Genomic DNA, 55,984 nt, shown 5'->3' with positions numbered 1-55,984 from the left:
AATTTCACACCCCGCATCGATTGTTGTCACACTTCAATCGAAACATTGTCGAATCATCAAACCGCGTGGTAGGCTCTCAGGTCCATTTATCTGAGTGACCCACCAGGCAGTGCTACAGGAGTTTTTTGATGCAAGCAGCAAAGATTCAGAGCAACATCGCAGGTCGCCGCACGCAAGGTTTTACGCTGCTGGAATTGCTGGTGGTAATCGTGATCATTGGCTTGCTGGCGGCGTATGTCGGTCCCAAGTATTTTTCCCAACTGGGTAAATCGGAAGTCACGGTCGCCAAGGCCCAGATTGAAGCGTTTGAAAAATCGCTCGATACTTACCGCCTCGATGTCGGCCGTTATCCCAGCGCCGAGGAAGGCTTGGGGGCACTGTTGACCGCCCCCGCCACCGCCGGCGCCAAATGGAATGGTCCCTACCTGAAAAAGGGCATTCCGCCGGATCCATGGGGCCGCGCCTACCTGTATCGGGCGCCAGGCGCCAAGGCCGAGTACGAGATTGTCTCGCTCGGCAAGGATGGCCAGGTTGGTGGTGAAGGTGACAACGCCGACATCTCGTCGCAATAATCCCTTGTTCCGGCCTTTGTTTCCCAGCGCTTTGCCGGTATAGTTATCGATATCATGCAATTCGATGTCCGCACACTGTCGCCGGAAATGGTGATCGGTCACCAAGTAGTGGATGGCCGCGACGAAGCCGATGCCCGCCGTCAGGTCGAGGCGCGCGGCTTGTTTGTGTCATCGATTTCCCCGGTGCGCGGCGCACGCCGTGGCCGCGGCAAGTCGTTATCACTGTTGCTGTTCAGCCAAGAATTACTGGCGCTGCTCAACGCCGGCCTCGGCGTGGTGGAAGCGCTGGAAGCGCTGCTGGAAAAGGAAGCGTCGCCCGCCACCCGTACCGTGCTGGAGCGCCTGCTGGGTGGCCTGCGCGAAGGTTTGCGGTTTTCCAGCGTGCTGGCCGACCAGCCCGATTTATTCCCCCCGCTGTATATCGGCATTGTCCGGGCCGCCGAAGGCACCAGTGACTTGCCCCGGGCCCTGGCCCGTTATATCGAATACCAGCAGCGCATCGACCTGGTGCGCGGCAAGATCGTCAGCGCCGCGATTTATCCGTGCATCCTGTTGCTGGTGGGCGGTGGCGTCAGCCTGTTCCTGGTGTCGTACGTGGTGCCGCGTTTTGCCGAGGTTTACCAAGGCGCGGGACGCAACCTGCCATGGATGTCGCAAGTGATGCTGAGCTGGGGCCAGTTCGCCGCCGGTCACACCGCCGGTCTGCTGGGCGGCGTCGGCGTGGTGCTGGGCGCATTGGGACTGGGTATCCGGCGCCTGCTGTCCAACGGCGGCCTGGCCAGGCTGCTGGCGGCCATGCCGGGCATCGGTGAACGGGTGCGCATATATGAACTGTCGCGGCTGTACCTGACCTTGGGCATGCTGAGTGAAGGGGGCATCACGATCCTGCATGCGATCGATACGGTGCAGGGCATGGTGTCGGCCTCGGTACGCGACGGGTTGCAGGCGGCGCGGCTGGAAATCGAGGCCGGGCTACCGTTGTCGACGGCGTTTGAAAACAATGGACTGACCACGCCGATTTCGCTGCGCATGCTGCGCGTCGGTGAGCGCACCGGCGACATGGGGCCGATGCTGACGCAATCGGCCGCGTTTTATGACGGTGAAATTTCGCGCTGGATCGACCGCTTTACCCGCACGTTTGAACCGCTGCTGATGGCCGCCATCGGCCTGGTGGTCGGCGCCATTGTGGTGCTGTTGTATATGCCTATTTTTGACCTGGCGGGAGATATGTCATGACCCAAGGCACTGCGATCGCCGATGGCGCGGCGGCTGGCGCCGCTGCTGGCGCCGTGATTGATGCCGCGATGCTGGCGCGTGCCCGCGCGCGCCGCGAACAGACCAAGCGCACCTTGATTGATGAACTGGAAGCGCTGACCGGCATCGAGCCGCGCGTGGCGGTGCAGGAACTGGCCAAGCCGTTCGGCCTGCAAGTGGTGGAAACCGCCGACATGCTGGCGCTGGCGCCCGCGTTCGACTTGCTGCCGCTGTCGCAGGCGATGGCGCGCCACTGCTTGTTGCTGCGCGGCGCCGGCAACGTCGCGGTGGGCGTGATTGCCGATCCGTTTGACCTCGATTTGCAAACCTGGCTGTCGACCCATGCGCGCGCCACGCCGCACGCGCCGCTCAAGCTGGTGCTGGCGCTGCAAGCCGATATCCAGGCCTACCTGTCGAAACAGGAAGAGTCCGCGCGCGCCGTGGACAGCCTGTTGCCCGGGGCCTCGGAAGGCCGGCGCGACGGCAAGACCGCCGCCATCCTGTCGTTTGCGTCGGCGTCGGAAGCGGCCAGCCCGGCCGTGCGCCTGGTCAATTCCACCTTGTATGACGCGCTGAAGGCGGGCGCGTCCGACATCCACCTGGAAAGCACTGCGGGCGGCCTGGCCGTCAAGTACCGGGTCGACGGCGTGCTCGATCACGCCACCTCGGTCAACGGCATCGACGTGGCGGAGCAAATCATTTCGCGCTTAAAAGTGCTGGCCGAACTCGATATCGCGGAACGCCGCGTGCCACAGGATGGCAGCTTCCGGGTCGAATCGGGTGGCCGTGAAATTGACTTGCGGGTCTCGATCATGCCATCGATCCACGGCGAAGACGCGGTGATCCGCGTGCTCGACAAGCGCGCCATGATTGAGTCCTATGGTTCGCTGACCCTGGAAGCGCTGGGTTTCGACGCGCCATCGCTGGCGTCCTTGCGCACGCTGGCGCAGGAAGCCTACGGCATGCTGCTGGTGACGGGGCCGACCGGTTCCGGCAAGACCACCACCCTGTACGCGGCGCTGACGGAAATCCACAATGGCCGCGAAAAAATCATCACGATTGAAGATCCGGTGGAATACCAGTTGCCGGGCATATTGCAAATTCCCGTCAATGAAAAGAAGGGCCTGAGCTTTGCCAAAGGCTTGCGCTCGATCCTGCGCCACGACCCCGACAAAATCATGGTGGGCGAGATCCGCGACCGTGAGACCGCGGAAATCGCCGTGCAGTCCGCGCTGACGGGCCACCTGGTGCTGACCACGGTGCACGCGAATAACGTGTTCGACGTGTTTGGCCGCTTTACCCACATGGGCATCGATCCGTATGCGTTCGTGTCCGCCCTGAACGGCATCTGGGCGCAGCGCCTGGTGCGCATCAATTGTCCCCATTGCGCCGCCCAATACACACCGTCCGACCAGGAACTGGCCAGTGTCAACCTGACGCGCGCGGACGTGCACGATTACCGTTTTATGGAAGGCACGGGGTGCGGTGATTGCCGTGGCACCGGCTACAAGGGGCGCCGCTCGATTGCGGAAATCCTGACCCTGAACGATGAAATCCGCGAACTGATCGTGGACAAGCGGCCGATCCGGCAAATCAAGCAAGCCGCCTATGCGAACGGTACCCGTTCGCTGCGCCTGGCGGCGCTGGAACTGGTGAAGCGGGGCGGCACCACGCTGACTGAAATTAAACGGGTGACTCTGCATGCCTGATGTGACGAAAATAGGGCGCTGGCCCGGACAGGCACTGCGGATTTCGTTGTCGCGCCATGCCATCAGCGTGGCGCGCACCAGCCTTTGGCACCGGACCGTGCAACCGGTGCTGCGCCAGGCCTTTTCGCCGGAAGACGCGGCCGCTCACCACGACCAGCAGGCGCTGGGCATTGCGCTGCGCGACGTGCTGGCCAGCGTGAATGTGAAAGGCTGGCCGGTGCAGGTGGTGCTGGCCGATGAATTGGTGCGCATGTGGCAAGTGACGCCGCCGGCGCAGGCATCGCGCCTGGCCGACGTCGAAGCGGCTGCCGCGCTGCGCTTCTTTACGCTGTATGGCGAGGCCGCCGGCGGCTGGCATATCTCCGGCGACTGGGATACCCGCGCGCCATTCTTTGCCGCGGCCATTCCCCGTCCCTTGCTGGCGATGCTGGAACAACTGGCGCAGGAATTGGGCATGGCGATTGTCTCGGTGCAGCCGCAAGTGGTGGCGGCCTGGAACCATTGGCGCCGCGCCATCAAACCGAACGCGTGGTTTGGCCAGGTGCATGACGGTTTGCTGGCGCTGGGTATTGCCGATGGCGGCCGCCTGCGCGCCGTGCGCACCTTGCCGCTGCCGGTCGGCGCCGCCCATGACTGGCTGACGCAAGCCGTGCAGCGCGAAGCGCTGCTGGCCGGCGTGGAACCGCCGGAACTGGTGCAGCTGTGCGGCGCGGCGCCGCCGTCGCTGGCCAAGCCGGGCGCGCCGGGCCAGACCCCGGTCGCCTTGCTGGGGGCCGTGTTGCCGGGCGAAGCGTTGCCGAGCGAGGTGCTGGCATGAGGACGGTGCGAATGATGCGGATGATGTTTGAGTCTGCCGTTATGCGCGCGGCGCTGCCCAACCGCATGCCTGGCGCAGAGGTGGTCCAATGAGGAAGATGCAGATCGATTTTTCGGCGCCGTCCGTGCGGCGCAGCCTGTACCGCACCTCGCCGCTGGTATGGGCCGCGTTGCTGGCCGGCGGCGCGCTGTGCGCGGGCGCGGCTTACACGGGCTATCACACGGTGGCGCAATTGCGCGCCGCCGACGCGCGCATCGCGCGGTCCCAGCAGGCGCGCCAGCCGGCCGCGCAACTGCGCACGGAAGCGCCGAAGGCGGTCATTCCGGAGGCACAGGCGAAAGCGGTCAATACCGCCATCCTGCAATTGAACGTGCCGTGGCGCGCGTTGCAGCAATCGGTGGCGGAATCCACGCCCAAGGGCATTGCGCTGCTGGCGCTCGAACCGGACCCGCGCAAGCAGGCATTGAAGATCACGGCGGAAGCCAAGTCCGCGGATGACATGATTGCGTACATCGAACAGTTGAAAGAGCAGGAATTTTTTGCCGCCGCCGTGCTGGTGCGCCATGAAATCCTGGATACGGATCCGAACCGTCCATTGCGGTTCCAGGTTGAAGTGCAGTGGGGGGGGCGATGACGCGGCCGGCCATGGACCTGGCGCCCTGGCTGCTGCGCGCGCGGGTGGCGGCCATGCGCGCTGGTCCGGCGGCTTGCGCCGCGGCGCTGCTGGGTGTGGCGGGGATTGCCGCCTGGGCCTGGGTGGCGCCGCAATACTCTGCGCTGCAGGGCAAGCTGGCCTATGAGCGGGCCCATCCCGCCGCCAGTGTGCCTCAGACCCTGGCCGTGGCGGCGCCGCCGCCCTCGGCCGATGAAAACCTGGCCGCGTTCTATGCGGCGCTGGGCGAAAAACGCCACGCGGAACAATATGTGAAAGTGCTGTTCGGACTGGCCGGCAAGGCCGGATTGAACCTGGCGCAAGGCGAATACAAGTTCAGTTACGACAAGGCCAGCCGCGTGACGGCGTATCAGGTGGTGTTGCCGGTCAAGGGCAGTTACCAGTCGATCTGGCAATTCGCGCTGGAAGCGCTGCGCGCCTTGCCCTTTGCCTCGCTCGATGATATCGGCTTCCGCCGCGACACCATTGCCGAGACCCAGGTCGAAGCGCGCGTGCGGCTGACGTTGTATGTGAAGGAGGCGCCATGACGCCGCGCCATTTGCTGATGGGCGCGGCGCTGGCGGGCGCCGCCGCGCTGGTGCTGTTTGGCGACAATGCGCCGGACAGCGGTGTCGCGGAACCGGCCGAACGGCCTGCGCCGAAAGCTGCCGCCCCTGCCGCATCCGCTGGACCGGCTGCAGTGGTGGTGGCGCCAACCGGCGCGGCCGCCGCCACCGCCGCCGCCGTGCCTGCGAACGCCTCTGTCAGCGCACCCGCACCCGCACCGGCACCCGCACGCTCCGGCAAAGGCACACCTGTCGCCGAGGTGGCGATCCTGCGCCTGCTGCCGCGCGCCCAACTGGTGGGCGAACAGGGCGACGCCGTGATGGCCGGCGCGGACGGCATGTTCGGCACGCAAACCTTTACGCCACCGCCGCCGCCGCCCCCTAAACCGCCGCCACCGCCACCGCCGGTGGCGCCGCCGCTGCCGTATACCTTTATTGGCAAGGCGGTGTCGGATGGCGCGTGGGAAGTGTTTCTGGCGCGCGGCCCGGACCGCACGCTGATCGTGCGCAACCAGATGGTGCTCGATGGCGCGTACCGCGTCGATGCGATTGCGCCGCCTGTGATGAAACTGACTTACCTGCCGCTGAACCAGGTCCAGCAGCTTAATATTGGAGTAGCCGACTGATGTCCCGCACATTGATTTACAAGTCCACACAGATGACGCTGGCGGTGCTGGTGGCACTGGCATTGGGTGGCTGCGCCGCCCAGATGGCCTACCGCGAAGGCAATTCGCTGGTCGAACAAGACCAGGTGGAAGCCGGCCTGCTCAAATACCAGGAAGCCATGGCGAAAGACCCGGGCAATGCGCAATACCGCGCGGCGTTCCTGCGCGCGCGCGACCGCACCACGGTACGCCTGCTGGACCAGGCCGAACGCGACCTGGCGGAAGGGCGGCGCGACCAGGCCTTGCAGGGTTACCAGCGGGTGCTGGCGTTGAATCCGCTGAATGAACGGGGCCGCGCCGGCTTGCGCGGCGTGGAAGCGGCGGAGCGCCAGGACCGGCTGGTGATCGCCGCGCGCGAACAGGCTGACAAGAAAGAATATGACGGCGCCAAGCAAAAGCTCAATGCGGTGCTGTCGGAACGCCCGAACCATGAAGCCGCGCGCCAGTTGCTGCGCGAAGTCAGCGAGAAAAGCGTGCAACCGACCATCGATACCGGGCTGTCGAAAGCATTCAAGCAGCCGATTACCGTGGAATTCCGCGATGCGCCGCTGAAGCAGGTGTTTGAAGTCATTGCGCGCCGCTCGGGCTTGAATTTCGTGTTCGACAAGGACGTCAAAACCGACCAGAAAGCATCGATCTTCCTGAAGAATTCCACGGTGGAAGCGGCCGTGTATTACCTGCTGATGACGAATCAGCTGGAACAGCAAGTCCTGGATGGCAATACCATCCTGATTTATCCAAACGTGGCGGCCAAGCTGAAGGAATACCAGGAAATGGTGGTGAAAACCTTCTTCCTGGCCAATGCGGAAGCCAAGTCGGTGGCCAACACGCTGAAGACGATTTTGAAATCACGCGACGTGGTGGTCGATGAAAAACTCAACCTGCTGATCGTGCGCGACAATGCGGAAGCGATCCGGCTGGCGGAAAAACTGGTGGCGCTGCAGGATGTGGCGGAACCGGAAGTCATGCTGGAAGTGGAAATCCTCGAAGTCAAGCGCACGCGCCTGATGGAACTGGGCGTGGCATGGCCATCGAAGGTATCGTTCTCGCCGCTGACGACGACCGGTGGCGCGCAACTGACCATCAATGACTTGAATCACCTGAACCAGCGCACCATCGGCCTGTCCGGCATCACCGCCACGATCAACGCCAACAAGACCGATGGCGACACCAACCTGCTGGCCAATCCCCGCATCCGTGTGCGCAACAAGGAAAAAGCCAAGGTCTTGATCGGTGAAAAGGTGCCGGTGATTACCACCACGATTTCCCCTGGCACCGGCGGCTTTGCCAGCGAATCGGTCAGCTATGTCGACGTCGGCCTGACCCTGAACGCGGAACCGGTGATTTACCTGAACAATGAAGTGGGCATCCGCATCTCGCTGGAAGTGTCGAACCTGGTCAGCCAGATTGAAACCAAGTCCGGCACCAAGGCGTACCAGATCGGCACGCGCCAGGCCTCGACCATGCTGCAATTGAAGGATGGCGAAAACCAGGTGCTGGCGGGCCTGATCAATAACGAAGACCGCAGTTCCGGCTCCAAAGTGCCGCTGGTGGGCGACTTGCCGCTGTTGGGCCGCCTGTTCGGCAGCCAGCTCGATGACCGCCAAAAGACGGAAATCGTGCTGTCGATCACGCCGCACCTGGTGCGCAATGTGCAGCGTCCCGACGCCACGGCGGCGGAATTCTCGGCCGGCACGGAAGGCAACTTCCGCCGCCGTCCGGACCCGGTGGTGCGCCAGCCGGTGCAATTGCCTGCCGCCGTGCCGGCGGGGGCACCGGTGCAGCCGGGGGCTCCCGTGACGCCAGGGGCGCCAGCCGCCCCGGCCTTGCCGGCGCCGGTGAATGCGGCGCCGCCGGCCGGCGTCCCGCTGTCGACCATGCAGCCTGGCCCGGCTTCGTCTGCCGCGCCACAGCCGGCGCCCGACGCGGCGCCACAGCAGTTGCAGCCGCAGCCGCCGCCGCAACAACCCCCGCAACCGCCACAACAGCAATGAAACAGCGGCAGGCGCGCGGATTCACGCTGATCGAGTTGCTGGTCACGCTGGCCATCCTCGCCTTGCTCAGCACGCTTGTGATTCCTGTTGCGCAAGTGACGGTGCAGCGCCGCAATGAACAGGAGTTGCGGGTGGCGCTGCGCGAAATCCGCCAGGCCATCGACGCCTATAAACAGGCCTATGACGAGGGCCGCATTCCCAAGGGGCTGCTGGGCAGCACGGGCTACCCGAAAAACCTGGAAGCGCTGGTGGAAGGGGTGGCGGACCAGCGCAGTCCCAAGCGCGCGAAGATTTTTTTCCTGCGCCGCATTCCCCGCGATCCTTTCAATCCGGACGCGGAAGGATCGCCGGCGCAATCGTGGGGCAAGCGCAGCTATGCCAGCGATGCCGATGAGCCGCGCGAAGGGGAAGATATTTATGATGTGTATTCGCAGTCCGAACGCACCGGACTGAACGGCGTACCGTACCGCAAATGGTGATCAACGTGCTGAACATGAATAACAGGAACAGCAGGGGCTTTACGCTGATTGAATTGCTGGTGGTGCTGGGCATCATTGCGCTGTTGCTGACCCTGGCCGTGCCGCGCTATTTCCCCAGCGTGGACAGCGCCAGGGAAACCATTTTGTCCGATAACCTGCGCCAGACCCGCGCCGTGATCGACCAGTATTACGGCGACACCGGCCGCTATCCCGATTCGCTGGAACAGCTGGTGGAAAAGAAATACCTGCGCGCACTGCCGGTGGACCCGATCACGGAAAGCACCGCCAGCTGGCTGCTGGTGCCGCCGGAAGAGGGCCTGCAAGGGGGCGTGGCCGATATCAGGAGCGGCGCGCCGGGGAACGACCGCCATGGCAAGCCGTATGCGGAATGGTAAGCAGCACGGGTTCACGTACCTGAGCCTGATTATCCTGGTGGCCATCATCGGCCTGGCCAGCGCCGCCAGCATCAAGCTGGGCACGATCTTGCAGCGCAGCGCCGCCGAGCGTGAATTGCTGGCGATCGGCGCCGAATATGCCGATGCGCTGGAAAGCTATGCCAAGGCCACGCCGCAGGGACAGTCGCCGCTGCCGCCATCGTTCAAGGAATTGTTGCGCGACAACCGCTTCCCCAATGTGCGGCGGCATTTGCGCCGCGTGTATGCCGATCCGCTGACGGGCAAGACGGAGTGGGGCATCGTGTATGCGAACCAGGCGCAGGGTGCGCAGCAGGCGCCGCCCGGGGGCGGACTGATGCCGGCTGCCGGCGCCGGGACTGGCGGTCCCGGTGGAGCGCCGGGCGCCCCGGGATCCCCGTTATCCGGCGGGATGGCGCGCGGGGCGGGGGGCGTTGGTGTGGCGCCGGCCAGTCAGCCGGCCATGCAGCCGCTGCAGGGCGGCACCGCGGGCATTATTGCTTTTTACAGCCTGTCGGCCGCCAAGCCCGTCAAGATCGGCAATTTCCCGGCGCGCTTCCAGGGTTTTGAAAACCGCAGCAAGATTTCCGACTGGAAGTTTGCCCGTGCCGAAGGCCAGGCCGGCCAACCGCAGCCGGGGCAACCGCTCCAGCCCGGACAGCAAACAATGATGCCGCCAACCGAGCCGCCTGCGGAACCACCGGCCGCGCAAGCGATCCCGCCGGCGCCGCAACCGGAAACCCCGGAAGCGCCGCCTGCCGACGCGCAGCCGCAACGGCACGGTGACGAACCCGCGCCGGAAGAGCCGCCGGCGGAAACACCGCAAGAGCCGCAAGACAAAACCCGCACCGATTAATCCTTTCCCGACAGCAGGCCGCCGCCCGGTACCTCACCCGGTGGCGGCCTTGTCACGCCCCGGTAATTCCCATCAGTAAAGCCTAATTCTTAAGATGAAATATTGCTATGCAACATGGGAAATATTGTTGTTATTAAAGCTTTATTGCAAGAAACTAAATCTGTCCTAAAAGACAACAGAATCTCGTCATTTATGCTATGCTGATTTTCGCAGTCCCCATCATAGTTTGCTTAGCCCATCAATCCGTATTCCACTTAATTAAGGATAACCTCATGAAATTGAAACTCTTTGCCGCCAGCTTGCTGGCTGCAGCATCCTTCGGCGCATCGGCGGCTGATCAACTGGTGATTCTGGACGACAATCCGTTGGCCAATAACTTCTTCGTATCCAATCAATCCCCATCGGATGGCGTGCTGTCCGGCGGTTCGGACGTGATCACCTTTGGCGGCCTGGCGCCAGGCCTGTACGAAATCGTGGTGACCATCAGCGGCCAAAACCTGACCTTTGATGCGGCCACCACCAACCTGAACGGTACCGCAGGCTCGTCGTATGGCGCCGGCAAGTTCCGCTTCTTCGGCGTGGAACACACCGGTTCCGCTCCCTTCGTCCTGAACCTGTTCGGCACCGCGCTGACCGGCGCGAAATACAGTGGCGAAGTGACGGTGTCGGCTGTGCCGGAACCTGCAACTTACGGCATGCTGCTGGGTGGCCTGGGCGTGCTGGGCTTCCTGGCCCGCCGCCGTAAAGATAACGGCGCTTAATCGCACCGTCTGATAGAAGAAAGCCCGCTTGCGCGGGCTTTTTTTGTTGCGTTGCAGCAAATTGTTGAGCTTACTTTGCGCGCCGCTTGAAGTCGCGCAGGCGGAAGCCCAATGCAAACAGCACGGCGAAATACAGGATGGCGCAACCTGCCACCAGGCCCAGCAATGCACCGATCCGCAGCACCGCGTGGCTGCGCATGGCCAGCCACGGTACTTGCTGTGCGCCATACCAGGCGGCGGCGCCCATGATGCCGGCGGCGATCGCCAGTTTCAGGTAAAACAGCCACCATCCCGGTTTCGGTTCGTAAATGCCGCGCTGGCGCAGGCCGGTATACAGGAAGCCGGCATTGATGCAGGCGCCCAGGCCGATCGACAGCGCCAGGCCGGACACTTCCAGTCCCACGCCATACACAAAAATCACATTCATAACCTGGGTGGCGGCCAGCACGCCGACCGCGATCTTCACGGGCGTGCGGATATCCTGTTTCGCATAAAACGCGGGCGCCAGGGTCTTGACCAGGATGATGCCGAGCAGGCCGGCGCTGTAGGCGATCAGGGGTTTCGCCGATTCCACGGCCGCGGTGTCATCGAATTTACCGTAATGGAGCAGTACGGAAATCAGTGGCTCCGCCAGCGTGGCCAGGCCAACGGCGGCCGGTACCGCCAGCAGGAAGGTCAGGCGCAAGCCCCAGTCCAGCAATGAGGAATATTCGTCATGGTCGGCATCGGTATTGGCTTTGGCCAGGCTCGGCAGCAAGATCGTCCCGAGCGCCACCCCCAGCATGGCGGTCGGGAATTCCATCAGGCGGTCCGCATAAGTCAGCCACGAGACGCTGCCTTCGCGCAGGCTGGAGGCAATGCTGGTATTGATCACCAGGCTGATTTGCGCGGCCGACACGGCGAACACGGCCGGGCCCATTTTCTTCAGGATGCGGCGCACGCCTGCATCGCGCCAGCTGATGGCGGGATTCAAACGGATGTGCGGCAGCATGCCGATGCGCACCAGCGGCGGCACTTGCAGCGCCATTTGCAAAATACCGCCGACAAACACGCCGATCGCCTGGGCATAAATCGGCTGTTCCAGGTGGGGTGCGAGGAACAGGGTGGCGGCAATCAGGCACAGGTTCAGCAAGACGGGGGTGAAAGCGGGAATCTTGAATTCGCGCCAGGTGTTCAAGATGCCGCCGGCCAGCGCGACAAAGGACATGAACGCGATGTACGGGAACATCAATTGCGTCATCCAGACCGCCGCCTGATGGGCGCCGGGCGTGGCGCGCAAGCCGGAGGCGATCATATAGATCAGCAGCGGCGCGCCGACGATGCCGACGGCGCTGACCAGCACGGTGGACCACACCAGGATCGTGCCGACATGGTCGGCCAGGTGCTTGGTGGCGTCAGGCCCCTGGGTATTCTTGAATTCCGCCAGGATTGGCACGAACGCCTGGGAAAAAGCGCCTTCGGCAAACAGGCGCCGCAACAGGTTGGGCAGGCGGAAGGCGACGATAAAGGCGTCGGTATAGGCGCCGGCGCCAAAGGCGCGGGCAAACAGGGTTTCGCGCAGCAAGCCGGTAATGCGCGACAGCAGGGTCATGCCGGAAATTGATGCGAGGGTTTTGAGCAGGTTCATGGGCGGCGATTATATCCAATGCCCTACGCTAAAACCTGTCGCGATGATGCAAAAAATGCCAAATCCCTGCGCTCAGGGCTTGCAAGGGAATTGATCTGGACTAAAAAGCCCGTTATAATTTAAGGCTGTACAGAATTCAGTAACGCAGACACGTGTTTCGCCAGCGTCCCTTGGCTTACATAGGTCAGGCAAAGAACTGAAACGGCAAGCGCCAGTTTGCCTTTAACTTTGACAACCATTTAGGACCATTCCATGGCAAATACCGCACAAGCACGCAAACGTGCTCGTCAGGCAGTAAAGCAAAACGCCCACAACTCGGCACAGCGTTCGACCCTGCGCACCGCGATCAAAGCGGCTCGCAAGGCAATCCAGGCTGGCGACAAAGCCGCAGCGACTTCGATCTTCCAAGCTTCGATGTCGACCATCGACAGCATCGCTGACAAGAAAATCATCCACAAAAACAAGGCTGCTCGCCACAAGAGCCGTCTGGCAGCTGCCCTGAAAGCAATGGCTGCCTAAATACAGTTTCGTGGCGGAGTGATCCGCCGCGCTGTATTGGATGAAAAAAACCCGCCAGGCGCAAGCCGGGCGGGTTTTTGCATTGCTGCGGCGAACACGCGCAGCGCGGAAGGGAGGCCGCGCGGCGGGTTATTTCGATGCGGCGGAGGCAGCCGATGCCGCGGCGGAAGCGGAGGCCGATGCGGAAGCTTTTTTGGCTTTTTTCGGAGCGGATGCGGCGGCCGAAGCCGAAGCGGAAGCTGGCGCCGAAGCGGCCATCGAGGCGGATGCGGAGGCGGAAGCGGCCGGGGCGGCGGCAAAGGCGGATGCGGCAAACAGTGAAGCGGTCAGGGCGGCGATGATCTTCAACATGGCAGTCTCCTTGAGCGAGGACGGTACATTTTATGATTCGGATGAATCTGCCTCATTAACGCAGCGGGAAAAAGTTGAGTTGACAGGAAGCAGCACAAACACGGCAACTATTTTTGCTGCGCCGCATCAATACGGGCCATGAAGCGCTATGCCCGTCGGCCCTCGCCGGCATGCCGCATCGGCTGCAGGTGCATGATCAGGCCATCGATCGGCATGTGCGGCAAGCCCGCCATCTGTGGCGAGCGGCGGTCGATTTCATGGGCCAGGTCAAGCAGCAGCCAATCCAGTTCATCGAGGTAGCCGCGCAATTCCAGCAGCAGGCCCGGGTCGCCGCGGGCGATATCGAGCATGCTGTCGACATGGTCCGGGTCAAAGCCGGCTTGCAGCACCACGCCCCGGATCGACGCCATGCGCTCGAACAGGAACGCCAGCGGCGAATCGGAGGTGTCGCGCGGCGCCACGGCGGCTTCAAAGCTGCTGCGCAGCACGCCCCAGGCTTGCAGCAATTCCGCGATGTGCAGCAGTTGCGTCATGGCGCCATGTTCGTGGGGCCGCGCCGCCGCATCACTGGGGGTGGCATGGATCAGGTCGCGCAGCGCACCCACGGTGCGGGTATCGAAACGGGCCTGGTTCAGCCGCACCAGGACATCCAGGCGGGGCAAGTCATAGCGGCGGATCACGGTTTCCGCCACATCGGCCACCGCCAGCAAGCGCGACAGGAGTGGAATGCGCTGCGCCCGCATGGCGTGCGGATAGCCGCTGCCATCCTGCCGTTCGTGGTGGTGCAGCACCGCTTGCGCGGCCGGCAAAGGGAAGCCCGGCATGTCATGCAGCAGCACGTAGCCGGTGACCGGGTGCACGTGGACAAAGCTGCGTTCGGCCGATGCGATATCGTGGCCCACCGCCAGGATGGCCGGGTCGGTGTGCATTTCACCAAAGTCATGGCAAATTGCCGCCATCAGCAAGTGATAGCGGTCGGCGTCCGGCAAGGCCAGCCGCTGTGCCAGCGCGTGCGCGATGATGGCGGCGCGGATCGAATGTTCAAAGGTTTCCACCCGTTTTTCGCGCATCACCGTCAGCCGCATCAGCGCCGGGCGCGGCAGTTTGAGGCCGGCCAGTCCGTGTTTGACGGCCAGCGCATCCCCCGTATGCGCCGCCATGCGGGCGTAGACCGGTTCATGGTCAAGGATGCGGGCCGCGGTCGAGGCCAGGAATTCCGCATCGACCGGGTCTTCGCTTTCGATCAGGTGGTCGAGCGGCGCTGTCAGCTTGTGCTGGGTCAGGCGCTCGAATTGGGCGGGCGTAAGGCGGGAACCTTTGGCCACCAGCTTGATGCCGGTGGAGGAATAAATATCCTGGTGGGCAATGACGTCGCGCTCGGCGCCCATCTCCGCCACGGCCTGGATATAGTGCGGGCTTTCACCGGCAGCGGCGTGTTCCGTGTCATGTGCGGCATGCATGAGGCAAAACCTCCCTGGCGAGGCGGCTTGGGTATGCCTACCAATATACGGCAAACCGTTTTGCGTTGCATCAAGTGAGTTGCAACATGACTACTTTATGTGCGCAAATCGTCCGGCGCCACTTCCCGCCATTCGCCCGGCATCAGCGGGTGGCTGGCCAGTGAAATCGCGCCGATGGCGCTGCGCACCAGACGCAGGGTAGGGTGGCCGATGGCGGCGGTCATGCGGCGGACCTGGCGGTTCTTGCCTTCTTGTAGGGTGATGGCCAGCCAGCAGGTTGGTTGGCCGGCGCGTTCGCGGATCGGCGGGTTGCGCGGCCAGATCCAGTCGGGATCGGCAATGCGCACGGCACGGCAGGGCTTGGTGGTGAAATCGCCCAGGTTCAGCGGCGCCTGCAGGCGGGCCAGCGCCTCGGCGCCGGGGATGCCTTCCACTTGCACCAGGTACGTCTTGGCTTCCTTGCGGTCCGGGTGGGCGATCTCGTGCTGCAGTTTGCCGTCGTCCGTCAAAAGCAACAGGCCTTCACTGTCGGCATCCAGGCGCCCGGCAGGGTAGACATTGGGCACGCGCACATAATCGGCCAGCGTTTCCCGTCCATCCTGGGGCGAAAACTGGCACAGGACCTGGAATGGCTTATTGAGTAAGATCAGCATGGCGCGCGCAAAATCCCGATTGTAACAGCCGGTGTTGTAAAAGCGTGGCGCCTACTACAATAGTGGGGCATAATGCCCTCGATGTCTTATGTCTTATAGAAGACCTGAGCCAGCTGTCACTTTGGCGATACCCCAATACCTTTGCGCAACTTCGGAGATCAATGCATGTACCAACACATCAAAGTACCAGCTGACGGCCAGAAGATCACCGTCAACGCCGACTTTTCCCTCAATGTACCAGACCAGCCCATCATTCCATACATCGAGGGTGACGGCACCGGTGTGGATATTTCCCCGGTGATGATCAAGGTGGTGGATGCCGCGGTCGCCAAGGCATACGGCGGCAGCCGCAAGATCCGCTGGATGGAAATCTTTGCGGGCGAAAAATCGACCACCGTGTATGGCCCTGATGTGTGGTTGCCGGAAGAAACGCTGAAAGTCCTCAAGGATTACGTGGTGTCCATCAAGGGCCCGCTGACCACGCCGGTCGGGGGCGGCATCCGCTCGCTGAACGTGGCGCTGCGCCAGGAACTGGATTTATATGTGTGCCTGCGGCCGGTGCGCTACTTCAAGGGTGTGCCGTCGCCGGTGAAAGAGCCGGAAAAGACCGATATGGTGATCTTCCGTGAAAACTCGGAAGACATTTATGCCGGCATTGAATACCAGGAAGGTTCGGAAGGCGCGAAGAAGCTGATCGAATTCTTGACCCGCGAAATGGGCGTTAAAAAGATCCGCTTCCCGGAAACCTCGGGGATCGGCATCAAGCCGGTTTCGCGCGAAGGCACCGAACGCCTGGTGCGCAAGGCGATCCAGTACGCGATCGATAACGACAAGCCGTCCGTGACCATTGTCCATAAGGGCAACATCATGAAGTACACGGAAGGCGGCTTCCGCGACTGGGGGTACGCGCTGGCGCAAAACGAGTTTGGCGCCGAGTTGATCGATGGCGGCCCGTGGTGCAAATTCAAGAACCCGAAAACCGGCCGCGAAATCACGATTAAAGATTCGATCGCTGATGCATTCCTGCAACAGATTCTGTTGCGTCCGGCGGAATACAGCGTGATCGCCACGTTGAATTTGAACGGCGACTATATCTCCGACGCGCTGGCGGCGCAGGTAGGTGGCATCGGGATTGCCCCCGGCGCCAACCTGTCCGATTCGGTGGCGATGTTTGAAGCGACCCATGGCACCGCGCCGAAATATGCCGGCAAGGATTATGTGAACCCGGGTTCGCTGATCCTGTCGGCTGAAATGATGCTGCGTCACATGGGCTGGACCGAAGCCGCCGACCTGATCATCACGGCAATGGAAAAAGCCATCACCTCCAAGCGCGTCACCTATGACTTTGCGCGCCTGATGGAAGGCGCGACACAAGTGCCGTGCTCGGGCTTTGGCGATACCATGATCGATCAGATGTAACTCCGGCGCGCATGCCCACGGCCCCGCAATTGTGACAAGCGCGGGGCTTCTTTTATAATAGTTTCTGTATGGAAATTATTTCCTGCAGTGTGTGCGCAATCGGTGTATGCTTACTTTGAGCAACACTTACAGAGGAGCGGACCATGCAGTGTCCATTTTGCGGCGACGGGCCCATGGTGCGGGAAACCCGGGACATGCCCTATGAGTATGACGGGCACGAGACGGTGATCCCCAATGTGACGGGCGATCATTGCCAGGCGTGTGGTGAATGGATGTTCAGCGATAGGGAGTCGGACCGTATTGCGGCGGCCATGCTGGAATTTAACCGCAGCGTGGTGGCGGCGCGCGGCTGATTTAACGAACTTGTAAATAAATTCAGTGCCGCGGAATATTGCAGACGAAAAAAAACCCCGTTAATTGCGGGGTTTTCACTTCCAGGGTTCCAGCGCGAATCAGGTCGACTGGATGTTGGAAGCTTGCTTGCCTTTAGGACCTTGGGTAACTTCGAACTGTACCTTTTGACCTTCTTTCAGGGTCTTGAAGCCGTTCATGTTAATTGCGGAGAAGTGAGCGAACAAATCTTCGCCGCCATCGTCAGGGGTGATGAAGCCAAAGCCTTTGGAGTCATTGAACCACTTAACAGTACCAGTTGCCATAAAAAGAACTTTCAATAAAAACGAATATCACACGAGCCATAAAAGCAAGAAGCTTCCTGCCCCCTCCTCGACGCCTCACTTCTTATCAACATGTACATTGCTGCACGAGTCGATATCGCATTGTTGGCGCAACAATTTTTAATGTCAAGCGCTTTCATCCGGCTATTAGTATTTTTCTTGCAACAGTGTATGCGCGGAACCAAAAAGCAACTCTTGAATTTCAGGGCCGGATCGCCATCTGCGGCAAGACGAGAAAACGCGTAAGATGGGGAACATTGGGTTTACAGTCATAAATGGACGTTGCAGTAACCCCGAAAGCATTAGAATATAAGCGTATGGCAACCAAGCAAGATACCGAACAACTGCTGGAACGGCAGATACTGAAGCCGCCGCCTCTTTACCAGGTGGCGTTGCTGAATGACGACTATACCCCGATGGAATTCGTGGTGGCGATCATTCAGGAATACTTCAACAAGGACCGCGAAACCGCCACGCAAATCATGCTCAGTGTGCATCGTCACGGTAAAGGCGTGTGCGGCGTTTTCTCGAAAGATATCGCGAGTACCAAGGTGGAGTTTGTATTAACGCATGCACGCAAGGCAGGTCATCCCCTGCAATGTGTGATGGAGGAAGTATGATCGCGCAGGAACTGGAAGTAAGTTTGCATATGGCGTTTGTCGAGGCGCGGCAGGCACGGCATGAATTCATCACCGTGGAGCACTTGCTCCTGGCGCTGCTGGATAATCCGTCAGCGGCCGAAGTGTTGCGTGCGTGTGCCGTCAATATCGAGGACCTGCGCAAGACCCTCACCAATTTCATTGGCGATAACACGCCGACCGTGCCGGGCACGGGCGAAGTGGATACCCAGCCGACGCTGGGCTTCCAGCGTGTGATCCAGCGCGCCATCATGCACGTGCAGTCGGCTTCCAACGGCAAGAAGGAAGTCACGGGCGCCAACGTGCTGGTGGCCATCTTCGGTGAGAAGGATTCCCACGCGGTGTACTACCTGCACCAGCAGGGCGTGACGCGCCTGGACGTGGTGAATTTCATTTCCCACGGCGTGCGCAAGGATCAGCAAACCGATGCCACCAAGGCGTCCGAGGGCGTGGAAGAGGGCGCGCCGGCCGATGGCCAGCAAAAGGAAAGCCCGCTCGACCAGTTCACGCAAAACCTCAACAAGTCGGCCGCCGAAGGCAAGATCGATCCGCTGATCGGCCGCGAAGAGGAAGTCGACCGCGTGATCCAGATCCTGTGCCGCCGCCGCAAGAACAACCCGCTGCTGGTGGGCGAAGCGGGCGTGGGTAAAACCGCGATCGCCGAAGGCTTGGCTTACCGCATCACGCAGAACGATGTGCCGGAAATCCTGCAAAACGCCGTGGTCTACTCGCTGGACATGGGCGCGCTGCTGGCCGGCACCAAATACCGTGGTGATTTCGAGCAGCGCCTCAAGGCCGTGCTGAAGCAATTGAAAGACAATCCGAACGGCATCCTGTTTATCGATGAAATCCACACCATCATCGGCGCCGGCTCCGCGTCGGGCGGCACGCTGGATGCGTCGAACCTGCTGAAACCGGCATTGGCCAATGGCCAGCTGAAGTGTGTCGGCGCGACCACGTACACGGAATTCCGTGGCGTGTTCGAGAAAGACCATGCGCTCTCCCGCCGCTTCCAGAAAGTCGACGTCAATGAACCGACCGTGGAACAGACCGTGCAAATCCTGCGCGGCCTGAAGTCGCGCTTCGAAGAGCACCATGGCGTCAAGTATTCGCAATCGGCGCTGTCGACGGCAGCCGAACTGGCGGCCCGCTTCATCAATGACCGCCACTTGCCGGACAAGGCCATCGACGTGATTGACGAGGCTGGCGCCGCGCAACGCATCTTGCCGAAGTCGAAGCAAAAGAAAACCATCGGCAAGACGGAAATCGAGGAAATCATTTCCAAGATCGCCCGCATCCCGCCGCAAACCGTCAACCAGGACGACCGCAGCAAGCTGCAAACCATCGACCGCGACTTGCGCAACGTGGTGTTCGGCCAGGACCCGGCAATCGAAGCGCTGGCATCGGCCATCAAGATGTCGCGCGCCGGCCTGGGCAAGCAGGACAAGCCGATCGGCTCGTTCCTGTTCTCGGGTCCGACCGGTGTCGGCAAAACCGAGGTGGCCAAGCAACTGGCCTTCATCCTCGGCATCGAGCTGATCCGCTTCGACATGTCCGAGTACATGGAGCGCCACGCCGTGAGCCGCCTGATTGGCGCGCCGCCGGGCTATGTCGGCTTTGACCAGGGCGGTTTGCTGACCGAAGCCATCACCAAGAAGCCGCACGCGGTGCTGCTGCTCGATGAGATCGAGAAGGCGCATCCGGATATCTTCAATATCCTGCTGCAGGTGATGGACCATGGCACCCTGACGGACAACAATGGCCGCAAGGCGGACTTCCGCAACGTGATCATCATCATGACCACCAATGCGGGTGCGGAGAGCTTGCAGAAGCGTTCGATCGGCTTTACGGAAACCCGCGAGGCAGGCGACGAGATGGCCGACATCAAGCGCATGTTCACGCCGGAATTCCGCAACCGCCTCGATTCCATCATCAGCTTCCGCGCGCTGGACGAGGAAATCATCTTGCGCGTGGTCGACAAGTTCCTGATGCAGCTGGAAGAGCAGTTGCACGAGAAGAAAGTTGACGCGATCTTCAGCGAGAAACTGCGCAAGTTCCTGGCGAAGAAGGGCTTCGATCCACTGATGGGCGCGCGTCCGATGTCGCGCCTGATCCAGGACATGATTCGCAAGGCACTGGCCGACGAACTGTTGTTCGGCCGCCTGGTGTCGGGCGGCAAGGTCACTGTGGATCTGGACGACAAGGATCAGGTCTACCTGGAATTCCCGGAATCGGATGCGGCGCCGCAGCCACCGGCGGAAACCGTCGAAGTCGACTGATCGTCATCCCTTAAAAAAACCGCTCTTCGGAGCGGTTTTTTTATCGCGCCATCATATTGCGCTGATGTTCTTGAAAGTGGCGGCGCGCCGGCGTGAGACTTCGATGTCCATGCAGTCCAGGTGCAGCACCAATGAGCCATCTCCGCCATGGCCTATGCTGCGCACGTGCGCAAGGTTGACGATGTGACGGCGGCTGGCGCGGAAGAATTGCTGCCGGTCCAGCCGCTGTTCCAACTGTAGCAGTGACCGGGCCAGCAGCGGTTGTCCGCCGCTGAAATGGACACGGGTGTAATTACCTTCCGATTCGAACAAGGTGATGTCATCCAGTTTGACGAACCAGCACCGTTCACCATCACGAATAAACAGTTTGCGGGGCAGTGCCGCCGGAGGAATCGTGGCGCCCAGACGCGCCGCAGCGCGCTCCAGCGCGTGAGCCAGCCTCTGTGGCTGGATGGGTTTCATCAAGTAGTCCAGCGCGTTGGCATCGAATGCCTGCAACGCATACTGGTCATATGCCGTGGTAAAGATCACTTCGGGCGCCTCGTCCAGCGACGCCAGCAAATCAAACCCGCTGCCGCCTGGCATTTGCACGTCGAGCAACAGCAGGTCGGGCTTCAATGCCGCCAGCTGTATGGCCGCCTCCGCCGCGCTGGCCGCTTCTCCCACAATCTGCACCCATGTGTGCGCGGACAGCAGCCGGCGCAATTCCGCCCGCGCCAGCCGTTCATCATCCGCAATTAGTATCCGCATCAGGCCGCCAGTGGAAAGCGTAATGTGGCGCATACCCAGCCGTCACGTTCCAGCAGGTCCAGGCTGGCGTCATTCCCCTTGGCCAGCAGCAGCCGCTTGCGGGCATTGCTCAAGCCGACGCTGGTGGAATTGCTGAATGTGCGCAGTGCACCCTGGTTCGACACTTCGATGGTGGCGTTGCCATTGGCATGGCTGGCGCTGATGCGGATTTCCGTGCCGGCGGTACTTTGTTCCACACCGTATTTGACGGCATTTTCCACCAATGTCTGCAGTGCCATTGGCGGAATGCGCACGGTTTCCATATCGCCTGCAATGTCGAGCGCGACGCGCAGCCGTTCTTCGAAACGGATTTTTTCAATGGATAGATACGATTGCACGGCTTCCAGTTCATCGCGCAATGGAACCGTGTCCGCATAGCTCGATTGCAGGGTGTAGCGCATCAAGGTGGCCAGCTGGTCGATCATTTGCGCCGCCGCCTCGGGGCTTTCAAAAATCAGTGCGCGTACGCTGTTCAGGCTATTGAAGAAGAAGTGCGGATTGACCTGCGCCTGCAACGCGCGCAGTTCCGCATCCTTGGCCAGCACTTCCAGGCGGAGCGCCTCGGCTTCGAAACGGTTGGCGCGGCGCAGCGCCAGGGCGGCCAGGTAACAAACGCACCAGGCCAGCATGATGCCGGACCAGAAGGTCACCAGCATATTCAGCCAGGCGAGGTCGCCGTTTTTTCCATTGATGGCGTAGTTGATGGCAATGGTGCAAGCGGTCTGTAACGGGCCGAGCACCAATGTGCACAGGGCCAGCATGCGCAATGCCGATGGCCGCGTGCTCCAGTGGCACACTTTGAACAACTGGTGCGCGGCATGCGTCAGGAGCAGGCCGGTGCCCGCTTGCGCAACACACATCAGGACAGCGCCGGGTTTGTGAATGTAGCGGCCGTTGGCGACCATGACGAAAACTGCAATGGCTGTCCACCCCAGCAGTTGGAGCATCCAATACCAATGGGCGCGCGAAACGCGGTGAGTAGCGATATTCTTCATGCAACGTAGCATAGCGTACCCGCCCGGTGCACTGTATCGACTGTGTGACCAGTGGTTGAAATTCAGGATAAGTGGCTGCCCGCCTAAGCACCGCCCTCATCGCGCAGCCTGCGCCACAGTGTGGTGCGGCTGATGCCCAGGTAGCTGGCGGCCGCATCGCGCCGGCCGCCGAAGCGCGCCAGCACTGCCGTCGCGGTGTCACGCGCCGGGTGCGGTGGCGGCTGGTTGGCGCCAAACGAGGGCGCGCCAGGATGCGCCGCGCCGGAATGGGCGAAGGCGGCGCCATCCGTCCGTGCTGCGCCTCCGCCCTCGGGCCCCAGCGCGGCCGAGCCGCCAGGTGCCAGAACTGTACCGTGCACCGGCGCGGCGCCCAGCTCCGGCGCCACTCCCAGCACAAACGCCGGCGTTAGCGCCTGCAGCGGTTCCGCCGCCAGGAACAGCGCCAGCCGTTCGCACAGGTTGCGCAATTCCCGCACGTTGCCCGGCCAGCCATAGCGCAGCAGCAGGGGCGCGCAAGCCTGGATTTCCGCGTGCAGATTCGGATGGGGGCGCGCACCCAGCGCGGCCAGCGCGTTTTTCAGTGACCATTCCGCCAGCAGCGCGATATCGTCGCGCCGTTCGCGCAGCGGCGGCAGGGACAGGCGCAGCACGGCCAGCCGGTAAAACAGGTCGGCGCGGAATCGCCCTTCGCGCACCCGCTGTTCGAGGTCGCAGTGGGTGGCGCTGATGATGCGCACGTTGACGGGCACCGGGCGCGTGCCGCCAACCCGCACCACTTCCCGTTCCTCCAGCACGCGCAGCAAACGGGTTTGCAGGGTCAATGGCATTTCACCGATTTCATCGAGGAACAGGGTGCCCCGGTTGGCGGCCTCGAACAGGCCGGCATGGCCGCCGCGCCGCGCGCCGGTAAACGCGCCTTCCTCATGGCCGAACAATTCCGATTCCAGCAAGGATTCCGCGATCGCGCCACAATTGACGGCGACAAAGGGCCGGTTGGCGCCCAGGGTGCGCGGGCTTTCGCGGTGGATCGCCTGCGCCACCAGTTCCTTGCCGCAGCCGGTTTCCGCCTGGATCAGCACCGTGGCGGGCGACTTTGCATATAGCACCACGGCCTGGCGTAGCTTTTCCATGGCCGGCGAATCGCCCTTCAAATCATTCAAGCCATGCTTGGCGCGCAGGGTGTCGGCGGCATTGCCGCCGCGCGCGCGGGCGCGGCTGGTCTCCCAGGACGACAGGCGGGCGATTTCCAGCGCATCATCGAACGCCTGGCGGATCGACGCCGCCGAATACACGAACACGCCGGTCAGCCCCGCTTCCTCCGCCAGGTCGGTGATCAGGCCCGCGCCGACAATGGCCTTGACGCCGTTGGCCTTCAATTCATTGATCTGGGCCCGCGCATCTTCTTCCGTCACATAGGTGCGCTGCACGATGTCATGGCCGAAGGTGGCGGAAAATTCCGCCAGTTCCGCCATCGGGGTCTGGTAGCTGACCACGCCGATGCGCGCCGACACGCGCCGCGCCCGCGCCAGCGCCTGCATCACATCGAAGCCACTGGCCTTGGCGATCACCACCGGCACCGACAGCCGGCCCTTCAGGTATGCGGCATTGGACCCTGCGGAAATCACGGCGTCGCAGCGTTCCGTCGCCAGCCGTTCGCGGATATGGCGCGCCGCTTCATCAAAACCCAGGTTGATCGGTTCGATGGTGGCGAAGTTGTCGTATTCCAGCGTAATGTCGCGGAACAGTTCGGCCAGGCGCGACACGGACACGGTCCAGATGACCGGCTTGTCACTGCTGTCGATGGGGAGCGGGGTGGAATGGCGCATGTTTCAATTATAGTTCAGCGGCGTTTCGAGTGATGTTTCAATGTTTCATATTGAAACGTTTCATGGCTCGCCGCCGATCCATCGCCAGAGCGGGAAATCATGATAAGTGCCTGATTTGCCGATGTTTCACGGAGGGGCGGCGCGGCTGGCACGGGGTTTGCTGTAGGGGAGCGCAACGTTACCTCATTTGAAAGGCAAGCCATGACCCACTATTCCGCAGGCGCCGCATTCCGCAAAGCCGTCGAAGAAGAATCGCCGCTGCAAGTGATCGGCGCGATCAACGCCAACCACGCCTTGCTGGCCAAGCGCGCCGGCTTCCGCGCGATTTACCTGTCGGGCGGCGGTGTGGCGGCCGGTTCGCTGGGCTTGCCGGACCTCGGCATTTCCAACCTCGATGACGTGCTGACCGACGTGCGCCGCATCACCGACGTGTGCGACTTGCCGCTGCTGGTCGATATCGACACCGGTTTTGGCTCTTCCGCCTTCAACGTGGCGCGCACCGTGAAATCCATGATCAAGGCCGGCGCCGCCGCCGTGCACATCGAAGACCAGGTCGGCGCCAAGCGCTGCGGCCACCGTCCGGGCAAGGAAATCGTCACCAAGGGTGAAATGATCGACCGCGTGAAGGCCGCCGTCGATGCGAAAACCGATTCCAACTTCGTCATCATGGCCCGCACCGACGCGCTGGCAGTGGAAGGCCTGGACGCCGCCATCGAGCGCGCCGTCGCTTGCGTGGAAGCGGGCGCCGACATGATCTTCCCGGAAGCCATCACCAGCCTGGAAATGTACAAGGAATTCGCCAAGGCCGTGAAAGTGCCGATCCTGGCCAACATCACGGAATTTGGCGCGACCCCGCTGTTCACCGTCGATGAACTGGCAACCGCCGATGTCGGCATCGTGCTGTATCCGCTGTCCGCCTTCCGCGCCATGAACAAGGCCGCTGAAAACGTCTACAACGCGGTGCGCCGCGACGGCACGCAAAAGAACGTGGTCGACACCATGCAGACCCGTGCCGAACTGTATGAGCGCATCAACTACCACAGCTTCGAGCAAAAGCTGGACGCGCTGTTTGCCGCGAAAAAGATCTGATAAATCAAAACAACATAGAACACAGAGGAGCCCAACATGTCTGAGCAAAATCCAACCTTCAAGCCTAAAAAATCCGTTGCCCTGTCGGGCGTGACCGCCGGTAATACCGCGCTGTGCTCCGTCGGCAAGACCGGCAACGACTTGCACTACCGTGGCTACGACATCCTCGATGTCGCCAACGTGTGCGAATTCGAAGAAATCGCTTACCTGCTGGTGCACGGCAAGCTGCCGACCGCCGCTGAACTCAAAGGCTACAAGGGCAAGCTGAAATCGCTGCGCGGCCTGCCGCAATCGGTGAAGTCCGCACTGGAAGCCCTGCCGGCATCGGCGCACCCGATGGACGTGATGCGCACCGGCTGCTCCGTGCTGGGCTGCACCCTGCCGGAAAAAGACGACCATAACGTGCCGGGCGCGCGCGACATCGCCGACCGCCTGATGGCGTCGTTCGGTTCCATGCTGCTGTACTGGTACCACTACAGCCACAATGGCAAGCGTATCGAGGTGGAAACCGACGACGACTCGATCGGCGGCCACTTCCTGCACCTGCTGCATGGCGAGAAGCCATCCGACAGCTGGGTGAAAGCCATGCACATTTCGCTGATCCTGTACGCGGAACATGAATTCAACGCCTCGACCTTCACCAGCCGCGTGATCGCCGGCACCGGTTCCGACATCTACTCGGCGGTGACGGGCGCGATCGGCGCGCTGCGCGGTCCGAAACACGGCGGCGCCAACGAATTCGCATTCGAAATCCAGAAGCGCTATGAAAACCCGGACGAAGCGGAAGCCGACATCCGCCGCCGCGTGGAAAACAAGGAAGTCGTGATCGGCTTCGGCCACCCGGTGTACACCATTTCCGACCCGCGCAACGTGGTGATCAAGGAAGTGGCGCGCAACCTGTCCGAGGAAGCCGGTTCGACCAAGATGTTCGACATCGCCGAGCGCCTGGAATCGGTGATGTGGGAAATCAAAAAAATGTTCCCGAACCTGGACTGGTTCTCGGCCGTGTCGTACCACATGATGGGCGTGCCGACCGCGATGTTTACGCCACTGTTCGTGATTTCCCGCACCTCCGGCTGGGCCGCCCACATCATCGAGCAGCGCATCGACAACAAGATCATCCGTCCAAGCGCCAACTACGTCGGCCCGGACGACCTGCAATTCGTGCCGCTGAAGGACCGTAAATAATGGCTACCATGAATACCGCGTTCCGCAAGGCGCTGCCGGGCACCAAGTTTGACTACTTCGATGCGCGCGCCGCAGTCGATGCCATCAAGCCGGGCGCCTGGGCGGGCTTGCCATACACCTCGCGCGTGCTGGCTGAAAACCTGGTGCGCCGCTGCGATCCCGCCACCCTGAACGATTCGCTGTCGCAGCTGATCGAGCGCAAGCGCGACCTGGACTTCCCATGGTTCCCGGCGCGCGTGGTGTGCCACGACATCCTGGGCCAGACCGCGCTGGTCGACCTGGCCGGCCTGCGCGACGCCATCGCGGAGCAGGGCGGCGACCCTGCCCAGGTCAATCCCGTGGTGCCGACCCAACTGGTGGTCGACCATTCGCTGGCGGTCGAATGCGGCGGGTTCGACCCCGACGCGTTCAACAAAAACCGCGCCATCGAAGACCGCCGCAATGAAGACCGCTTTGATTTCATCAACTGGACCAAGAAAGCGTTCCGCAACGTGGACGTGATCCCGCCGGGTAACGGCATCTTGCACCAGATCAACCTGGAGCGCATGTCGCCGGTGATTCAAGTGGGCGAAGGCGTCGCGTACCCGGACACGCTGGTCGGCACCGACTCGCACACCCCGATGGTCGATGCACTGGGCGTGATCGCAATTGGCGTCGGCGGCCTGGAAGCGGAAACCGTCATGCTGGGCCGCGCCTCGTGGATGCGCCTGCCGGACATCATCGGTGTCGAACTGACGGGCAAGGCGCAGGAAGGCATCACCGCCACCGACATCGTGCTGGCGCTGACCGAGTTCCTGCGCAAGGAGAAAGTCGTTTCCGCCTACCTGGAGTTCTACGGCGCCGGTGCGGCCAGCCTGACCCTGGGCGACCGCGCCACGATTTCCAACATGGCGCCGGAATTCGGCGCCACCGCCGCGATGTTCTACATCGACGAGCAAACCATCAAGTACCTGAAGCTGACCGGCCGTGAAGACGAGACCGTGGCGCTGGTGGAAACCTATGCCAGGGAAACCGGCCTGTGGGCCGATGCGTTGACCGGCGCCGAGTACGAGCGCGTGCTGACGTTCGATTTGTCGACCGTGGTGCGCAACATCGCCGGTCCGTCGAACCCGCACAAGCGCGTGGCCACCAGCGACCTGGCCAAGGCCGGCATCTCCGGCAAGGTGGAAAACGAACCCGGCCTGATGCCGGACGGCGCCGTCATCATCGCGGCGATCACCAGTTGCACCAACACGAATAACCCGCGCAACATGATCGCGGCGGGCCTGCTGGCGCGCAACGCCAACAAGGCCGGCTTGCTGCGCAAGCCTTGGGTGAAAACGTCGCTGGCGCCCGGCTCGAAAGCCGTGACCCTGTACCTGGAAGAAGCGGGCCTGATGCCGGAACTCGAGCAACTGGGCTTCGGCGTGGTGGCGTATGCGTGCACCTCGTGCAACGGCATGTCCGGCGCGCTCGATCCGGTGATCCAGAAGGAAGTGGTGGAGCGCGACCTGTACGCGACCGCCGTGCTGTCCGGTAACCGCAACTTCGACGGCCGTATCCACCCGTACGCGAAGCAGGCCTTCCTGGCGTCGCCGCCGCTGGTGGTGGCCTACGCGATTGCCGGCACGATCCGCTTCGACATTGAAAAAGACGTGCTGGGCACGGACGCCAATGGTAAGGCGATCACGCTGAAAGACTTGTGGCCGACCGATGAGGAAATCGATGCGATGGTTGCGTCGTCGGTGAAACCCGAGCAATTCCGCAAAGTGTATATCCCGATGTTCGACCGCAGCGGCCAGACGGCGGAACAGGCCGAGCCGCTGTACGACTGGCGCCCGCAATCGACGTACATCCGCCGTCCGCCTTACTGGGAAGGCGCGCTGGCCGGTGAACGCACGTTGAGCGGCATGCGTGCGCTGGCGGTGCTGGGCGATAACATCACGACCGACCACTTGTCGCCATCGAACGCGATCATGATGGATTCGGCGGCCGGTGAATACCTGCACAAGATGGGCTTGCCGGAAGAAGATTTCAATTCCTACGCGACGCACCGTGGCGACCACTTGACGGCGCAGCGCGCCACCTTCGCCAACCCGACGTTGAAAAACGAAATGGTGGTTGACGCGGACGGCAAGGTGAAGGCCGGTTCGCTGGCCCGCGTCGAGCCGGAAGGCAAAGTCACCCGCATGTGGGAAGCCATTGAAACCTACATGGACCGCAAGCAGCCGCTGATCGTGATCGCCGGCGCCGATTACGGCCAGGGTTCATCGCGTGACTGGGCGGCCAAGGGCGTGCGCCTGGCGGGTGTGGAAGTTATCGTGGCAGAAGGGTTTGAACGCATCCACCGCACCAACCTGGTGGGCATGGGCGTGCTGCCGCTGGAATTCAAACCAGGCACCAATCGCCTGACCCTGGCCATCGATGGCACGGAAACCTTTGACGTGATCGGCGAGCGCGCGCCGCGCGCCACCTTGACCCTGGTGATCAACCGTAAAAACGGCGAGCGTGTCGAGGTGCCGGTAACGTGCCGCCTGGATTCGTCGGAAGACGTGTCGATTTATGAAGCGGGCGGCGTACTGCAGCGCTTCGCGCAAGACTTTTTGGCGAACGCGAAGGCGGCATAATGGCACACCAACCGCAAATCAAAATCCCCGCCACATACATGCGTGGCGGCACCAGCAAGGGCGTCTTTTTCCGCCTGCAGGATTTGCCGGAAGCCGCGCAAGTCCCGGGCGCGGCGCGCGATGCCTTGCTGCTGCGCGTGATCGGCAGTCCCGACCCGTACGGCAAGCAGATCGATGGCATGGGCGGCGCGACGTCATCGACCAGCAAGACCGTGATCCTGTCGAAGAGTACCAAGCCGGATCACGACGTGGATTACCTGTTCGGCCAGGTATCGATCGATAAACCGTTCGTCGACTGGAGCGGCAATTGCGGCAACCTGTCGGCGGCGGTTGGCGCGTTCGCCATCAGCGGCGGCCTGGTCGATGCGGCACGGGTGCCGCACAACGGTGTCGCCGTGGTGCGCATCTGGCAAGCCAACATCGGCAAGACCATCATTGCGCACGTGCCGGTCACTAACGGCGCGGTACAGGAAACGGGCGACTTCGAGCTCGATGGCGTGACGTTCCCGGCGGCGGAAGTGCAGCTGGAATTCATGGACCCGGCGGCCGATGAAGAAGGTGGCGGCGGCTCGATGTTCCCGACTGGGAACCTGGTCGATGACCTGGAAGTGCCTGGCGTCGGCACTTTGAAGGCGACCATGATCAACGCCGGCATTCCAACGATTTTCGTCAACGCCGATGCGATCGGCTACACCGGCACGGAATTGCAGGAAGCGATCAATGGCGACGCGAAAGCGCTGGCCATGTTTGAAACCATCCGTGCGCACGGCGCGCTCCGCATGGGCTTGATCGCCACTGTGGAAGAAGCGGCAAAACGCCAGCACACGCCGAAGGTCGCGTTTGTCGCGCCGCCGGTGGCGTATGTCTCGTCAAGCGGCAAGCAGGTCGGCGCGGGCGATGTGGATTTGCTGGTGCGCGCGCTGTCGATGGGCAAGCTGCACCACGCAATGATGGGCACGGCGGCCGTCGCGATCGGCACCGCGGCGGCGATTCCCGGCACACTGGTGAACCTGGCCGCCGGTGGCGGCGAGCGTGAAGCGGTGCGTTTCGGCCATCCGTCCGGCACCTTGCGGGTTGGCGCCCAGGCGCAGCAGGAAGGCGGCGAATGGACGGTGAAAAAAGCCATCATGAGCCGCAGCGCGCGGGTGCTGATGGAGGGCTGGGTGCGTAGTCCCGGCGATGTCATTTAGACCACAAGCGTGGCCGAGCGTGGCCATGAGGTAGTGTGAGATTGTCACACCTGTTGTAAGAAAGCCCGGTCCGGCCCATGCCGCATCGGGCTTTCCGCCGTTTAGAGGCGGCAGTCGGATCCCTTCGGTGGCATTAGCGTGGGATTGTGGTTATGATCTGGCAACGACGCTGCCTGCTCCAGATGGGTGGCGTTTTTTACAAGGTGCCCAGGTGTTAATGAACGCTGTTCCAGCCCATCCTGAATCCGTGGCATTTGCCCTGCAACTGGCGGGGCTGCCAGCCTGCGCGTGCGACGCGGAAGGCAGGATCGTGGCGGCCAGCGAAGAACTCGATGCGTTGCTGGGGCAGCCGCAGGCCGGCCGCGCGCTGGCCGACTTGTGGGCGCGCCATGTGGCAGCCGACAGCCAGGCGCTATTCATGGCGGCGCTGCATCAGTCGCAAGTGCCGGCTCAGTCGCCACGGGCCGCAAACCGCCAATGGGAAAGCTGCATCGCCGCCAGCGATGGCCAGTATGTGGCCGTGCAAGCGCGTTTGAAACCGCTGCCGCCAGGCGTGCTGCCGGGCGGCGCGATGGTGGTGTTCCACGATATCGGCGTGTTCCAGCGCGATCAGCGCGCGCTGCGCAAGGCGCTGCTGGAACAGCAGGCGATCCTGGAAAACGCGGCGGTCGGCATCATTTTCGGCAAGGCCGGCTACATCCTCGAATGCAATATCCGCGCGGCGGAAATGTTCGGCTATGCGCGCCATGAGCTGGAAGGGGAAAGCGGCAATATCCTGTATCCCAGCGACGAGGCGCGCATCGAACTGATCGAGGCATCGCGCCCGCTGATGGAGCAGGGTATTTCATTTCGCACCGAGACCCAGCTGCGCCGCAACGGCGGCGAATTGTTCTGGGCCCGGGTCTATGGCCGTGCGCTCGATCCCTCCGAGATGGCCGAAGGCACGGTGTGGATCATCGAAGATATCGGTGAACAGAAAGAAGCGGAAGAATCGATGCAGCAGCTGGTGCTGGAACAGCGCGCCATCCTCGACAACGCATCGGTCGGCATCCTGTTCACCCGGCAGCGCGCCATGTTGACCTGCAACCCGCGCTTCGCCGACATGTTTGGCTATACGCGCGAAGACATGTATGGCCGTGCGGCGGTGGAGCTGTTCGTGTCGCCCGAAGTCTACGGGCAATTCGGCGCCGAAGCAGGGCCTGTGCTGGGCGCGGGCTTGCCGTTCGAAAAAAAGGAAATGCAATTCCGCCGCAAGGATGGTGCGCTGATCTGGTGCCGGGTACGGGCCCAGGCCGTCAGCAAGGTCAAGGATGGCGGCACCATCTGGATCATGGAAGACATCACGCAGTCGCGCCAGACGCAGATGGAAGTCGAAGCCATCATGACCAATGCGTCGATTTCCATCCTGTTCACCAAGAATCGCATCATCACCCGCTATAACCGGGGCTTTGGCGACATGTTCCGCTATGACGGCGACGAAGGCCTGGAGATGCCCGGCTATTCGCTGTACCCGACAATGGAAGCGTACGAACAACTGGGCGCCGCGGCCGGCCCGCTGCTGGCGCAAGGTAAGCCATTCCAGACCGAAGTGGAAATGCGGCGCAAGGACGACACCACGTTCTGGGCCCAGCTGATCGCCTATGTCGTCAATCCGGAGGATCCGAGCCAGGGCACCATCTGGATCGTCGAAGACCGCACGGAGCACAAGCAGGCGGAAGAATCGCTGCGCAATGCGCTGCTGGAAAATGAAGCGATCCTGGATTCCGCCGTGCTGGGGATTTCCGTTTGTGAAAACGGCTATAACCTGCGCTGCAACCGCAAAATGGAAGAATTGTTTGGCTATGCCGCAGGAGAAATGTCCAACCTCAGCGTGCAGGCGTTCTATGCCGACCGCGCCGGCTGGGATGCGGCGCGCCAGGAAACCGCGCGCGACTTCGAAGCGGGCCGCGTCAATAAATCCGAGCATCTGCTGGTGCGCAAGGATGGCAGCCGGTTCTGGGCCCGCCTGTCGGGCCGGCCGTTCGACCTGACCCAGCCGAAAGGGCGTTCGGTCTGGCTGGTCGATGACATCACCGAGCGGCGCGCCGCCGATGAAGCTTTGATCCGGGCGCGGGACGAACTGGAAGTGCGCGTACTGGAGCGCACTGCGGAACTGGCGGGCGCCAATGCGCTGCTGCAGGGCGAAATCGTCGAGCGGCGCCAGGCCGAGGCGCGGGTGCACCACATGGCCTACCACGACAGCCTGACCGGCTTGCCGAACCGCGCGCTGCTGGCGGACCGCCTGGACCGCGCGATGCTGGCGGCGCAGCGTTCGGACCGGCGCCTGGCCGTCATGTTCCTCGACCTCGACCGCTTCAAGACCATCAACGATTCGCTCGGCCACATGACGGGCGATCAGTTGTTGAAGGAAGTGGCGAGCCGCCTGTGCCGCGCGGTGCGCGCCAGCGATACCGTGGCGCGCCTGGGCGGCGATGAATTCGTGGTGCTGGTGCCGGGCATCCGCTCCACCGATGAAGTGGCGCGGGTGGCGGAAAAAATCATTGAAGCGCTGGCCGCGCCGTTCCCGCTGGAAGGGCGCATGCTGCACATCACGCCGTCGATCGGCATCTGCATCTATCCGGATGATGGCACCGACGTGGAAACCCTGATGCGCCATGCGGACGGCGCCATGTATCACGCCAAGGCGGCGGGCCGTAACAATTACCAGTTCTTTACGCAGAAAATGAACCTGGCGGCGGCCCAGCACTTTGAACTGGAAAGCAATTTGCGCAGCGCGCTGGCGCTGGGCCAGTTCGAGCCGCATTTCCAGCCGATTATCGATATCGCCACGCGCCGCGTCCACACGATGGAAGTGCTGCTGCGCTGGCGCCGTCCGGCCCAGGGCCTGGTGATGCCGGACAGCTTTATCCCGCTGATCGAGGAAAACGGCTTGATCGTGCCGATCGGCGAATGGGTGATGCGGCGCGCGTGCGAGCAAAGCATGGAATGGCAGCGCATGGGACTGGAGCCGGTGCCGCTGGCAGTGAACCTGTCGCCACGCCAGTTCATGCACCGCGGGCTGGTCGATTCGATCCGCCGCATCCTCGATGAAACCGGCATCGATCCGTCGCTGATTGAATTCGAGATCACGGAAACCGCGCTGATGCAGCACGGCGAACATACGATGGAAATCCTGGGGCAGATCAATGCGATGGGCATCCGCCTGTCGATCGATGATTTCGGCACCGGTTATTCCAGCCTGGCCTACCTGAAGCGCTTCCCGGTGAAGAAGATCAAGATCGACCGCGCGTTCATCAAGGACCTGGAAGACAGCGCGGAAGACCGCGCCATCGTGGCCGCCATCATTGCGCTGTCGGACAGTTTGCAGTTATCGGTGGTGGCGGAAGGGGTGGAGACCGAAGAGCAGTTTGCACTGTTGCAGCAGCAGGGCTGCCAGTATGCGCAGGGTTACCTGTTCTCGCAGCCGGTGCCCCGCCAGAATGCGGTGCACCTGCTGGAGCGGCGGGCGGCCGCATAAATTCCGGGACGCCGCGGTCAGGCGCTCAGCGTGGCGATCACGGGCGCGTGATCGGACGGCTGTTCCCACTTGCGCGGCGCGCGGTCCACCACGCACGACACGCAACGCTTGGCCAGCGGCGCCGACAGCAGGATATGGTCGATACGCAAGCCTTTGTTCTTCTGGAAGCCCAGCATGCGGTAGTCCCACCAGCTGAACGTCTTGTCGGCCTGTTCGAACAGGCGGAAGGAATCGCACAGGCCGAGGTTGAACAGGGCGTCCAGCGCGGTGCGTTCAGGCACCGAGCACAGTACCTGGTCTTTCCAGGCCGCCGGGTCGTGCACGTCGCGGTCATCGGGGGCGATGTTGTAGTCGCCCAGCACGGCCAGGTTCGGATGGACCGCCGCTTCGGCTTCCAGCCAGTCGCGGAACGATTTCAGCCAGCCCAGCTTGTAGTCATATTTGTCGGTGCCCACCGCTTGGCCGTTCGGCACGTAGGCGCAGACGATGCGCATGCCGGCAATGGTGGCGGCCAGGATGCGCTGCTGTACGTCTTCGTAATGGGGATTGTTGACCACCACATCGGCGATCGGGTGCTTCGACAGGATGGCGACGCCGTTATAGGTTTTCTGGCCGCTGTAGACCACGTGGTAGCCTGCCGCTTCGATGGCAGCGACGGGAAACTTGTCGTCGGTTAATTTTGTTTCTTGAATACACAGGACGTCGACGGGATTTTCCTCGAGCCACTTCAAAACATGGGGCAAACGGACGTTCAGGGAATTTACATTCCACGTGGCTAATTTCATGAGGGAATCCTATCGTGTTGGCAAGTTTTTCTCGTGGACGGCATTATACGTGCTGGACAAACAGCAAGGTTGTGCGTCCCATACGACGAAACGTGTTGCAAAATGTAACAACAATAAAAAAAATTGCCGTTAATGCTTCATAGTTATCAAATTGGTACTAAGATTCCATAAACGGTTGCCGTAAATCGAAATATACTTATAGTTGTCAGGGTAGGAACTGGATTTTTTCTTAAGTAACATTTTCGAGACAAATGTGTTGAGGTGCGTCAAGTAATGGTACTATTGGGAAATAGTTGTTAAACAGTGAATTCATGCGTGAAGCATTGGTAAAGGACTAAAATGCGATCTGCATTCGAAGCATGGGCGCAGCGTGACGGACACATTGTCCGCCGCCGCGAAGACAAACCGGAAGAGTATCTGGTCTTTGAAACGCAACGCCGCTGGGTAATCTGGCAAGCGGCGCTGGAACACGGTAAAGCGCCTGCGGGACGCAAAACGGCTGCGAAGGATGTTGCCGAGAAGCCCGCGATGGCACGCCCCGGCGTACAGCGCCCTCCTGTGATTGAACAGGACCAGGCGGCCATGCGTAACCAGGTACTCAATGAAGTCCTGGCTGCGTTTATGAGCCTCGATGGCGAATCCGGCATGGACGATATCCGCAAGGTGATTCAAAACCTGCGTATGGGTTCCTCGTCGCAACCGGCAGTCGGCGCACCCGCGCGTAAAACCGACAGCAAGGCGGCCGAGCGCTGATGCGCTTGCGGATACGCCAGTGGCAACCAGCTGCCGCAGCGCTGCTGTGGGGGCTTGCCGCCGCCGTTCCGGCCGAAACCATTGGTTCGGTCGATACGGCATTTAAACTGCTTGGCCCTGACCACAAGATCGTGGTCGATGTCTTTGACGACCCGCGCGTCGCGGGTGTCAGCTGCTATCTCTCCCGCGCAAAAACCGGTGGCATCAAAGGCGCCATTGGTCTGGCCGAAGACAAGGCCGATTCCTCCGTCGCTTGCCGCCAGGTGGGAGACCTCAAGTTCAGCGCGCCGCTGCCGTTGCAAGAGGAAGTGTTCACTGAGCGCGCCTCCGTGTTTTTCAAGCATGTACGGGTGGTGCGCATGGTGGATGTGAAGCGCAACGCGCTGGTTTACCTGGTGTATTCGGACCGCCTGGTCGATGGCAGCCCGAAAAACAGCGTGACCGCCGTGCCTGTGCCGGCCAGCCTGCCGGTGCCTGTCCGCCGCTGAGGCTACCATGCCACGTTTTTTGCCCCGGTCCGCCTGGACCGCCTTTGCCGTAGCCGCCGCATCCGTGTTGCTGACGGGGTGCGGCACGCTGACCCAGTCATCCAATCAAACCCTGCTGGTGCAGACTGTGCTCGACTACAGGCCGGTCGATGGTGTTGGCTGTGTGTTGTCGAACGCGGCGGGGCGCTGGTTTGTCATGACGCCGGCCAAAGTCACGGTGAAGAAGGCGGCGGGGCCGCTGCGTGTCGATTGCCGCAAGGATGGCGCCGCGTCCGATGAACTGGTGGGTTCGCGCCAGGACCGTACGCTGTGGGGTAATTACGTGTTCACGGCGGGACTGGGGAATAAGCTGGACCGCGAAACGGGGCGCGGATTTGACTATCCGGGGACGGTCACCGTGGTGCTGACGCGCGATGCGCCGGATCCCCGTTATATGCCGCCCGAAGGCCGGATTGTGTATTAACGGAGGGGCGGCGCCTGCGGCAACCGCAGCGGATAGTAAAAAAGGCGCCTTAGCGCCTTTTTTAACGTCTGTGAGCCGCCGGTCAGCGGTTCAGCAGGTACGTGGTCAGCAATGGTACCGGACGGCCCGTAGCGCCTTTGGCGGCGCCCGACTTCCAGGCGGTTCCGGCGATGTCCACGTGCGCCCACGCATACTTGCGGGTGAAGTTTTCCAGGAATGCCGCCGCCGTGCACGACGCGCCGCCCGGCGAGCCGATATTGGCCAGGTCGGCAAAGTTCGACTTCAGCTGTTCGTTGTACTGCTCGCCGATCGGCAGGCGCCATGCGGTGTCGCCGGTGGCTTTGCCGGCCGTTTGCAGTGCGTCGGCCAGTTTGTTGCCGGCGTCGTCGTCGCGCGCGAACACGCCGCTGTGGTGGTGGCCCAGCGCCACGATGCAGGCGCCCGTCAGGGTTGCGATGTCGATCACGGCGGCCGGATTGAAGCGCTCTGCATAGGTCAGCGCGTCGCACAGGACCAGGCGGCCTTCGGCGTCGGTGTTCAGGATTTCAATGGTCAGGCCGTTCATCGAGGTGACGATGTCGCCCGGCTTGGTGGCGCGGCCCGACGGCATGTTTTCGCAGGCTGCGACGATACCGATGACGTTCTGGTCCAGGCCCATTTCGCCGATGGCGCGGAAGGTGCCCAGCACGGACGCGGCGCCGCACATGTCGTATTTCATTTCATCCATGCCCGGACCGGCCTTGATGGAAATGCCGCCGGTGTCGAACGTGATGCCTTTGCCGACCAGTACCACCGGTGCATCCTTGGCCTTGCCGCCCTTGTGCTTGAGCACGATGAACTTCGGCGCCTGCTCGGAGCCGGCTGTGACCGACAGGAAGCTGCCCATCTTCAGGGCTTCGAGCTGTTTGCGGTCCAGGATTTCCACTTCAAACTTGTAGTCCTTGGCCAGCTTCTTGGCGGTGTTGGCCAGGTAAGTCGGGGTGCAGACGTTGGCCGACAGGTTGCCCAGGTCCTTGGTCAGTTCCATGCCGTTGGCGATCGCAATCGCTTGTGCCAGCGCGGTCTTGCTGGCGGCATTGTTCGGCACGGCCAGCGCCAGTTTCTTCACGCCGGCGTAGGCCGGGTCTTTCTTGCTCTTTTGCGTGTCGCTGCGGTATACGGCTTCGCGGCCGGCCTGTACCACGGCGCGGATGGCCCACGCGGTATCGCGGTCTTTCACTTCGGCCATTGGTAATGCGATAATGGCGTCCGCCGCGCCCAGGGTGGAGAGCGCCTTGATCGTGGCCTGCACGCCCGAAGCGAAGCTTTTTTCGCTGACGGCTTCGTCAGGGCCGAGGCCCACCAGCAGCACGCGTTCGGCTTGTGCGCCTTGTACGCCGCGCAGCAGCAGGGTGGTGCCGGCCTTGCCGGTGATGTCGCCGGACTTCAGAGCGGCGGAGATTTCGCCTTTGCCATCGAGGGCTTTTGCCTCAGCGGTCAGCTTCTTGTTTTCATAGACGCCGACAGCCACGCAGCCGGTTTTAGCGGACGTGATGGTGTTTTTGGCGTCGAATGCTTTTATGCTAAAGTCCATTAGATTTCTCCGTGATGTTGCTGTGTTTTCCGATCCGGCCGATACCGGCGAGTAAATAGCTTCGGCTTTTGACCTCTGCTTCTGACTAATTTTTTACCGACCGAATTATAACTTTCGAATGATTTTTCATCGTGCCCTTCAACGCGAGCTGGCGAGTGCGGCCGGGGCCACCTTCACGGTACTGTTCTCCATCAGTGTCACCTGGACCCTGATCACCATCCTCGGCAAAGCCGCCGGCGGTAAAGTGGCGTCCGAAGACGTCATCGCGCTGCTTGCGTTCGCAGCTCTGAATTATCTGCCAACAGTGCTGATCCTCACCAGCTTTATTTCAGTGCTGATGGTGGTGACGCGCACCTACCGCGAGTCCGAGATGGTGGTGTGGTTTGCGTCCGGCCTGAGCCTGGCACGCTGGATCCGCCCGGTGCTGACGTTCGGCATGCCGATCGTGCTGTTGACGGCGCTGCTGGCGTTTTATGCGACGCCGTGGGCCAAGCAAAAGAGCATCGAATACACCGACCGCTTCCAGAAGCGCGAAGACTTGCAGCAAGTGTCGCCCGGCCAGTTCCGCGAATCCGCGTCGAGCAACCGGATCTTCTTTGTCGAAGGCGTGTCCGGCCAGACCGCCGTGGTGCACAACGTGTTCGTCAATACGGTCGATGAAAAGGGCACCGCCGTGGTGGTGGCCAAGGAAGGCTCGATCACCACAAGCGCGGATGGCACGCGCTTCCTGGAATTGAAGAACGGCCGCCGCTACCAGGGCAAGCCTGGCAGCCCGGAATTCCAGACCATGGAATTTGAAAAGTACAGCATGCGCGTGGCCAGCCAGGAAGCGGCCGCCGGTTCCGAACTGAAGGTCGAAGCGATGCCGAGCAGTGAATTGCTGCGCACTCCAGGCGCCTATGCGCAGGCGGAAATCCTGTGGCGCATGTCGGTGCCCATCATGTGCGTATTGCTGCTGTTGCTGGCGATCCCGCTCGGCTTTGTCAATCCCCGCGCCGGCAGTTCGGCCAACCTGATCGTGGCGCTGCTGGTGTTCTTCAGCTACCAGAACCTGATCAAGGTGTTTGAAGCCAGCGTCAAGCAGGGCAAGTACGTGTTCGGCATGGCCTGGTGGCCGCTGCACCTGTTGATCCTGCTGGTGGTGCTGGGCCTGTTTGCCTGGCGCGCCAACGTCAATCATCGCTACCACCCGCGTGCCATGTGGGCCCGCTTCAAGAATGGCGGCGCCCAGGCCCGCACGAAAGGCGGTGCGTAATGTCGGTGCTGCAACGGTATTTCGCGTCGTCGATTGCGCAGGCGGTGGCGTTTTGCATGCTGGCGCTATTGGGGCTGGCGGCGTTCTTTGATTTGACGGGAGAGTTGCCGGACGTCGGCAAGAATGGCTACGGCATCCAGCACGCCTTGCTGTATGTGGCGATCCTGCTGCCGGAGCGGATCTACCGCGTGCTGCCGGTGGCGGCGCTGATCGGCACCATTTATACGATGGCGCAATTCGCCTCGTCGTCGGAATTCACCATCATGCGCGCGGCCGGCATGTCGACGCGCCGCGCGGCCGGCATGCTGTTCCGCGTTGGCATCGTGATCGTGGCGGTGGCCTATATCCTCGGGGAATTCATCGTGCCGCGCACGGCGCCGGTGGCGGAAAAGGTCAAATTGTCGGCGCGCGGCGCCGCCGTGGCGGCGGAATTCCGCTCCGGCCTGTGGACCAAGGACATCATCAAGAGCAGTGGCTTGACGGGCGACGTGCAAGGGTCGCGCTTCTTCAACGTGCGCGAGGCGCGTCCCGATGGCTTGCTGAGCGGCGTCACCTTGTACGAGTTCGACAACAACTTCCGGATGCGCTCACTGATCGAGGCCAAGACCGCCACCTTCCAGGGCAACAGCGTGTGGCGGCTGTATGACGTGACGGAGACCCGTTTCAGTAATCCGGGCCTGACGGCGTCGGGCGGCGTGGCGACGGCGGCCAATCACTTTGGCCAGGAAACCAGCATCATCGATACCGTGAAAGTGGCGACGCGCGATTTCGTTTCAGAAATCACGCCGAAGATCTTGCAGGTGTCGCGGCGCGACCCGGAGCGCATGTCGGCCAACGAGCTGGCCGTGTATACGCGCCACCTGGCGGAAAACAAGCAGGAAACCCACCGCTTCCAAATCGCTTTCTGGAAGAAGCTGATCGACCCGCTGGCGATTTTTGTGCTGATGGCGCTGGCGCTGCCGTTCGCTTACCTGCATACCCGCAGCGGCGGTGTCAGCCTGAAGATTTTCATTGGCGTCATGATCGGTGTGAGCTTCATGCTGGTCAATACCTTGTTCTCGCATATTGGCTTGCTGTCGACCTGGCCGCCGGTGATGACGGCAGCGGCGCCATCGATGGTGTACCTGATGCTGGCAGGCGGCGCCCTGTGGTGGGTGGAGCGGCACTGATGAAGGAAATGATATGACTGCGCGCGCGATGATCCTGTTTGCCCACGGCGCCCGCGCGGCCAGCTGGGCTGCCCCATTCGAGCGCTTGCGCGGCCTGACGCAGGCGCGTTTGCCGGAGGTCGATGTATCGCTGGCGTTCCTGGAATTGATGTCGCCCCGGTTGCCGGAGCGGGTCGATCAGCTCGCGGCCGAAGGCGTGGCTGACATCGCGCTGGTGCCGGTGTTCCTGGGACAGGGCGGGCATGTGCTGCGCGATTTGCCGCTGATGGTCGACGAATTGAAAGTGAAGTATCCGCAAATTCGCTTCACGGTCGCGACGGCGGTGGGCGAAGCCCCGGATGTATTGAATGCAATGGCCGATTACTGCGCTGGAGCGATCGCGCCGAACCCGTAGGGCGGTTTTGCCGAAGGCGAAGCCGCCATGCATATGTCAACGCGGCGCACGCATGGCGGCATTGTCAATGCCGCCCTACGGGTTACGCGCTGCCATGGTGCCATCCTGCGAATCACGCGTCGCCGTCCTGCTCCTGCTGCCTGGCCATGGCCGCCAGGGTCGACCCCGGATTGTCCAGTTCCCGCTGCATAATCGCGCGCAAGCCGTCCGAACGGATGGCGTCCAGCGCCGCTTTCTTCATATTGTCCGCCTCATCCGCCTCGTCCATGCCGCGCAGCACGGCCAGCACCAGCCGCACTTCCTTCGCATAGTTCAGCACAAAGGCCAGCAGGGTCGGCGCCGCCGATGCCGGCTGGCTGGCCAGCGCGTCGGCCGCGCCATTCAGGCGTTCCGCCAGTTGCGCGATGCGCTGTTCCGGCGAGGGCAGGAAGCGGCGGGCCAGCTGGAAGTCTTCGCACTTGACCAGCGCATTCATGGCCAGTTCCGCGCACTGTTCCGCCACGCTGGCGTCGACTGAATCGAGCGCCAGGAACAGTTGGTGCGTGGCCGGGACTTCGCCCAGCGCTTCATTGATGGAGGCCACTTCGCGGAAGCGCTCCACCGAGGCCGCGCCCTGCAGCATGCGCGCCGCTTCCCGGTCGCGGATCGCCTGCAGCGCCGTGCGGGCCGGCGGGAATTGTTCGGCCAGGTAAATCCAGTCGCGCAGCGCAAACGACAGGCGCACGCCATTCCATTCCGGCGACGCTTCCAGCGCATGCTCGTGCAGCCACAGGTGGTCCTTCACCGCATCCTGGAAACGTCCTTCCTGGCGGGCCTGACGGGCGCGTTCAAATACTTCGTTGGGCTGCTGCATGTGACCTCCTGAAAATCGAAGGCGGTATTTTAGCAGCTCACCACACGCGGCATACCTTGCCCGCCGGCTTGGCCATCGCCTGTCCCTGCTTGCACGCAAATGCCTTGGCAAATTCCGGCATATTCACCACCACGCCGTTGACCCGGTATTTACCCGGCGAATGAGGATCGGTGGCGGCGTTGACCCGCAGGCGTTCCGGGCGCTGGCTCTCGCACGTCCATTGCGCATAGCCGACAAAGAAACGCTGTTCCGGCGTCAGGTCATCACGCCTTTCCAAGGTCATGCCCGCGATGTCGGACTTCCACGCCATCCACGCCAGCAGCAGGCCGCCGAGGTCGGCCGCATCTTCACCAAGGGTGAGTTTGCTGTTGATCTTGATGTTGTCGACCACCGTGTATTGCGCATACTGGTCGGTGATGCATTGCGCGCGCTGGTTGAACGCCGCCGCATCTTTCTTGTCCCACCAGTCTTTCAGATTGCCCTGCGCATCGTACTGGCGGCCTTCATCGTCGAAACCGTGGATCAGTTCATGGCCGATGGTGCCGCCGGTATTGCCGTAGTTGGGCGCCGCATCCATTTTTGCATCGTACAGCGGCGGCTGCAGGATCCCGGCCGGGAAGTTAATGTCATTCATTTGCGGGTTGTAATACGCATTGACCGTGGGCGGCGTCATATCCCATTCACTCCGGTCCAGCGGCTTGCCGATCTTGCCCATCTGGCGCCGCGTTTCAAACACCGCGCCATTGATCACGTTGGCGGCGTAATCGTTGCGCGCCACGGTATAGGCGCTGTAGTCGCGCCACTGGTCGGGGTAGCCGATCTTGTTGGCCACCGCGCGCAGTTTTTCGCGGGCGCGGGCCTTGGTCCCGCTGCCCATCCACGTCAATTCATCGATGTCGCGCGCCATGGCTTCTTCGATTTTCTTCGTCATGTGCTGCACCCGCGCCTTCAATTCCGGGCTGAAGGCGCGCGCGACGAATTCCTTTCCCAAGGCTTCACCAAGCTGCTGGTCGACTTGCTGGACGCAGCGCTTCCAGCGCGGCTGCTGTTGCGGCACGCCCAGCAGCGTCTTTTTGTAAAAGCCGAAGCTTTCCTCGTCAAACGCGCGCGACAGATACGGCGACAGGGTGCGCGTGGTTTGCCATGCCAGGTACGCCTTGATGTCCTCCAGCGGCAATGTGCGCAATTGCCGCTCCAGCGCGGCCAGGTAGGCGGGCTGCGTCACATTGAACGTCTCGAGGCTGGCCTGGTCCATGCCGGCCAGGTAGGCATTCCAGTCGAACGATGGCGTCAGCTTTTGCAGGCCCTTGCGGTCCATTTTGTGGAACAGTTTATAGGGGTCGCGCTGGTCCACGCGTGACAGGGACGCTTGGGCCAGCACGGTTTCCAGCCGCAGGATGGCGCTGGCCTGGCGTTTGGCGGCGGCGGGCGCCACGCCGGCCAGTTGCAGCGAGCGGGCCACGTGCGCCACATACTGTTGGCGCATGTCTTTCGAGTTTTTATCGGTTTTCAGGTAATAGTCGCGGTCCGGCAAGCCGGCATTGGCGATCCCGGCATAGGCAATGGTTTGCGACGCGTCCGCCATATCCTGCCCGGCCCCAAAGCCCAGCAAGATGCCGGCGTTGAGTTCGCGGTGCAGGGTGGCCAGCAGCGCGGGTAAATCCTGCTTCGATGGCAGGGCGGCGATTTGCGCCAGGTACACTTGCAACGGCGCCGCGCCGCGCGCCTCGATGGCGGTTTCATCCATGCAGGCGGCAAAGTAATCGCCGATCTTTTGCTGGCTGGCATTGCGGCCTTCCGCCTGCGCGGCCAGCGATTCCAGGATGCCCCACAGGTAGCGCTGGTTATCCTGCGCCACCTTGGCGTACACGCTCCATGCGCTCTGGTCGCCCGGGATCGGATTGTTGCGCATCCAGCCGCCGCAACTGTACTGGTAAAAGTCCTGGCAGGGATCGGCGCTGCGGTCCATGGCGCTGACATCGAGGCCGGGCGTATAGGGCAGGGCGGCTAACGGAGATTCAGGGACTGCAGGGGCCGAGGATGCGGCAGGGGCCTGGGCAAAGGCGACGCTGGCGCACAGGGCCAGTGCGGAAAAGGGGAGGACGCGCATGGAGTTTCGCTGGAGCGGAAACCCCCATTACACTTGATAATTGCCACAAGGGCAAGGTTTCACAGCGACGGATGATCGTCAGGCTGTCCTGGACGTTGCGCCATTGCTTCACCCACCATCACCAGCACCGGGCCGTGGGCCACGGCCAGGCCTTGCGCCAGGTCCGACAGGGTCATGCGCAGGATGCCCTGGTCGGCGCGGCTGACGTTTTCAATCACGACCACCGGGGTTTCCGGACGTCGTCCCTGGGCCAGCAGGCGCTCGGCGGTAATGATGGCTTCACGCCCGCCCATGTATTGCACCAGGGTGTCGCTGTCCGGCATGACGTTGCTGGCGGCATGTTCCGGCGCGGTGGACGACGTGAAGAAGGCCACGCTGCGCGCGATGCCGCGCTTGGTCAATGGCTGCTTGGTGGCGGCGGCCGCCGCCACGGCGGTGGTAATGCCGGGTACGATTTCGACGTCGATGCCGACCGCTTCCAGCGCGCGCAATTCTTCGTCGGCGCGGCCGAACAGCATGGGGTCGCCCCCTTTGAGCCGCACCACCAATTGATATTGCAGCGCCGCCGCGACCAGTTGTTCATTGATGGCGTCCTGCGCCATCGAACGCTGGCCGGAGCGCTTGCCCACGGAAACCTTGACGGCTTGCGGGCACAGTTCCAGCATCTCCCCGGTCACCAGCGCATCGTGCAGCACGATATCGGCTTGCGCCAGCAGCTTTGCACCACGCAAGGTGATCAGGTCCTGGGCGCCGGGGCCGGCGCCGATCAGATAAACCTTCCCGGGGAGTGTCATATGGTCGTTGGCTCAAAATGCGTAGGGCGGTTCGCTTGCGAGCCGCCATGCCCGCGTCGCCACCAGCGCCACGCTGGCACGGCGGCTTGATGAACCCAAGCCGCCCTACGTGTTTCCAAATTACCCGGCGATGCGGATCATGCCCGCAGCAACGGTCTGGTGGGTCACTTCATCGATCAGGATGAAGGCGCCGGTGGCGCGGCTGGCCGTGTAATCGTCGGCGGCCAGCGGCTGCTGCACGGTCAGCGCAATGCGCGCCACGTCGTTCAGCTTCAGGGTCTCGGCATCGCTGCGCTGCTGGGTGTTGATGTCCAGCAGGGACTCGACCTTGGTGATCTTGGCCATGGTTTGCTTGGTGCCGTGCTTGATCCAGTATTTGCGGCGCACGTCCAGCTTGTCTTCCGACAGCCAGCACACATCGGCTTCCACATTTTTCAGCAGCGTGGCCGGGGCATCCGCTTGCGCCAGCACGTCGCCGCGCGAAATGTCGCGGTACTCGTCCAGCAGGATGGTGACCGACTGGCCGGCCGACGCCGACTGCAGGTTGCCATCGAAGGTCACGATTTCCTTGACGGTGGCTTCCACGCCCGACGGTTGCACCACCAGCTTGTCGCCGACCTTCACGCTGCCGGCTTCGATGCGGCCCATGTAGCCGCGGAAGTCGTTGGCTTCGTGGCCGTTGTGGCGCGCCACCAGCTGCACCGGGAAGCGGAATGGCGACTGGTGCGCCTCGTCGTACACCGACAAGCCTTCCAGCAGATCGATCAGGGTCGGACCTTTGTACCACGGCATGTTGCCGCCGGCTTCCACCACGTTGTCGCCGGTCAGCGCCGACAGCGGGATCGTGACGATGTCCTTCAAGCCCAGGGTCGCGGCGAATTCATGGTAAGCCTTGACGATGCGGTCATAGATATCCTGGTCATAGTTCACCAGGTCCATCTTGTTGACGGCGACGATCACGTGCTCGATTTGCAGCAGGTGGGCGATGGTCGAGTGGCGCTTGGTCTGGACCAGCAAGTCAACGCCGCCGTCTTCGCGCAGTTTCACCTTCGACACGTCGACCAGGATGATCACGGCGTCCGCGGTGGAGGCGCCCGTCACCATGTTGCGGGTGTACTGTTCGTGGCCCGGAGTGTCGGCGATGATGAACTTGCGCTTCGGCGTGGCGAAATAGCGGTAGGCGACGTCGATGGTGATGCCCTGTTCGCGTTCCGCTTCCAGGCCGTCCGTCAGCAGCGACAGGTCGATCGTGTCGCCCACGGTGCGCTTGTTCTTGGCGCGCGAGACCGCCGCCAGCTGGTCCGCGAAAATGCCCTTGCTGTCATACAGCAGGCGGCCGATCAGGGTGCTCTTGCCGTCATCGACGGAGCCGGCGGTAATGAAGCGCAGCAGGCTGTGTTGCGCCAGGTGTTCACCGTTGTTTTCAATGCGTGCGTTCATCAGAAGTACCCTGCTTTTTTACGTTTTTCCATGGAGGCTTCGGAGGTCTGGTCGTCCATCCGGGTGGCGCCGCGTTCCGTCACGTCGGTCACTGCGGTTTCAGCGATGATGGCTTCCACCGTTTCCGCATCCGACGACACCGGGCAGGTGCACGAAATGTCACCCACGGTACGGAAACGCACCACTTGGGTTTGCACGGTCTCGCCTTCGCGTGGCGGGGTCAGGTCGGTCAGCGGCACCAGCAAGCCGTTGCGCGGGATCACCTGGCGTTCGTGCGCGAAGTAGATCGGCGGCAGTTCCAGGCGCTCGCGGGCGATGTATTGCCAGACGTCCAGCTCGGTCCAGTTCGAGATCGGGAATACGCGCATGTTTTCACCCGGATGCACGCGGGTGTTATACAAGTCCCACAGTTCCGGACGCTGGGCTTTCGGGTCCCATTGGCCGAATTCATCGCGGAACGAGAAGATCCGTTCCTTGGCACGGGCTTTTTCTTCATCGCGGCGGGCGCCGCCGATGCAGGCGTCAAAGCCGTGTTCAGCGATGGTTTCCAGCAAGGTCACCGCTTGCGCAGCATTGCGGGAATCCGTTTGCGGGTTACGCAGGCGCACCGTACCTTTTTTGATGGAGTCTTCCACCGACCCGACGATCAGGCGCTCGCCCAGTTCGGCCACGCGCTTGTCGCGGAAGGTAATGACTTCCGGGAAGTTGTGGCCGGTATCCACGTGCACCAGCGGGAAGGGGAACTTGCCAGGACGGAAAGCTTTTTCCGCGATGCGCAGCAGTACGACGGAATCCTTGCCGCCAGAGAACAGCAGGGCAGGGTTGGAGCACTCGGCAGCCACTTCGCGCATGATGTGGATGGCTTCGGATTCCAGCGTATCCAGGTGGCGCGCATTGACTTCGGACAGGCCGATGGTCGAAGCGTAACGGTCAACTACAGTATTCATTTTTCTGTACCTATTGTTTTCGCGCGTAAACGTCTTAAGCGTTCACGGATTTGATGCGTACCAGTTTGCCGTCCACGACGTGCAAGCCGCATTCCTTGGAGTCCGGGTTTTCCCACCACCAGCGGCCGGCGCGCACATCTTCGCCAGGTTCGATGGCGCGCGTGCAAGGAGCGCAGCCGATCGATGGGAAACCTTGGTCATGCAACGCATTGTACGGCACGTTATTGCTCTTGATATAGTCCCAGACATCTTGTTCAGACCAGTCCGCCAGCGGATTAAACTTGGTCATGAAGTGGGCTGGATCATCTTCTTCCACCATCAACGAGGTGCGGGTCGCCGCCTGCGCGCGGCGCTGGCCCGTGACCCATGCCTTGTTGCCGGCCAGGGCACGGCCCAGCGGTTCGACCTTGCGGATGCGGCAGCATTCACGGCGCATCTCGACACTGTCGTAAAACGCGTTCAAGCCGTTGTTCGCCACATACGCGTCCACCGCGGCGGTGTCCGGACGGTACAAGGTGATGTCATAGCCATACACTTCCTTGACCTTGTCCACCATGGCCAGGGTTTCCGGGTGCAGGCGGCCGGTTTCCAGTGAAAAGATGCCAATTGGCAACTTATTCTTCAAGATCAGGTCGGTCACCACCATGTCTTCTGCTGCCAGGCTGGAAGCAAACACGGCCGGCGTGAAATCGCGGGCAATACGCTCCAGTGTGGCCGTGCTAGCGGCCACCAATGTACTTAAGTCGCTCATGGTGGCCTCTTAAATGCCGGCGCCGATATCGTTGGTTTCCACCGGGACGCTACGAGCATGGCGACGGAACAGCGGGGATTTCTGGTCAACCGACGCCTGGTAGGTTTCCGAGAAGTCCGACAAGCCTTTCAGCGCATCTTCAATGCTGCGGTCCGGACGGGTGGCGAAGGCGTTGAAGCCCACGCGGCTCATCGAGAACAGCTGGTCGCGCAGCACGTCGCCAATCGCGCGCAATTCGCCGGTGTAGCCGAGGCGCATGCGCAGGTTGTAGGCGATCGACATGCCGCGGCCGTCGGTGAATTTCGGGAAGTCCACGGCCACCACGGCGAAGTTGCCGAACTGGCCCTTCAGGGTTTCCGGACGCTCATCGCTGGCGAACCAGACGCCGATCTGGCCGGTCTGGGCGCGGATCGCCAATTCCTCGTGCTGGGCCAGCCAGGTGGCCAGCGGCACGATGACTTTGCCTGCCGGCACTTCCAGCGCGGCGGCTTCCTGGCCTTCCTCGGCGCGCAACACGAACCAGTCATCGCTGACGATTTCGCGGTTCTTAATGATCTTAGACATATTCATCTTCTCCTACCAGGCGGCCCGCATCGGTGATCGGCGTGGCGTACACAAATTCCTTGAATGGCGCGATACCCAGGCGCTGGGCGGTGTCGACAAAGCGTTCGCCTTCGACGCGCTCCTTGACATACACCTGCAGCAGGCGGCCGATCACTTCCGGCATTTGCAGCGCGGAGAACGACGGGCCGATGATCTTGCCGATCGCGGCGCTGTTGCCTTGCGCACCGCCGATCGACACTTGATACCATTCGCTGCCATCCTTGTCGACGCCGAGGATGCCGATATTGCCCACGTGGTGGTGACCGCAAGCATTGATGCAGCCGGAGATGTTCAGTTCGATCTCGCCGATGTCGTGCTGGTAATCCAGGTTGTCGAAACGTTCCGCAATGGCGGCCGCGATTGGAATCGATTTCGCGTTGGCCAGCGAGCAGAAGTCGCCGCCAGGGCAGCAGATCATGTCGGTCAGCAAGCCGATGTTCGGCGTGGCCAGGCCATGCGCCTTGACTTCCTGCCACAGTGCGAACAGTTTCGACTGCTCTACGTCGGCCAGCACCACGTTTTGTTCGTGGGTGATGCGCAGTTCGCCGAAGCTGTAGCGGTCCGCCATATCGGCCATGAAGTCCATTTGCTCGGCAGTCGCGTCGCCCGGCGGCACACCGGTTTTCTTCACCGACAGCACGACGACTGCGTAGCCGGCCTGCTTGTGGGCCTTGACGTTACGCTTGAGCCAGTTGGCGAACGCTTTGTTCGATGCGGCTTCGGTTTGCTCGATATTGGCCAGTGGCTGGTACGCGTGCGGCTGGAAGTAAGCGATCACGCGCTCCATTTCTTCCAGGGTCAGCGTCTGCGCCGTGTCTTTCAAGTCCACCCATTCTTCCTCGACCTGGCGGGTGAATTCTTCCGCGCCGACGGCTTTCAGCAAGATCTTGATACGGGCCTTGTACTTGTTGTCGCGGCGGCCGTACTGGTTGTACACGCGCATCACGGCTTCGATGTAGGTCAGCAAGTGTTCGCGTGGCAGGAATTCACGGATCACGGTGCCCAGGATCGGCGTCCGGCCCATGCCGCCGCCGACCATGACCTTGAAGCCGATTTCGCCAGCGTCGTTGTGCACCACGGTCAGGCCGATGTCGTGCACGGCGATCGCGGCGCGGTCTTCTTTCGCGCCATTGATGGCGATCTTGAATTTACGCGGCAGCGCGAGGAATTCCGGGTGGAACGTCGACCACTGGCGCAACACTTCCGCATAGGGACGCGGATCGATGATTTCATCGGCGGCCACGCCGGCGTATTCGTCGGACGTCACATTGCGGATGCAGTTGCCCGAAGTCTGGACCGCGTGCATTTCCACCGAGGCCAGGTCGGCCAAGATGTCCGGAGTCTGCTCCAGTTCAATCCAGTTGAACTGGATGTTCTGGCGGGTGGTGAAGTGGCCATAGCCGCGGTCGTACTTGCGGGCGATGTGCGCGAACATGCGCATTTGCTTACTTGCCAGCAAGCCGTATGGCACGGCGATACGCAGCATGTAAGCGTGACGCTGCATGTACAGGCCGTTCTGCAAGCGCAGCGGCAGGAATTCAGCTTCGGTCAACTCGTCTGCGAGGCGGCGGCGTACCTGGTCGCGGTACTGGGCGATGCGCTCACGCACGATGAGATGGTCGTATTGATCGTATTGATACATATCGTTCCTAATAAATTCGCTTGCGCCTGAGGGGTGGAACACCCGGGCTGGCTCTTACAAAGTATCCCCAACTGGCCACAATGGTAATAAACTCCAGCTTTATTCCAAACTACTTAGTCTTTATTTGCTTATATACGTATTGGGCATAAGCATGGGCGTAAAATAGCGTATAGGCATGCCCCTCCAATACCATTGAGCCACTGAGCCCCACACTGAGCCCTAATAAGAATGAACCTTCACCAATTGCGGTTTGTCCGTGAAGCGGTCCGCCAGAACTACAACCTGACGGATGCCGCCAAAGCCCTGTTCACCTCCCAGCCGGGTGTTTCCAAGGCCATCATTGAGCTGGAAGAAGAGTTGGGCGTTGATATTTTTACCCGCCATGGCAAGCGGATCCGGGGACTGACCGAGCCGGGCCGCCTGGTGCTGAGTTCAGTGGAACTGATCATGCAGGAAATCGACAGCCTGAAGCGCATCGGCAAAGAATACGCGGCGCAGGACAGCGGCAGCTTTACGATTGCCACGACCCATACGCAGGCGCGCTATACCTTGCCGAAAGTGGTGCAGGCATTCATGCTGAAATTCCCCAAAGTGCGCTTATCTTTATTGCAAGGCAATCCGCGCCAGATCGCGGAAATGGTGCAGAAAGACCAGGCGGACCTGTGCATTGCCACGGAATCCATTGCCGGAATGGAAAATCTTGTAACGTTGCCATGTTATCAATGGGAGCACGTGGTGGTGGTGCCGCCCGACCATCCGCTGCTGCGCGCCAAGACGATTACCTTGGAAGAGATTGCAGCTTTCCCGCTGATCACCTACGATGGCGCCTTTGCGGGACGCAGCAAGATCGATCATGCGTTCTCGTTGCGGGGTTTGAAGCCGGACGTGCTGCTGGAAGCCATCGACGCGGACGTCATTAAAACCTACGTGGAACTGGGCATGGGCATCGGCATCATTGCCGGCATGGCCTTCGACCCGGAGCGCGACCGTGCGCTGCGCGCCATCCCTGCCGGACACCTGTTCGGCATGAATGTGTCGCGGGTGGCCGTCAAGCAGGGCGCTTATTTACGCTCCTATATTTATACGTTCATAGAACTGCTCGCGCCAACGCTGAACCGCAAGTTGATCGAGCAGGCTATGCATGGAGAGAAAGATACCTACGAATTATGAACACGTTAGAAAAATATTATGCGCAATGCGCCAGCTCGTACGATGCGGTCTACGAGCAGGAAGACCGCCAGGATGACCTGGAAACCTTGCAGGAAGCCGTGGCTGAACTGATGCAGGGCCACAAGGTGCTGGAACTGGCGTGCGGTTCCGGCTACTGGACGGAATTCATCAGCATGGGCGCCGAATCAGTCACCGCCATCGACACCTGCCCGGAAATGCTGGCGCTGGCGGCGGCACGCGATGTCGATCCGGACGTCGTCACGTTCGCGCTGGGCGATGCCCGCACCCTGGACACGATCCCGGCTGGCCAGTTTACGGCCTGCTTCGCGGCAGGGTGGTGGTCGCACGTCGGCCGTGCCGAACAGGACAAATACCTGGCCTTGCTGCGTTCGAAACTGGGCAAGGATGCGCTGCTGGTGCTGATCGACAGCAACCAGGTGGAAGGTGTCAGTGTGCCGATCGCCCGCACGGATGCGGATGGCAACACGTATCAGTTCCGCATCACGCCGCAGGGCGAACGCCTTGAAATCATGAAGAATTACCCGACCGACAGCTGGCTGCGCAAACGCCTGGCCACCGCCGCCCGCGAAGTGCGTACCGAGCGTCTCGGGTACTACTGGCTAGCCACCTGCCGCCTGAAATAACGTCACAATGCCGTAAAAAGCCGGCATCCAGAGTAACTATCTTTCTGCAAATAAATTGCTGATGTCACATTGTTGAAGTATTTGATAGGCATGATTCGCCCCGTCCAGTTTCAGGCGACAACCCTCTCAACTAACAATGGATCATCAAGTGAAAAAACTTACTCTGGCAGCACTGCTCATCGGCGCGTTCTCGGCTCAAGCCCAGGCTCAATCGAACGTGACCATCTACGGTCTGGTCGACGCCGGCCTGGTTCGCGAGAGCGGCGGCGCCGCCGGCAGCCTCACCAAAGTCACCAGCGGCATCGGTGGTCAATCACGCCTCGGTTTCCGTGGTGTTGAAGATCTGGGCAATGGCCTGCAAGCCGTGTTCAACCTGGAAAACGGCTTCAAAGCTGACGACGGCACGATGGACAACACCACCGGCGCCCTGTTCAACCGCCTGGCAACGGTTGGCCTGAAATCCAGGGAAATGGGCTCGCTGACCATCGGCCGCCAGTACACCATGCTGTACAACGCACTGAGCCAGGTGGCCGACCCGTTCGGCGCCGGCTACGCCGGCTCCGCCAAGAACCTGTTCCCGACCGCCGGCGCCAACACCCGCGCCAGCAACTCGATCGTGTACAGCACGCCGTCGTTCTCCGGCTTCACCGTCGATGCGCTGTATGCGCTGGGCGAGCAGGCTGGCAGCAGCACCGCCGGCCGTCAGTTCGGCCTGGGCCTGAACTTCTCGCAAGACGCACTGAACGTGCGCCTGGTCCATAACAACCGCAACCTGGATGTGGTCGGCACCGCGCCGAAAGACAAGGCCAAGAACACGTTGCTGGCCGCCAACTACGACTTCAAAGTCGTCAAAGCGTTCTTCGGCTGGGAAGCCAACAAGGGCGCCGGCAGCTCGGCCGTTCCAGTGGCGAACGCCTTTGGTTTCAAGGTGGCGCCGAAAGCCTCGTCCGACAGCGACAACCTGCTGCTGGGCGCCAGCGTGCCTGTTGGCCCAGGCAATCTGCTGGCGTCGTACACCCGCATGAACGACAAGACCATCAACAACCAGGATGCCAACCAGATCGGCGTGGGCTACCTGTACCCGCTGTCGAAACGCACGTCGACTTACGCCGCCTATGCCCGTATCAAGAACAAGAACGGCGCCGGCTACACCGTTGGCAACAACAACGAAGCTGGTTCGGGCGACAGCGCCTTCAACCTGGGCATCCGCCATTCGTTCTAAGCCGCCGCATCGGGTTTGAATGCCGAAAGCGCCCTGCGGGGCGCTTTTTCGATTGTGGCTGAAGCCGGAACTTATGCTGCAGGCGCGGCTGGCGCAGCGACGTCCGACAGGCCCGGCAGCGGCAGTGAGATGGTGACGCGGGTACCGCCCTGGCCGCGGATCGACATATCACCCCGCAATCCCTGCACCCGCTCGCGCATGCCGATCACCCCCAGTGAATGGGGTTTGCGCAAATCGTCGTCCGTCAATCCGACGCCATCGTCCTCGATCATGATGCGCAGGCATGCGCCGTTGCGCCGCACCGCGACCCGCACCCGGTGCGCCTTGGCATGGCGCGCCACATTGGTCAGCGACTCTTGCACGATGCGGAACACTGCCGTGCTGTAGTGGTCATCGAAACACAGTTCGGATTCCAGTACGTCCAGTTCGCAGCGCAAGGGATTGCGCCGGGCAAAATCCAGGCACAGCGCTTGCAGTGCGAAATACAGGCTGCCGTCATCGAGCGCGCGGGGGCGCAGGTTGCTGGCGATGCGTCGCAGCGACGTGATGGCCGACAACAGCAACTGGTCCATGCTGTGTACTTGCGTCGCCGCCGCATGGGGCAGCGCCGGCTGGCGTTCCAGTAAATTCAAGTCCACCCGCAAGGTCGCCAGCAACTGGCCCAGGTCATCATGCAATTCCCGCGCAATATGGGATCGTTCATCGTCGCGGACAGTTTGCAGCGGGGATGTGTCGGCGGTGCGGCGGCCGATGCTGCGCTCGTTGCGCCGGCCGCGCGAGGGTTTGTTGCGCTGTTCCATGTTGCCCTCCATGCGGCCGGGAATGGGCCGCCATGGTGACAAAGTAGGATAGCGCTGTGTTGCCAGGGTTGATCTGGCGCAGCATCAGGGGAGGGGTGTTGATGAGCGGCAACGCCGCTCATCGCGGGCTTACATTTGTTTGAACAGGTGCAGGAACGAACGCGACACTTCCAGTTTTTCCGGACGCTCCTTGATCATCACCAAGTGACGGCCACGGATATCGCGCGTGACCCCTTCAATGGCGTTCACGTTAACCAGTGTGGCGCGGTGAATTTGCCAGAACAAGTCTGGATCCAGTTCCTCGGCCAGGTCGCGTACGGGCTTGCGGATCAGCGCTTCATATTTGGCGGTCTGCACGCACGTGTATTTTTCATCGGAGCGGAAGAACAGGATTTCTTCCACCGGGATCATGCGCAAATCCTGGCCGATGCTGGCCTGGATCCATTGCAAATACGTTTTCTTCGGCGCACCGATCTTTTCCGCCAGTTGGTTCAGCATGGCGGCCATGCTGGCATTGACGTCGCCGCCTGCGGCGGGTGTGCCGGCCGGTGCGGCCAGGCGGGCTTTCAGGCGCTCGACTGTGATTTGCAGGCGCTCCAGCTCCGGCGGTTTCAAGACGTAATCGATGGCGCCCCGTTCAAAGGCTTCCACCGCATAGGCATCGTAGGCTGTCACGAAGACCACGCGGCTTTTATCGCCGATCACGGCGGCCGCTTCCATGCCGGTTTTGCCCGGCATGCGGATATCGAGGAAGGTGAAGTCCGGATTGAGCTGATCGACCAGTTCGATGGCTTCATCGCCGTTCTTGGCTTCGCCGACGATTTCCAGTTCGGGCCAGACTTGCCCCAGGCGCATACGCAACTGGTCGCGCATCAGGCGTTCGTCATCGGCAATGATTGCTGTTGGCATAATGAAATATTGTTAAAAATACGTTCGGTCATTATTCATGGAATTGGACCGATTATCAATCCGGTTTTTTCGCCGCCAGCGCGTAAGGCACTTCGATCGTGGCAATCACGCCGCTTGGGGAGTTCGGTTCAATGTTCAGCGAACCTTCATTGCCATGCAATAGCTTCAGGCGTTCGCGGATATTGGACAAGCCCAGGCCGGTGCCATCGCTGGGTTTGGCGCCGAAGCCGAGACCGTCATCGGCTACCGTCACATGCAGCTTGTTGTGCGCCACGTGTGCGCGCACCAGCAAGGTGCCGCCTTCCGGTTTGCCTTCCAGGCCGTGCTTGATGGCGTTTTCCACCATGGATTGCAGCATCATGGGCGGGAAGGCGGCGGTGCGCAGGCCTTCGGGAATGCTGAACTCGATCGTCAAGCGTTCTTCCATGCGCATTTTCAGTAGTGCCAGGTAGGCCGCCACCATGTCCGCTTCGCGGCCGAGGTTGGTCACCAGGCTGCTGTCGCGCATTTGCGGCAGCACGGCGCGCAAGTATTTGATCAGGCTGCGCTGCATGGCGGACGCGCGCGGCGGGTCGGTCTCGATCAGGTATTCCACCGACGCCAGGGTGTTGAACAGGAAGTGCGGCTCCACTTGGGCTTGCATCATTTGCATTTTGGCTTCGCTCAGCTGGCGCTGCATGGATTCGCGCTCGGCGGCCGCATTGGCGTACTGGGTTTGTGCTTCCGCCCGTTTCTTGCCGCCCATCAGCGCCTTGGTGCCAAACAGGGCCAGGATCAGCAGGAAAATGAAACTCTTGAACCAGGTCGATGCCTGTTTGTGATAGCGCGACACCTTTTGCTCGGCTGCGTCATCGACGGCTTCTTCGATGGCGTTCGACAATTCTTCGCCGATTTGCGGCGGCAATTCAATATGGACTTCGTCGCCAGGCAGGGCTGGCGCGGCGTGGCCGGGCTTTAACGGCTTGCTCCCGTGTATGGGCGCGGGCGGTGCTGGTTGGGCGGGGGCTGCGGGCGCTTCTGGCGAAACTGGTGGTTCCGGCGCTTCCGGGGTGGCAGGCGCCTCGGCGGATGCGGATTCCTTGCGTGCCTTGTTGCCGCGTGGATTGAAGTGGATGCCGCTGTCATCAATGGTGATGCTGGTGTCGGAATGACGTGCATGTTTCTTGTCGCGCACGATTTGCGCATATTCCTCATCCGGGCCGGACGAGAACAATTCATCTTGCAAGATCGAGGCGGCCATCATCGACAGCGCGGCAAACAGGAAGAATTTCCACCACGATAGCTGGGTTACCCAGGTGGCGGTGGCGTCAAAGCCCCGGTGCAGCCAGCCCAGGATAGTTCTCACGATGTCTTGTGCTTTCGGTTGAGGAAACATCTAGTGCTCTCGGATTTTTCTGATGGTGCAACTGTACGCAAGGCGGGGCGGATACGCCATGGTGTTGCGACAGTCTGCATAAAACGGGGAATGGAAGGAAGAAAAGTTGCGGGCTGTCAAAACTCACCCTTGCCAAACGTGGTGGGGCTTTGCTATAGTTCTGTCCCCGCAGCGCTGCGACGGATCAAACGAAACAGCGATGCAGAACAAGGGGTTGACGAGAATCACGAAACACTAGATAATCTCGCTTCTCTGCTGCTGACGAACAAAACGCTTCGTCAACTAC

53 protein-coding genes are annotated in these 55,984 nt (G+C 61.7%); 33 read left to right on the top strand and 20 right to left on the bottom strand.

Annotation, left to right across the window (positions count from 1 at the left end; translation table 11 throughout):
* The first annotated feature begins 128 nt into the window (after window positions 1–128).
* From gspG to AC1RRC_RS07975, 12 genes are all read left to right on the top strand, one after another.
* On the top strand, window positions 129–572 hold the full coding sequence (gene gspG / locus AC1RRC_RS08030; RefSeq protein ID WP_493054762.1) for a type II secretion system major pseudopilin GspG: 444 nt from the start codon (window positions 129–131) through the stop codon (window positions 570–572).
* Between the two features lie 54 nt (window positions 573–626).
* Window positions 627–1,808: a type II secretion system F family protein gene (locus AC1RRC_RS08025; protein ID WP_493054761.1), complete on the top strand. Its 1,182-nt coding sequence runs from the start codon at window positions 627–629 to the stop codon at window positions 1,806–1,808.
* A gap of 68 nt (window positions 1,809–1,876) precedes the next feature.
* Entirely contained in the window at window positions 1,877–3,535 is a 1,659-nt protein-coding gene (locus AC1RRC_RS08020) for a GspE/PulE family protein (RefSeq protein ID WP_493055503.1), read from the top strand.
* The gene (locus AC1RRC_RS08015; RefSeq protein ID WP_493054760.1) at window positions 3,528–4,352 is read left to right on the top strand and encodes a hypothetical protein; all 825 of its coding nucleotides are present in this window, start codon (window positions 3,528–3,530) and stop codon (window positions 4,350–4,352) included. Before AC1RRC_RS08020 ends, AC1RRC_RS08015 begins: the two co-directional genes overlap by 8 nt.
* A gap of 97 nt (window positions 4,353–4,449) precedes the next feature.
* Window positions 4,450–4,986 carry a PilN domain-containing protein gene (locus AC1RRC_RS08010; RefSeq protein ID WP_493054759.1) on the top strand — a complete coding sequence of 179 codons (537 nt, stop codon included), beginning with the start codon at window positions 4,450–4,452 and terminating at the stop codon, window positions 4,984–4,986.
* Complete coding sequence (locus tag AC1RRC_RS08005; RefSeq protein WP_493054758.1) at window positions 4,983–5,552, top strand: hypothetical protein; 570 nt, start codon at window positions 4,983–4,985, stop codon at window positions 5,550–5,552. Before AC1RRC_RS08010 ends, AC1RRC_RS08005 begins: the two co-directional genes overlap by 4 nt.
* Window positions 5,549–6,196 (top strand): hypothetical protein, encoded by a 648-nt coding sequence (locus tag AC1RRC_RS08000; protein ID WP_493054757.1) that lies wholly within the window; start codon window positions 5,549–5,551, stop codon window positions 6,194–6,196. Before AC1RRC_RS08005 ends, AC1RRC_RS08000 begins: the two co-directional genes overlap by 4 nt.
* A complete protein-coding gene (locus AC1RRC_RS07995) occupies window positions 6,196–8,229 on the top strand; it encodes a secretin GspD/PilQ domain-containing protein (protein WP_493054756.1) in 2,034 nt (677 codons plus the stop codon). Before AC1RRC_RS08000 ends, AC1RRC_RS07995 begins: the two co-directional genes overlap by 1 nt.
* Window positions 8,226–8,708: a prepilin-type N-terminal cleavage/methylation domain-containing protein gene (locus tag AC1RRC_RS07990; RefSeq protein WP_493054755.1), complete on the top strand. Its 483-nt coding sequence runs from the start codon at window positions 8,226–8,228 to the stop codon at window positions 8,706–8,708. Before AC1RRC_RS07995 ends, AC1RRC_RS07990 begins: the two co-directional genes overlap by 4 nt.
* A gap of 14 nt (window positions 8,709–8,722) precedes the next feature.
* The gene (locus tag AC1RRC_RS07985) at window positions 8,723–9,103 is read left to right on the top strand and encodes a type II secretion system protein (protein ID WP_493054754.1); all 381 of its coding nucleotides are present in this window, start codon (window positions 8,723–8,725) and stop codon (window positions 9,101–9,103) included.
* Window positions 9,090–9,977: a type II secretion system protein gene (locus tag AC1RRC_RS07980; protein WP_493054753.1), complete on the top strand. Its 888-nt coding sequence runs from the start codon at window positions 9,090–9,092 to the stop codon at window positions 9,975–9,977. The genes AC1RRC_RS07985 and AC1RRC_RS07980 overlap by 14 nt, the downstream gene beginning before the upstream one ends.
* Window positions 9,978–10,249: 272 nt before the next feature.
* On the top strand, window positions 10,250–10,738 hold the full coding sequence (locus tag AC1RRC_RS07975; protein WP_493054752.1) for an FxDxF family PEP-CTERM protein: 489 nt from the start codon (window positions 10,250–10,252) through the stop codon (window positions 10,736–10,738).
* Between the two features lie 70 nt (window positions 10,739–10,808).
* On the opposite strand, the gene murJ is transcribed toward AC1RRC_RS07975, so the two are convergent.
* Window positions 10,809–12,365 carry a murein biosynthesis integral membrane protein MurJ gene (gene murJ, locus AC1RRC_RS07970; protein ID WP_493054751.1) on the bottom strand — a complete coding sequence of 519 codons (1,557 nt, stop codon included), beginning with the start codon at window positions 12,363–12,365 and terminating at the stop codon, window positions 10,809–10,811.
* Between the two features lie 252 nt (window positions 12,366–12,617).
* Here murJ and rpsT point away from each other — a divergent pair, with 252 nt between their 5' ends.
* The gene (rpsT, locus tag AC1RRC_RS07965; RefSeq protein ID WP_155442115.1) at window positions 12,618–12,884 is read left to right on the top strand and encodes a 30S ribosomal protein S20; all 267 of its coding nucleotides are present in this window, start codon (window positions 12,618–12,620) and stop codon (window positions 12,882–12,884) included.
* A 40-nt stretch (window positions 12,885–12,924) separates the two neighbouring features.
* Entirely contained in the window at window positions 12,925–13,377 is a 453-nt protein-coding gene (locus AC1RRC_RS07960; protein ID WP_493054750.1) for a hypothetical protein, read from the top strand.
* 4 nt (window positions 13,378–13,381) lie between these two features.
* Here AC1RRC_RS07960 and AC1RRC_RS07955 read toward each other — a convergent pair whose 3' ends face one another.
* Window positions 13,382–14,695 (bottom strand): HD-GYP domain-containing protein, encoded by a 1,314-nt coding sequence (locus AC1RRC_RS07955; RefSeq protein ID WP_493054749.1) that lies wholly within the window; start codon window positions 14,693–14,695, stop codon window positions 13,382–13,384.
* A gap of 95 nt (window positions 14,696–14,790) precedes the next feature.
* A complete protein-coding gene (locus AC1RRC_RS07950; RefSeq protein WP_493054748.1) occupies window positions 14,791–15,348 on the bottom strand; it encodes a pseudouridine synthase in 558 nt (185 codons plus the stop codon).
* A gap of 165 nt (window positions 15,349–15,513) precedes the next feature.
* On the opposite strand from AC1RRC_RS07950, the gene icd reads away from it, so the two are divergent.
* Both icd and AC1RRC_RS07940 read left to right on the top strand, forming a co-directional pair.
* Window positions 15,514–16,767 carry an NADP-dependent isocitrate dehydrogenase gene (gene icd / locus AC1RRC_RS07945; RefSeq protein ID WP_493054747.1) on the top strand — a complete coding sequence of 418 codons (1,254 nt, stop codon included), beginning with the start codon at window positions 15,514–15,516 and terminating at the stop codon, window positions 16,765–16,767.
* A gap of 143 nt (window positions 16,768–16,910) precedes the next feature.
* On the top strand, window positions 16,911–17,120 hold the full coding sequence (locus tag AC1RRC_RS07940) for a type II toxin-antitoxin system MqsA family antitoxin (RefSeq protein WP_493054746.1): 210 nt from the start codon (window positions 16,911–16,913) through the stop codon (window positions 17,118–17,120).
* A gap of 99 nt (window positions 17,121–17,219) precedes the next feature.
* On the opposite strand, the gene cspE is transcribed toward AC1RRC_RS07940, so the two are convergent.
* On the bottom strand, window positions 17,220–17,423 hold the full coding sequence (gene cspE / locus AC1RRC_RS07935) for a transcription antiterminator/RNA stability regulator CspE (RefSeq protein WP_019921881.1): 204 nt from the start codon (window positions 17,421–17,423) through the stop codon (window positions 17,220–17,222).
* 335 nt (window positions 17,424–17,758) lie between these two features.
* On the opposite strand from cspE, the gene clpS reads away from it, so the two are divergent.
* The gene (clpS, locus tag AC1RRC_RS07930) at window positions 17,759–18,061 is read left to right on the top strand and encodes an ATP-dependent Clp protease adapter ClpS (protein ID WP_154377572.1); all 303 of its coding nucleotides are present in this window, start codon (window positions 17,759–17,761) and stop codon (window positions 18,059–18,061) included.
* Window positions 18,058–20,358: an ATP-dependent Clp protease ATP-binding subunit ClpA gene (clpA, locus tag AC1RRC_RS07925; RefSeq protein ID WP_493054745.1), complete on the top strand. Its 2,301-nt coding sequence runs from the start codon at window positions 18,058–18,060 to the stop codon at window positions 20,356–20,358. The genes clpS and clpA overlap by 4 nt, the downstream gene beginning before the upstream one ends.
* A gap of 51 nt (window positions 20,359–20,409) precedes the next feature.
* Here clpA and AC1RRC_RS07920 read toward each other — a convergent pair whose 3' ends face one another.
* From AC1RRC_RS07920 to prpR, 3 genes are all read right to left on the bottom strand, one after another.
* Complete coding sequence (locus AC1RRC_RS07920; RefSeq protein WP_493054744.1) at window positions 20,410–21,108, bottom strand: LytR/AlgR family response regulator transcription factor; 699 nt, start codon at window positions 21,106–21,108, stop codon at window positions 20,410–20,412.
* Window positions 21,108–22,052 carry a sensor histidine kinase gene (locus AC1RRC_RS07915; RefSeq protein WP_493054743.1) on the bottom strand — a complete coding sequence of 315 codons (945 nt, stop codon included), beginning with the start codon at window positions 22,050–22,052 and terminating at the stop codon, window positions 21,108–21,110. Before AC1RRC_RS07915 ends, AC1RRC_RS07920 begins: the two co-directional genes overlap by 1 nt.
* Before the next feature lie 173 nt (window positions 22,053–22,225).
* Complete coding sequence (prpR, locus tag AC1RRC_RS07910) at window positions 22,226–23,968, bottom strand: propionate catabolism operon regulatory protein PrpR (protein ID WP_493054742.1); 1,743 nt, start codon at window positions 23,966–23,968, stop codon at window positions 22,226–22,228.
* Between the two features lie 201 nt (window positions 23,969–24,169).
* On the opposite strand from prpR, the gene prpB reads away from it, so the two are divergent.
* The 5 genes from prpB to AC1RRC_RS07885 all read left to right on the top strand — a co-directional run bounded on the left by prpB (window position 24,170) and on the right by AC1RRC_RS07885 (window position 33,558).
* Complete coding sequence (gene prpB / locus AC1RRC_RS07905) at window positions 24,170–25,057, top strand: methylisocitrate lyase (RefSeq protein ID WP_493054741.1); 888 nt, start codon at window positions 24,170–24,172, stop codon at window positions 25,055–25,057.
* Between the two features lie 36 nt (window positions 25,058–25,093).
* The gene (gene prpC, locus AC1RRC_RS07900) at window positions 25,094–26,245 is read left to right on the top strand and encodes a bifunctional 2-methylcitrate synthase/citrate synthase (protein ID WP_493054740.1); all 1,152 of its coding nucleotides are present in this window, start codon (window positions 25,094–25,096) and stop codon (window positions 26,243–26,245) included.
* 8 nt (window positions 26,246–26,253) lie between these two features.
* A complete protein-coding gene (gene acnD / locus AC1RRC_RS07895; protein WP_493055502.1) occupies window positions 26,254–28,851 on the top strand; it encodes a Fe/S-dependent 2-methylisocitrate dehydratase AcnD in 2,598 nt (865 codons plus the stop codon).
* Entirely contained in the window at window positions 28,851–30,041 is a 1,191-nt protein-coding gene (gene prpF / locus AC1RRC_RS07890; protein WP_493054739.1) for a 2-methylaconitate cis-trans isomerase PrpF, read from the top strand. The genes acnD and prpF overlap by 1 nt, the downstream gene beginning before the upstream one ends.
* A 217-nt stretch (window positions 30,042–30,258) precedes the next feature.
* On the top strand, window positions 30,259–33,558 hold the full coding sequence (locus tag AC1RRC_RS07885; RefSeq protein ID WP_493054738.1) for a bifunctional diguanylate cyclase/phosphodiesterase: 3,300 nt from the start codon (window positions 30,259–30,261) through the stop codon (window positions 33,556–33,558).
* Window positions 33,559–33,575: 17 nt separating this feature from the next.
* Here AC1RRC_RS07885 and xth read toward each other — a convergent pair whose 3' ends face one another.
* Complete coding sequence (xth, locus tag AC1RRC_RS07880) at window positions 33,576–34,343, bottom strand: exodeoxyribonuclease III (protein WP_493054737.1); 768 nt, start codon at window positions 34,341–34,343, stop codon at window positions 33,576–33,578.
* A 339-nt stretch (window positions 34,344–34,682) separates the two neighbouring features.
* On the opposite strand from xth, the gene AC1RRC_RS07875 reads away from it, so the two are divergent.
* Genes AC1RRC_RS07875 through AC1RRC_RS07865 form a run of 3 tightly spaced genes read left to right on the top strand, consistent with a single transcriptional unit; the run spans window position 34,683 to window position 36,047 of the window.
* On the top strand, window positions 34,683–35,096 hold the full coding sequence (locus AC1RRC_RS07875) for a phiTE_015 family protein (protein WP_493054736.1): 414 nt from the start codon (window positions 34,683–34,685) through the stop codon (window positions 35,094–35,096).
* Window positions 35,096–35,584 (top strand): CreA family protein, encoded by a 489-nt coding sequence (locus AC1RRC_RS07870; protein ID WP_493054735.1) that lies wholly within the window; start codon window positions 35,096–35,098, stop codon window positions 35,582–35,584. Before AC1RRC_RS07875 ends, AC1RRC_RS07870 begins: the two co-directional genes overlap by 1 nt.
* Window positions 35,585–35,591: 7 nt before the next feature.
* Window positions 35,592–36,047 carry a hypothetical protein gene (locus AC1RRC_RS07865; protein WP_493054734.1) on the top strand — a complete coding sequence of 152 codons (456 nt, stop codon included), beginning with the start codon at window positions 35,592–35,594 and terminating at the stop codon, window positions 36,045–36,047.
* 82 nt (window positions 36,048–36,129) lie between these two features.
* Here AC1RRC_RS07865 and AC1RRC_RS07860 read toward each other — a convergent pair whose 3' ends face one another.
* A complete protein-coding gene (locus AC1RRC_RS07860) occupies window positions 36,130–37,620 on the bottom strand; it encodes a leucyl aminopeptidase (RefSeq protein WP_493054733.1) in 1,491 nt (496 codons plus the stop codon).
* A 118-nt stretch (window positions 37,621–37,738) separates the two neighbouring features.
* Here AC1RRC_RS07860 and lptF point away from each other — a divergent pair, with 118 nt between their 5' ends.
* From lptF to AC1RRC_RS07845, 3 genes are read left to right on the top strand one after another with little or no spacing between them, the layout of a single operon-like run.
* The gene (lptF, locus tag AC1RRC_RS07855) at window positions 37,739–38,875 is read left to right on the top strand and encodes an LPS export ABC transporter permease LptF (protein WP_493054732.1); all 1,137 of its coding nucleotides are present in this window, start codon (window positions 37,739–37,741) and stop codon (window positions 38,873–38,875) included.
* Window positions 38,875–40,044 (top strand): LPS export ABC transporter permease LptG, encoded by a 1,170-nt coding sequence (gene lptG, locus AC1RRC_RS07850; protein WP_493054731.1) that lies wholly within the window; start codon window positions 38,875–38,877, stop codon window positions 40,042–40,044. Before lptF ends, lptG begins: the two co-directional genes overlap by 1 nt.
* Before the next feature lie 13 nt (window positions 40,045–40,057).
* Window positions 40,058–40,438: a sirohydrochlorin chelatase gene (locus AC1RRC_RS07845; RefSeq protein WP_493054730.1), complete on the top strand. Its 381-nt coding sequence runs from the start codon at window positions 40,058–40,060 to the stop codon at window positions 40,436–40,438.
* A gap of 112 nt (window positions 40,439–40,550) precedes the next feature.
* On the opposite strand, the gene AC1RRC_RS07840 is transcribed toward AC1RRC_RS07845, so the two are convergent.
* From AC1RRC_RS07840 to AC1RRC_RS07805, 8 genes are all read right to left on the bottom strand, one after another.
* Entirely contained in the window at window positions 40,551–41,291 is a 741-nt protein-coding gene (locus AC1RRC_RS07840) for a hypothetical protein (RefSeq protein ID WP_493054729.1), read from the bottom strand.
* Window positions 41,292–41,328: 37 nt separating this feature from the next.
* The gene (locus tag AC1RRC_RS07835) at window positions 41,329–43,401 is read right to left on the bottom strand and encodes a M13 family metallopeptidase (protein ID WP_493054728.1); all 2,073 of its coding nucleotides are present in this window, start codon (window positions 43,399–43,401) and stop codon (window positions 41,329–41,331) included.
* A gap of 59 nt (window positions 43,402–43,460) precedes the next feature.
* A complete protein-coding gene (gene cobA / locus AC1RRC_RS07830) occupies window positions 43,461–44,195 on the bottom strand; it encodes a uroporphyrinogen-III C-methyltransferase (protein WP_493054727.1) in 735 nt (244 codons plus the stop codon).
* A gap of 120 nt (window positions 44,196–44,315) precedes the next feature.
* Window positions 44,316–45,635: a sulfate adenylyltransferase subunit 1 gene (locus tag AC1RRC_RS07825; protein WP_493054726.1), complete on the bottom strand. Its 1,320-nt coding sequence runs from the start codon at window positions 45,633–45,635 to the stop codon at window positions 44,316–44,318.
* Window positions 45,635–46,582 carry a sulfate adenylyltransferase subunit CysD gene (gene cysD, locus AC1RRC_RS07820; RefSeq protein WP_493054725.1) on the bottom strand — a complete coding sequence of 316 codons (948 nt, stop codon included), beginning with the start codon at window positions 46,580–46,582 and terminating at the stop codon, window positions 45,635–45,637. Before cysD ends, AC1RRC_RS07825 begins: the two co-directional genes overlap by 1 nt.
* Window positions 46,583–46,616: 34 nt before the next feature.
* Window positions 46,617–47,333 (bottom strand): phosphoadenylyl-sulfate reductase, encoded by a 717-nt coding sequence (locus AC1RRC_RS07815; protein ID WP_493054724.1) that lies wholly within the window; start codon window positions 47,331–47,333, stop codon window positions 46,617–46,619.
* A 9-nt stretch (window positions 47,334–47,342) separates the two neighbouring features.
* Window positions 47,343–47,897 (bottom strand): DUF934 domain-containing protein, encoded by a 555-nt coding sequence (locus AC1RRC_RS07810; protein ID WP_493054723.1) that lies wholly within the window; start codon window positions 47,895–47,897, stop codon window positions 47,343–47,345.
* Window positions 47,890–49,578, bottom strand: coding sequence for a nitrite/sulfite reductase (locus AC1RRC_RS07805; protein WP_493054722.1), 1,689 nt, complete (start codon window positions 49,576–49,578; stop codon window positions 47,890–47,892). The genes AC1RRC_RS07810 and AC1RRC_RS07805 overlap by 8 nt, the downstream gene beginning before the upstream one ends.
* A gap of 228 nt (window positions 49,579–49,806) precedes the next feature.
* Here AC1RRC_RS07805 and AC1RRC_RS07800 point away from each other — a divergent pair, with 228 nt between their 5' ends.
* From AC1RRC_RS07800 to AC1RRC_RS07790, 3 genes are all read left to right on the top strand, one after another.
* Window positions 49,807–50,748, top strand: a complete 942-nt coding sequence (locus AC1RRC_RS07800; protein WP_493054721.1) for a CysB family HTH-type transcriptional regulator — start codon at window positions 49,807–49,809, stop codon at window positions 50,746–50,748.
* Window positions 50,745–51,392, top strand: coding sequence for a class I SAM-dependent methyltransferase (locus AC1RRC_RS07795; RefSeq protein WP_493054720.1), 648 nt, complete (start codon window positions 50,745–50,747; stop codon window positions 51,390–51,392). Before AC1RRC_RS07800 ends, AC1RRC_RS07795 begins: the two co-directional genes overlap by 4 nt.
* A gap of 148 nt (window positions 51,393–51,540) precedes the next feature.
* On the top strand, window positions 51,541–52,614 hold the full coding sequence (locus AC1RRC_RS07790) for a porin (protein ID WP_493054719.1): 1,074 nt from the start codon (window positions 51,541–51,543) through the stop codon (window positions 52,612–52,614).
* Window positions 52,615–52,685: 71 nt separating this feature from the next.
* Here the strand turns inward: AC1RRC_RS07790 and AC1RRC_RS07785 are convergent, their stop codons facing one another.
* The 3 genes from AC1RRC_RS07785 to AC1RRC_RS07775 all read right to left on the bottom strand — a co-directional run bounded on the left by AC1RRC_RS07785 (window position 52,686) and on the right by AC1RRC_RS07775 (window position 55,698).
* Window positions 52,686–53,414, bottom strand: coding sequence for a sensor histidine kinase (locus AC1RRC_RS07785; protein ID WP_493054718.1), 729 nt, complete (start codon window positions 53,412–53,414; stop codon window positions 52,686–52,688).
* 129 nt (window positions 53,415–53,543) lie between these two features.
* The gene (locus AC1RRC_RS07780) at window positions 53,544–54,323 is read right to left on the bottom strand and encodes a LytR/AlgR family response regulator transcription factor (protein ID WP_493054717.1); all 780 of its coding nucleotides are present in this window, start codon (window positions 54,321–54,323) and stop codon (window positions 53,544–53,546) included.
* A gap of 55 nt (window positions 54,324–54,378) precedes the next feature.
* Window positions 54,379–55,698, bottom strand: coding sequence for a sensor histidine kinase (locus tag AC1RRC_RS07775; protein WP_493054716.1), 1,320 nt, complete (start codon window positions 55,696–55,698; stop codon window positions 54,379–54,381).
* A 3-nt stretch (window positions 55,699–55,701) separates the two neighbouring features.
* On the opposite strand from AC1RRC_RS07775, the gene AC1RRC_RS07770 reads away from it, so the two are divergent.
* Window positions 55,702–55,984, top strand: a 283-nt coding sequence (locus tag AC1RRC_RS07770) for a hypothetical protein (protein WP_493054715.1), incomplete at its 3' end; no start/stop codon positions are given.

The sequence above is a fragment of the Pseudoduganella sp. GW821-FHT12E03 genome (assembly GCF_058807115.1).
Note: the sequence above shows the minus strand (reverse complement) of the source record. Positions and strands in the feature narration are given on the sequence as shown.

Excerpts from the sequence above, each read along its gene's own strand:
- AC1RRC_RS07835 (WP_493054728.1), bottom strand. The coding sequence starts at position 43,401 with ATGCGCGTCCTCCCCTTTTCCGCACTGGCCCTGTGCGCCAGCGTCGCC.
- AC1RRC_RS07825 (WP_493054726.1), bottom strand. The coding sequence starts at position 45,635 with ATGAACGCACGCATTGAAAACAACGGTGAACACCTGGCGCAACACAGC.
- clpS (WP_154377572.1), top strand. The coding sequence starts at position 17,759 with ATGGCAACCAAGCAAGATACCGAACAACTGCTGGAACGGCAGATACTG.
- AC1RRC_RS07860 (WP_493054733.1), bottom strand. The coding sequence starts at position 37,620 with ATGGACTTTAGCATAAAAGCATTCGACGCCAAAAACACCATCACGTCC.
- AC1RRC_RS07815 (WP_493054724.1), bottom strand. The coding sequence starts at position 47,333 with ATGAGCGACTTAAGTACATTGGTGGCCGCTAGCACGGCCACACTGGAG.
- cobA (WP_493054727.1), bottom strand. The coding sequence starts at position 44,195 with ATGACACTCCCCGGGAAGGTTTATCTGATCGGCGCCGGCCCCGGCGCC.
- murJ (WP_493054751.1), bottom strand. The coding sequence starts at position 12,365 with ATGAACCTGCTCAAAACCCTCGCATCAATTTCCGGCATGACCCTGCTG.
- cysD (WP_493054725.1), bottom strand. The coding sequence starts at position 46,582 with ATGAATACTGTAGTTGACCGTTACGCTTCGACCATCGGCCTGTCCGAA.
- AC1RRC_RS07985 (WP_493054754.1), top strand. The coding sequence starts at position 8,723 with ATGAATAACAGGAACAGCAGGGGCTTTACGCTGATTGAATTGCTGGTG.
- AC1RRC_RS08010 (WP_493054759.1), top strand. The coding sequence starts at position 4,450 with ATGCAGATCGATTTTTCGGCGCCGTCCGTGCGGCGCAGCCTGTACCGC.
- lptG (WP_493054731.1), top strand. The coding sequence starts at position 38,875 with ATGTCGGTGCTGCAACGGTATTTCGCGTCGTCGATTGCGCAGGCGGTG.
- AC1RRC_RS07920 (WP_493054744.1), bottom strand. The coding sequence starts at position 21,108 with ATGCGGATACTAATTGCGGATGATGAACGGCTGGCGCGGGCGGAATTG.
- cspE (WP_019921881.1), bottom strand. The coding sequence starts at position 17,423 with ATGGCAACTGGTACTGTTAAGTGGTTCAATGACTCCAAAGGCTTTGGC.
- xth (WP_493054737.1), bottom strand. The coding sequence starts at position 34,343 with ATGAAATTAGCCACGTGGAATGTAAATTCCCTGAACGTCCGTTTGCCC.
- AC1RRC_RS07805 (WP_493054722.1), bottom strand. The coding sequence starts at position 49,578 with ATGTATCAATACGATCAATACGACCATCTCATCGTGCGTGAGCGCATC.
- AC1RRC_RS07795 (WP_493054720.1), top strand. The coding sequence starts at position 50,745 with ATGAACACGTTAGAAAAATATTATGCGCAATGCGCCAGCTCGTACGAT.
- AC1RRC_RS07870 (WP_493054735.1), top strand. The coding sequence starts at position 35,096 with ATGCGCTTGCGGATACGCCAGTGGCAACCAGCTGCCGCAGCGCTGCTG.
- AC1RRC_RS07780 (WP_493054717.1), bottom strand. The coding sequence starts at position 54,323 with ATGCCAACAGCAATCATTGCCGATGACGAACGCCTGATGCGCGACCAG.
- AC1RRC_RS07995 (WP_493054756.1), top strand. The coding sequence starts at position 6,196 with ATGTCCCGCACATTGATTTACAAGTCCACACAGATGACGCTGGCGGTG.
- AC1RRC_RS07810 (WP_493054723.1), bottom strand. The coding sequence starts at position 47,897 with ATGTCTAAGATCATTAAGAACCGCGAAATCGTCAGCGATGACTGGTTC.
- AC1RRC_RS07845 (WP_493054730.1), top strand. The coding sequence starts at position 40,058 with ATGACTGCGCGCGCGATGATCCTGTTTGCCCACGGCGCCCGCGCGGCC.
- AC1RRC_RS07800 (WP_493054721.1), top strand. The coding sequence starts at position 49,807 with ATGAACCTTCACCAATTGCGGTTTGTCCGTGAAGCGGTCCGCCAGAAC.
- AC1RRC_RS07950 (WP_493054748.1), bottom strand. The coding sequence starts at position 15,348 with ATGCTGATCTTACTCAATAAGCCATTCCAGGTCCTGTGCCAGTTTTCG.
- gspG (WP_493054762.1), top strand. The coding sequence starts at position 129 with ATGCAAGCAGCAAAGATTCAGAGCAACATCGCAGGTCGCCGCACGCAA.
- AC1RRC_RS07960 (WP_493054750.1), top strand. The coding sequence starts at position 12,925 with ATGAAAAAAACCCGCCAGGCGCAAGCCGGGCGGGTTTTTGCATTGCTG.
- AC1RRC_RS07865 (WP_493054734.1), top strand. The coding sequence starts at position 35,592 with ATGCCACGTTTTTTGCCCCGGTCCGCCTGGACCGCCTTTGCCGTAGCC.
- AC1RRC_RS07875 (WP_493054736.1), top strand. The coding sequence starts at position 34,683 with ATGCGATCTGCATTCGAAGCATGGGCGCAGCGTGACGGACACATTGTC.
- prpB (WP_493054741.1), top strand. The coding sequence starts at position 24,170 with ATGACCCACTATTCCGCAGGCGCCGCATTCCGCAAAGCCGTCGAAGAA.
- icd (WP_493054747.1), top strand. The coding sequence starts at position 15,514 with ATGTACCAACACATCAAAGTACCAGCTGACGGCCAGAAGATCACCGTC.
- AC1RRC_RS07915 (WP_493054743.1), bottom strand. The coding sequence starts at position 22,052 with ATGGTCGCCAACGGCCGCTACATTCACAAACCCGGCGCTGTCCTGATG.
- acnD (WP_493055502.1), top strand. The coding sequence starts at position 26,254 with ATGAATACCGCGTTCCGCAAGGCGCTGCCGGGCACCAAGTTTGACTAC.
- AC1RRC_RS08000 (WP_493054757.1), top strand. The coding sequence starts at position 5,549 with ATGACGCCGCGCCATTTGCTGATGGGCGCGGCGCTGGCGGGCGCCGCC.
- AC1RRC_RS07785 (WP_493054718.1), bottom strand. The coding sequence starts at position 53,414 with ATGGAACAGCGCAACAAACCCTCGCGCGGCCGGCGCAACGAGCGCAGC.
- AC1RRC_RS08005 (WP_493054758.1), top strand. The coding sequence starts at position 4,983 with ATGACGCGGCCGGCCATGGACCTGGCGCCCTGGCTGCTGCGCGCGCGG.
- AC1RRC_RS08015 (WP_493054760.1), top strand. The coding sequence starts at position 3,528 with ATGCCTGATGTGACGAAAATAGGGCGCTGGCCCGGACAGGCACTGCGG.
- prpC (WP_493054740.1), top strand. The coding sequence starts at position 25,094 with ATGTCTGAGCAAAATCCAACCTTCAAGCCTAAAAAATCCGTTGCCCTG.
- prpF (WP_493054739.1), top strand. The coding sequence starts at position 28,851 with ATGGCACACCAACCGCAAATCAAAATCCCCGCCACATACATGCGTGGC.
- AC1RRC_RS08020 (WP_493055503.1), top strand. The coding sequence starts at position 1,877 with ATGCTGGCGCGTGCCCGCGCGCGCCGCGAACAGACCAAGCGCACCTTG.
- AC1RRC_RS07955 (WP_493054749.1), bottom strand. The coding sequence starts at position 14,695 with ATGCATGCCGCACATGACACGGAACACGCCGCTGCCGGTGAAAGCCCG.
- AC1RRC_RS07975 (WP_493054752.1), top strand. The coding sequence starts at position 10,250 with ATGAAATTGAAACTCTTTGCCGCCAGCTTGCTGGCTGCAGCATCCTTC.
- AC1RRC_RS07775 (WP_493054716.1), bottom strand. The coding sequence starts at position 55,698 with ATGTTTCCTCAACCGAAAGCACAAGACATCGTGAGAACTATCCTGGGC.
- AC1RRC_RS07840 (WP_493054729.1), bottom strand. The coding sequence starts at position 41,291 with ATGCAGCAGCCCAACGAAGTATTTGAACGCGCCCGTCAGGCCCGCCAG.
- AC1RRC_RS08025 (WP_493054761.1), top strand. The coding sequence starts at position 627 with ATGCAATTCGATGTCCGCACACTGTCGCCGGAAATGGTGATCGGTCAC.
- AC1RRC_RS07885 (WP_493054738.1), top strand. The coding sequence starts at position 30,259 with ATGAACGCTGTTCCAGCCCATCCTGAATCCGTGGCATTTGCCCTGCAA.
- rpsT (WP_155442115.1), top strand. The coding sequence starts at position 12,618 with ATGGCAAATACCGCACAAGCACGCAAACGTGCTCGTCAGGCAGTAAAG.
- AC1RRC_RS07990 (WP_493054755.1), top strand. The coding sequence starts at position 8,226 with ATGAAACAGCGGCAGGCGCGCGGATTCACGCTGATCGAGTTGCTGGTC.
- clpA (WP_493054745.1), top strand. The coding sequence starts at position 18,058 with ATGATCGCGCAGGAACTGGAAGTAAGTTTGCATATGGCGTTTGTCGAG.
- AC1RRC_RS07980 (WP_493054753.1), top strand. The coding sequence starts at position 9,090 with ATGCGGAATGGTAAGCAGCACGGGTTCACGTACCTGAGCCTGATTATC.
- prpR (WP_493054742.1), bottom strand. The coding sequence starts at position 23,968 with ATGCGCCATTCCACCCCGCTCCCCATCGACAGCAGTGACAAGCCGGTC.
- AC1RRC_RS07940 (WP_493054746.1), top strand. The coding sequence starts at position 16,911 with ATGCAGTGTCCATTTTGCGGCGACGGGCCCATGGTGCGGGAAACCCGG.
- lptF (WP_493054732.1), top strand. The coding sequence starts at position 37,739 with ATGATTTTTCATCGTGCCCTTCAACGCGAGCTGGCGAGTGCGGCCGGG.